The sequence below is a fragment of the Pseudomonas pseudonitroreducens genome (assembly GCF_021603645.1).
In the GTDB taxonomy this organism is placed as follows: domain Bacteria; phylum Pseudomonadota; class Gammaproteobacteria; order Pseudomonadales; family Pseudomonadaceae; genus Pseudomonas; species Pseudomonas pseudonitroreducens.
Window position 1 is genome coordinate 1 of the sequence record NZ_BQHJ01000003.1, and the last position, 56811, is coordinate 56811.

Here is a 56811-nt window from a genome sequence, read left to right on the forward strand (position 1 = left end):
TCAGTAGTGAAACGACGCATCGCCGATGGTAGTGTGGAGTTTCTCCATGTGAGAGTAGGTCATCGTCAAGCTCCTATCCCAAGACCCCTGGTCAGCATCGCTGGCCGGGGGTTTTGCTTTTGCGCGGCAATAAAGTCCGGCGATTCTGAAGTGGCCGTATGCAGCCCAGGTGTACGAAAGGCATCGTGGAGAGCTGCGTCCCAGGCAGCTTTCTCCATGAAGTTCGAGGCATTGTTCGGGCACCGGAGACGCGGTTGCGTCGTCTACAATAGCTTCAAATTTTCCCTGAGTTCCTACATGCCCGACATTGAAGGAGATGCCTTGCGGGATCTGCCTCTGGAAGAGCTGATGGCTTGCCACGAGTGCGATCTGCTGATGCGTCGCGAGCCCGTTCCTCTAGGGCACCGTTCCGTATGCCCACGCTGTGGATACGAGCTGGAAATCCACCGTCCGCACATGGTCCGTCGCGCACTGGCATTGGTGCTGACGGCCTTGATCCTGTACATCCCGGCCAACTTCCTGCCGATCATGCACATCACCATCCTGGGCCAGACCAGCATGGACACCGTCTGGAGCGGCGTCGTCGGTCTGTATCACTCGAACATGGCCGGCGTCGCCGCCCTGGTGTTCCTGTGCAGCATGGTGATCCCCCTGGCGAAGCTGCTTTGCCAGTTGTTCGTGCTGTTATCCATCCGCTACAAGGCGTTGCGTGAGCACGGCATGCTGCTGTTGCGCGGTTATCAGCACCTGCGTGAGTGGGGGATGCTCGAGGTTTATCTGATGGGCATTCTGGTTTCCATCGTCAAACTGATCGGCATGGCGGAGTTGCACGTCAGCATTGGCCTGGCCTGCTTCGTGGGCCTGCTGTTCACCCAGGTCTGGCTGGAGGTCACCATGTCCCACCATCAGGTCTGGGGCGAGCTTTCGGGGGAGTTCGACGATGCGAGCCATTGATGCGGGAATCGTGGTTTGTGGCGAATGCCACCAACTCAATCGCCGCGAAGAGGACGATGAAACCCATTGTCGCCGCTGCGGCGCAGTAGTGCATGAGCGCCGGCCCAACAGCATCATTCGGACCTGGGCGCTGCTCATCACTGCAGCAATCCTCTACATTCCCGCGAACCTGCTGCCGATCATGACGGTCAACTTCCTCGGCAACGGCATGCCGGCGACGATCATGGAAGGGGTGGTCGAGTTGATCAACGCGGACATGCTGCCCATCGCTGCCGTGGTGTTCATCGCCAGTATTCTGGTACCGACCTTCAAGCTCATCGGTATCGCCTTGCTGCTGTATTCGGTGCAGCGGCGACAGCCGCTTTCCGCCCTGCAACGCAACGTGATGTACCGCTTCATCGAGTGGATTGGCCGCTGGTCGATGCTCGACATCTTCGTCATCGCGATCCTGGTGACGTTGGTAAATTTCGGCAACCTGGCCAGTATCGAGGCGAACCTCGGCGCGGCCGCCTTTGCCTGTGTGGTGGTGCTCACCATGCTGGCTGCAGTGACTTTCGATCCCCGGCTGATCTGGGATAACACGGACGCGGAAAACGACGATGAGTGATCTCCCTACCCCCAAGATGCGCAAGACCACCAACTGGTCGGCAATCTGGATCCTGCCGCTGATCGCACTGGCGATCGGAGCCTGGCTGGCCTGGCGTGCCTACGACCAGGCGGGGATCATGATCAACATCCAGTTCGAGAGCGGTGAGGGTATCCAGGCCAACAAGACCGAGGTGATCTTCAAGGGCATCGGTGTCGGCAAGGTGGTCGACCTGCATGTCAACAAGCCGACCCTGGGCGTGACGGCGACCGTGGAGATGCGTAAGGAAGCAGCCGAGTACCTCAGCAAGGGCACGCGTTTCTGGCTGGTCAAACCGCGCGTTTCGATCGCCGGTGTCACCGGGCTGGAAACGCTGGTGTCGGGTAACTACATCGCCATCGATCCGGTAAAGGGGGAGCAGGAAAAGGACTTCGTCGCACTGAAGGAACCGCCACCGCTTTCCGATAGCCTGCCAGGCCTGCACCTGACCCTGAAGGCCGACCGCCTGGGCTCCCTGGAGCAGGGCAGCCCGATCTATTACCGGCAGATCCAGGTCGGGCAGGTGAAGAGCTATCAGTTGGCGGCGGACCAGAAGACCATCGAGGTCAAGGTTCACATCGAGCCGGCCTACGCCAACCTGGTGCGCAAGCACACGCGTTTCTGGAATGCCAGCGGCATCACCCTGTCCGGTAGCCTGAGCGGCCTCAAGCTGCGTACCGAGTCGCTTGCGAGCATCGCTGCCGGCGGTATCGCCTTCGCCACGCCGGAGAACTATCCGGACAGCCCGCCCACCGACCCGACCAAACCCTTCCGTCTGTATGAGGATTTCGATGCGGCCCAGGCCGGCCTCAGCGTCAAGGTGAAGGTCAGCGACGTCAGCGGCCTCACTCCCGGCAGCACTCCAGTGATGTACAACGGCGTGCAGGTCGGCACGGTGAAGAGCATCGATATGGACAAGGACTTCAACGGCGCCACTGCCACCCTGTCCATGGACCCGCGTACCGAGGAGTTCCTCAACAGCAAGACCGAGTTCTGGATGGTCAAGCCGAGTATTTCGCTGGCCGGTATCACCGGACTGGAAGCGCTGGTGAAGGGCAACTACCTCAACGTGCGCTTTGCCAGTGGCGGCGACCCGACCCGCGATTTTGTCATCCGGCCCAAAGCGCCGCCGCTGAATCTCGACTCACCGGGTCTGCATCTGGTGCTGACCACCGATCAACTGGGTTCGCTGGAAGTGGGTACTCCGATCCTCTACCGCCAGATGAAGGTGGGCAGTGTGCAGAGCTACCAGCTCTCCCGTCGTGACCCATCGCGGCTGATCATCGGCGCTCATATCGAGCCGGAGTACGCCAAGCTGGTGAACACCTCGTCGCGGTTCTGGAATATCAGCGGCGTCACCATCAGCGGTGGTCTGGACGGCATCAAGCTGAAGAGCGAGTCGCTGCAGACGCTGATCGCTGGCGGTATCGCCTTCGATACGCCCGACCCGAAGGCACCGCCGGTGACCAAGGTGCGCCGATTCGCCCTGTTCGATAGTGAGGAAGATGCGCATCTCAAGGGCCAACTGATCGACCTGCGTGCCGACTCGGCCGATGGCCTCAAGGAAGGTACGGTGCTGCGTTACAAGGGCCTCGAGGTCGGCCGTGTCGAGCAGGTCGAATTGAGCAAGGACCTGCAGACAGTGCAGCTGAAGGCACGCCTGACTCGTGCGGCGGATCGTATCGCCCGCCAGGGTACGCGCTTCTGGGTGGTGGGGCCGCAAGTCGGGCTGGCCGGTGTCAGCAACCTGGGCACTATTGTCAGTGGGCAGTACATCGAGGTTCTGCCAGCTGCCAAGGCGGGGCAGGCGCAATCGAGTTTCAACCTGCTCGACGGCGAACCCAATCGACTGCTGGACGCTGACGGCCTGCGCCTGACGCTGAGTGCTGCCCGGCGCGGCTCGCTGAAGGCTGGTGTCCCTGTGACCTACCGCGAAGTACAGGTCGGCAAGGTGACCTCCTTTGAACTGGGCGAGACCGGTGACCGCGTGCTGATCCACATCCTCATCGAGCCGCGCTATGCGCCGCTGGTGCATACCGGCAGCCGCTTCTGGAACACCAGTGGCTTTGGCGTGGATGCCGGCCTGTTCAAGGGGGTGAAGGTGCGCACCGAATCGATGGAGACGATCCTTGCTGGTGGAGTGGCCTTTGCGACGCCGAACAACACCGACATGGGGCCACCGGCCAAGCCGGGGCAGACGTTCGCTCTGTTCGACGAGGCCAACGACGAGTGGCTGGACTGGGCGCCGAAGATTCCGCTGGGCAAGGCGAACTGAGCTAAGCCGCACAGAAAAGGGTCGCAGCAGCGGCCCTTTTCATTCCCTGGGGTTGGCGGAAGCGCGAGCAGCGTTTGCAGGATGGCGTGGAGCGCAGCGATTCCCATCAGCATCGTCGTTCGGGGCGGCATGGCTATCGCAGGCCCCACCCATCCTGCGAAATGGGCTTCGGTGTCATGCGGTTCGCGAGCAAGCTCGCTTCTACAAGGGGGGCTCAGCTGGAAAGGAAAAAGCCCCGCATCGCGGGGCTTTTTCGTTAACGCTGCGAGAGCATCACGCCGGCTCGGCGCTGGCTTCCACGTCGTTGTGCGCAGCCTTTTCAGTGTCCCGGCGACGGATGTACTTCCAGTCTGCCTCGTCGATGTAGATGCCGTTGGGGCCGCTGCCGCCTTCCAGGTCGATGGCCACCTGCGCCGAGACCTGCGGCTTCACGCTCGCCAGGATCGGCACGAAGCCCAGCTGCAGGCTGGTCTCCAGCAGCGCCGACTGGTTGCGTTCGTCGATATCTGCCGCCTCGTCGAGGTAGTAGGGCAGACGCACGCGGCCGGCCTGCTCGCGGTCCATCAGGTGCAGCAACAGGTACATGTTGGTCAGCGCCTTGATGGTCATGGTGGTGCCGTTGGATGCCGCACCGTCGATGTCGGTGTGCATGATCGGCTGGCCGCCCATCTTGGTGATCTCGAACGCCAGCTCGAACAGGTCCTTCAGGCCCAGCTGGTTGTTGTTCGCTGCCACCAGGCGCGACAGGTAGTCCTTGGCTTCCTCGTTCTTCGCATCCTGCTCGGCGCTCTGGGTCAGGTCGAAGACGGAGAGGTTCTCGCCCTCTTCGTACTGGCCGGCGCTGTGGATGATCTGGTCGATGTGCTTGAGCGCGTCCTTGTTCGGCGCCAGCACGATGCGGAAGCTCTGCAGGTTCGACACCTGGCGTTTGTTGATCTCGCGGTTGAACAGCGCCAGCTGGTGTTCCAGGTTGTCGTAGTCGCTGCGGATGTTGCGCAGGGTCCGGGCGATGTCGGTGACGGCAGCACGGCGCGCCTTGGCCAGGGTCATGGCTTCGTCGGTGCGGTGCGCGTAGGCGTTGATCAGCAGTTGCAGGCGACGCTCGGGATCATCCTCGCTGTCGAACTTGGCCACGCCCTTGAGGCGGACCTGGGCGTACAGCGCTTCGATCTGGCCGTCCACGCGCTGCAGCGATTGCCAGGTGTCCTGGTAGTCGTTGAGCAACGGCAGCAGGTTATCCATGGAGTCGTCGACCGGGTCCATGAACGGGATGCCGAAGGGCAGGTTGGCCGGCAGCAACTGGCGGCGGCGCAGGGCGTCGTCGAGGGTGCGCTGCTTGGCTTCCATGTCGGCGAGCTGGCGACCGATCAGCTGCAGCTTGGCGGAGAGCTGTTGGACGCGTTCGGTGAAGGCGTCGGCGGAGCGCTTGAGTTCGTCCTGGGTGGCTTCCAACTGGGCGAGCTGCTCCAGCTTGGCGGGCTCTTCGGCGTTCAATGTCTGGCTGCGGCGGAAGTCTTCCAGCGCCTTTTGCGCATCGAGCACGTCCTGGTACAGCTTGTCCGCCTGGGCCTTGCTGGCATTGCGGTCGGCGGCGACGGCCTGCTGGGTCTTGAGCTGCTTGAGCTCCTTCTCCAGGCGTTCCTTCTGGTCGCGCAGCGCGGCGCGGTCGGCCAGCGCCTGCAGAGCCGGCGGCTCGATGGTGGAGATGTCGATGGAGAGGCCGGGCACTTCGAAGCGCTCGCCCTTGAAGGCATCGAGGATCTTCTCGACGCTGCCGACCCACTGTCCGGCTTCGTCGAGGTCCACACCCTTTTCGCCCAGCGGCAGGCTGAACAGCGCGCCGTTGAACAGACGCATCAGGCGCTCGACGTCCTGTTGGGAGAATTCTTCGCGCAGGCGGGCGTAGCTGTTGTTGTCGGCATGTTCGAGCTGTTGGCGAACGCCCTTCAGACGTTTTTCCAGGTCGCGCATGCGTTCTTCCAGGTCTTCGCTGGAGAACTGCCGGGAGTGCGCCAGGGCGCCGGCCAGTTCGTCGTGGGCGTCCTTGGCGGCGAGCAGTTGCTGCTCCAGTACCTTGACGTCGTCGACCAGTGCGAAGCGATTCTTCAGCACGGCGAGTTCGCCCATCCAGCGCTGGATCTCGCTGATCTCGCGCTCCAGGCGCATCAGCTCGGCGGTGCTGCCGCGCTGCTCGTTCTGCAGGCCGTCCTGCTCGCGCTTGTAGTGCTCGGCCTGGATGACCAGCTCTTCCTTGCGCGCCCCGGAGTAGTCTTCCCAGGTACCCAGCAGGTTATCCAGCAGCGGCGAGAGGCGGTGCATCTTGCCGCGCAGCAGTTCGCGCTGCTGCACGCCGTTGGCCAGGGCCTCGACCAGCGGGCCGGCGGCGACCAGGGCCTGGTAGTCACCCTCCATGCGACGTACGTCGCGGAAGGCTTCTTCGCAGGCGGCGATGTAGTCGACGCTGCCCGAACGCAGGCTGTGCTCGAAGGCATCGAGGAACAGCTGCTTGAGCTTGGCGGCGGTGATCTCGCGCATGTGCAGCAGGTTGATGAACAGCGAGCGGAAGGTCTTCAGGCTCTGTTCGCTGGTGCTGCGCAGCGGGATCAGGGTCAGGTCCAGCGGGATCGAGGTGTGGCCGCCAACCAGCAGGCGGCGCAGTTCGTCCGGCTTCAGCTCGTAGGACTTGATGCCTTCGCGCTCGAGGTTGGCGTACAGCTCGCGCAGGCGCAGGCAGGTGCCGTTCTTCTGGTAATGCTCCAGGTCCAGCTCGCCCTGGTAGGCGAAGAACTGGTGGCCGAAGCCGCCGCCCGGACCGCGGCCGCCGACGCCAATCACATGGCGGCCGTTGGGCAGGTCAAGTTCGATGAGGATGTAGCTGGTGTCGGTGGCGAAGTAGAACTTGCGCGAGGCTTCCAGGCTGTACTTGCCGAAGCTCATGTCGGACATGCGCGCGAGGATCGGGAACTGCAGCGCGTTGATCGACGCCGACTTGCCGAGGTTGTTCGCGCCGTACACCGACAGCGGCTGCTCCAGCGGGAAGATGCCGAGGCTGTAGCCGGCGGTGTTGAGCAGGGCGAAGCGGCGGATGCCGTAGCGTTCCTGGGTCATGCCTGGGCCTCCTGTTCTTCGGCGATGGCGCGGGCGAGGGCGTCTTCTTCGCTCTCTTCTGCCGCGACGGCAGCGGGTTCGTCGATCACCACGATGGCGTCTTCGCTGTCTTCCAGCGGTTCGCTGGCGTAGGACTCGAGGATCACTACCGGCTCATCGTCTTCTTCCATCAGCGCGGGCGCGGTGAACTGCATTTCGCTGGCGTGCAGGTTGCTGGCCAGGTCGCGGTCCTGCTGGACCGACAGGCAGACGTCGAGGAAGCGGTGGATCGGCGGCAGGAAGCGGTACACGCCATTGTCCTCGGCGGCGAAGCCGAGCTGGGTGAGGCGGCGCATGACCTTCTCTTCCAGTTCTTCCTGGGTGGTCACTTCGGCCTGCAGGAACAGGTCGCGGTACTTCTCCAGCAGCGGCGGCAACTCGTCGCGGCCGATGCTGCCGCCGTCGAGCACGGCCAGCGGGTCGCGGCCCTGGTCAGCGAGGTGCTCGACCAGGATGAAGGTGAACAGTGCCAGGCGCTGGGCAGTCTTGTTCACCTGGGCGCCGGTCTGCTCGGGGACGAAGTAGTAGAAGCCGCGGGTATCGCAGACCAGTTCGTAGCCCAGGCTGCGGAACAGCGCGCGGTAGGCGTCCTGCTGGTTGGACAGCTGGCTGTACAGCTCCGGGTCGCGGCGGCTGATGTGGAAGCCCTTGAACAGCTCGCGGAAGATCGGCGCGAGCTGGGTCATTTCGGTGAGATTAATCTGCATGCGATTCGCTCTTGCTGTCCTTGCCAGCGGTCGGGCCGGCGATCAGGGCGAAGGAGCACAGGCTGACGCTGTGCTGGAGAGTGTCGTATTGGGCTCGCTCGAGGCGGTCGCGCTGGAAGCGGGCATCGCGTGACAGGCGCGAGAACCAGTAGAGCAGTTCGTCGGTGGCGCCTTCGGGCTCCTGCTCCAGCAGCCATTGCATGAGGTCCGGCAGGGGCAGGGCGGCCTGGCAGCGGTCGAGCATTTCCCGCGCGGTGCGTGGCGAGCGCTGCGGGCCGTCGCTCTTGCGATTGCCGCTGGCCTTGGGGAAATGCGCAGGCTTGGGCTGGAAATTGGCGAGGGCGAAGACGTAGCTCTCGACCTGCGATGCGGTGCCGAGGAAGTTGCTCTGCGGCCGGGTGAACATCGGCATGGCGGCCTGCGGCACGGCGTCGATGCCCTTGCGACGGATGACCGACAGCGCCAGGGCGGCGCCGCGGGTGATCGCGTTGTGCCGGCGCGCTTCCTCGCGCAGCGGCAGCAGCAGTTCGCGGGCGCGGCGCAGGGTGAGCTGGGCGGTGGTCTGCATTTCCAGGATGCGCGCGTGGGTGCGCAGCAACTGGTCGTCGTCGACCAATTGGCCGAGACGCGCCTGTTCGCTGAGCAGGCGCAGCAGCACCTGTTCCACGCGGTGCACACCCTGTTCGAAGGCGCCGTCGGCGGAAACCAGCTGGATCATCGGCTCGACGTATTCGTCCCAGGTCGCCAGGACTTCCGCGTAGCGCTGGCGCAGCGGAATCTGCCGGTCCTGGGTCTTCGCCCGATCGGCCACGGCGACCAGCGCCTGCTCGTCGTTGGCGAGTTTCTTCAGCACGTCGCGTACGCGCATGTCGAGCAGGCGCAGCTGTCGGGCCAGGTCGTTGCCGTCGCGGGCCTCGAAAGCTTCGCGGATGTAGCCGGCGAGGCGTTCCAGGTGGCGCAGGTAGGCTTCGATCTCCAGGCACAGGCCCAGGCGGTGTTCCTGGCGCAGGTAGGCGAGGAAGTCGTGGATCTGCGCGTTCAGCTCGAAGCGGTTGGGGCTCTTGGCCACCGGGACGAGGATATCCAGGCGCACCCACTGGTCGAGCAGGGCGGTGATGTCCACCGGGGTGCTGTCGGGCAACTGGCTGGTGAGCTGGATGCGCAGCTCCACCAGGCTCAGGGTGCCGGCGTCGAAGCGCTCGCACAGCGGTTCGAGCAGCACCCAGTGTTCAGCGAGGGCGCGTAGTACGCGTCGTGGGTCGATCATCGGCTTGGTTGGGCCCGGAATGAACAAAGGGAGCGATTGTACTGCAAAGGTCTACCCCTGGCCGACAGGGTGACGAAACGCGTCAGATTGCGACGGCACGAGCAGCGCCCGTGTGACGCATCTCACGGAAAATCAGGGCTAAATGGCTGAATTTTCTGGCAAGTTTTTTGCCAAAGTCTTTATTCAGAGACCTAGAAATCAGAGTCTGATCAGCGCAGATGACCTACGACGCCGCACTCGCCAAAGCCCGTTGGGCCGAACTGGAACGCCAGAACGACCTCGACTGGGACCTGGATGCGATCACCGATCGCAACGAAGCCATTGCCTTCCTGCAACGCTTCGAGAATCGCTTGTGCATCTATTCGTCGTATGTCGAGAAGCTGTACAGCAACTACAGCTTCGTGATTCCGGAGAGCCAGGAAGGCGGCATTACCATCCTGCCGGATGAGCAGGCCTGGTTCGACACCTTCCACGACATTCCTGGCGATGCGGTGGAGCCTACCGGCATCCACATCCTGCCCGGCGAGACCATGGGCTACAGCGGGCTGTACCTGAAGATCCCCGGCGAGCACCGACTGGTCGCCTCGCGGGAGTTGCCCTTCCAGGATGGCCTGAAGCTGCTGATCAACCGTTACCGCATGCGCGGGGACATCTTCCTGCCGGTGCTGGTGAAGGGCGACTTGCGCGAGTACGAGGCGCGCATGCCGTCGCTGCACCTGCACCGCCTGAACATAGCCAAGCTGCAGGCTCATTCGCGGCTCAACCTCGATGCCATCAAGGGCGCGATCGCCGAGCACCTGATCGGCCTTTTCCGTCATCAGTGAGCCTTTAGCTGCGACAGGCTGTCACCCGGGTGTGACGATGGGTAACAACCCGGCCCGGACATTCCTTTCCTCGTCTATCGTTTGAGGCGATTTACTCGACTATGGGTCGGCCCGCCGTGGCGGGTGAGTTCCTATAGTGGCATCACGGCGCCGAGTCTCGCCCTGTTCCACGAGCCGATACGCCCGACGAATAACAACAGGCGCCCGCCAAAAGGGGGCCAGGAAAGGAGAGTGCCATGCGTCAGTCCTCCGGTCCGCTCATGCGTGCCCTTGCCTTGCTCTGCGGCGGCCTGCTGGCCTTTTCCGCCCAGGCGCGCATGCAGTCGATGGACGATGAAGAGCTGTCCGCCATCTCCGGTCAGGGTGCGATGCTCACCGTCGACGCCTCCACCTACCAGAACTACCAGTACACCCGGCTGAACTTCGGCGCCGACGTCAGCCTGCTGACCAATATCGACCAGTTGAGCCTGGGCAACTACAGCCGCACGGGCTCGACCACCGTCTCCGGCCAGCCGGCGGATATCCTGATCAACAACTTCGCCCTGGGCCGGGTGGACAACGCCAACTCCCCCGATGCCAAGGTGGTGCCGTTCCAGATCCGCGACCCCTACGTCGAGTTCGCTTTCCAGACCAACAACGGGGTGCGCCAACTGGTGGGGGCACGGGTCGGCTTCGGCAAGGCGCAGGGCGATCTTTCCGGTGACATCCTGTCGATCACCGGCAACCTGCAGGGGCAGATCTACGGCCCGGCCTCCATTGCCTACGACTACTACACCCGCAATGGTTGCCCGAACATCATCAACTGCCTTGCCCTGGCGGTAGCCGGCGACACCCCGGTATACGCCGACGTGGTGCTGCTCAAGCGCGGTACCGGCGAGGCCACCATCAACGGCCAGCCGATCAACCGCGCCGAGCAGATCGGCATTGCCAAGGGCGACTCGCTGCATTCGGATGCCGGCGGCCTGATCGCCTCGTTGATCCCGACCCTGTCGACCACCAGCAACTGCCAGGCGCTGGGCCTGACCACCTGCTTCGACCTGACCAACTACAAGACCATCTACATCGGCAAGCCGGGCTCCACCGATATCAACACCGGCGCCCAGGGCATCTTCTTCTCCCTGCAGAACCAGAACGTGCCCTGGCAGGACCTGGCCAACGCCGGCAACTTCGTCAACACCCAGTCCGGCGCCTTCGCCAACTTCCCGAAGGTCGGCAGCGGCGCGGACGCCGTCTACCCGATCCTGATCAACCTCTACGACGCCCTGCGCGGCCTGCCCCGGCAGTCCACCTGCATGGGTGCGCAAGCGGCGGGTTGCTGAGATGAGCTGGCGCGCGGCGCTACTCGCCTGCCTGGCCGGTTGCCTGGTGAGCCTGCCGGCACTGGGCATGAAGGCCCTGGATGACGACCAACTGGAAGAAGTCAGCGGGGCGGGACTGGGCTTCTTCATCGATGGCTTCAGCTACGACCAGGCGAGCGCTACCTCGAAGATCACCGGGGTGAAGAACAGTGCCAACCAGGACGTGCAGGTGGACATTACTGGCGCCTACATCAAGGGCGCTGGCAGCCAGCGCGGTACCCTGGATACCAAGGCCTACCTGGGTACGCCGATGCACGCCTTCACCCTCGGCCCGGTGAAGTACAAGGCGGGGCTGAACATTCCCGCCAGCCAGGAAGCGCTGCAACTGATGACGCCGACCTGGACCGACCCGATCAACGATACCCACAAGTTCGGCCTGTGGTCGTACTACCAGGGCTGCCTGTATGGCGACGCCGGTTGCACCAACCCGGCCCAGGCGACGAACAAGATCAACGCCGAACTGAGCGCACTGAAGACCCAGCGCGACACGCTGCTGACCACCTACTCGAACAACATGGTGACGCTCAAGAGTGGCATCGATGCCGACATGGTGGTGGTCAACCAGCGCGAGGCGCAGGTGGACACGGCGCAAGCCACGCAGAAGACCAACTACAACAGCATGAACACCCGCTATAACGCCGCTCCCACGCAGGTCTGCGGACTGTGGTGCGTGGACCGTCCGGCGCTGGGGACCAAATACGATTGCGGCATCCTCGCCGCCTGTAACAACAACACCGCGGTGAAGAACTACAACGCCTCGGTGGATACCTACAACACCAGCACCGGCGACCTCACCACCGCGCAGCAGAACCTCAGCGCCGCCTGGTCGGTCAGCCGCAACGGCGTGACCTTGAGCCAGCGCGCCAGCGACTACGACAAGTTCGTCCAGCTCTGCGGTGCGCAAGGCGGCAGCGCCACCACCTGCGTCAGCGGCACCATCACCCGCACCGAGAAGAATGTGTCCACGGTGCAATTGGTGGCCGGCGCCATGCAGAACTCTTCCGGCACCCGCATCCAGGGCCTGGATATCGGCATCGCCACCAAGTTCACCCTGCCCAGCACCGCCTACAACAGCAACGGCAGCGCAGGTGCCACCACCACGCGGACCGACTTCTTCTCCATCGCCCTGGAGAACTTCACCCTCAACGGCTCGTACCTCAACCTGTGGGGCGACTCCGCTGGCCTGAAGGCCTCCATGAGCCTGCAGATGTATGCCGACAAGTTGATCATCGCCGGCTGCGAGAATTGCGCCGACAGCAACAAGGTGGTGGCCAAGAACGTCTACTTCGACCTCAACCTGGGCGACGCCAACTACCAGCCGGCGACGCTCTCGGTGGCCAGCAACGGCGACCTGATGCTCAGCGCGCCGGGCGTCACCTGGGCCAATCACGAGGCCTTCTACCAGAACGTGCAGAAGAGCAATATCAGCATCGGCAACCTGAACATCAGCGGCACCGACGTCGGTTCCCAGGCCATTCGCGGCCTGCGTATCGATTACCTGAACGTCCGTACCGTGAACCTGCCGCGCTAGCGCATGAGGAGACTCGCCGTGAAAATCGCACGCCTCTCGAGCCGACTCCTGGTCCCTCTGTTCCTGCTGACCGCTGGCGCCGCCCACGCTGAGATGCGCGGTCTGGACGACAGCGAAATGGCCGACGTCAGCGGCCAGGATGGTGTCAGCCTGAGCGTCAACTTCAACCTTGCCGCCAACACTGCCGATACCCGCTGCACTGGCGGCTGTGGTGCGCGGTTGGCGATCCAGCCGCTCAATAGCACCGGCTACATCGTGCTGGACAACATCAAGGGCACCTTCAGCTTCGACGGCATGTCCATCGACATGGTGACCATCAACAACGGCTTCAACGGCGACGGCGCGCTGTTCAACCGCCAGGCCATGAAGATCGGCCTGACCAATGCCAGCGCCAGCAACCTGCAGTTCACCCTGGGCGGCGCCAACCAGGGCAAGGTTTCCGGCAGTGGCCTGCAACAGACCAACCTGCTTACCTACCAGGCCACCGGCGCGGTCAAGCTCACCGGCAACATCTACGTCTTCGGTACTCCATAAGCGAAACGGCGGGCTCTCCGCCCGCTGGCCTTTCCCCCCGGCGCGTTTCACGCGACAATCCCGCCTCGTCGTGTCGGCCTGCCCGCGCAGGTACCACCCACAGGTAAACGCCCCTTGATCGAAGAAGCCCGTCGCCGCGCCTACCTTGGCGCCATGCAGGTCGCCAGCTGGCTGCCGCGCGTGGTGCTGCCGTTCGCCGCTCCTTCGCGCCCGGAGCTGCTGGAACCCCCCGCGCCCATCGTCGCCGAGCCCTCGGTTGCGGCACCTGCCGTCGTGACCCGCGAGGCCGCCGCTGCAGTCGCTGCGCCGGCGCCAGTCGCGGCCGGCGAGCCCGGCTCGATCGCCGCGCGCCTGCTACCCAAGGTCGCAGCCCCGGCCAAGCCGGCTGTTGCAGTCAAAGCCGAAGAGCCGACCGAGGCGGAGGCCGAACCGGCTGTCCGCGCACCGATTGCGCCGCCGCCGCGCTTTGCCCTGCAATTGCTGCGCGCCGGCGAATGCATCCTCCTGGTCGAGCTGCCCACCGGTGAGCCGCTGGCCAGCCGTGATCCGGCCTATCTGTTGCTCAAGGACCTGCTGCGCGCTGCCGGCCTGCCGGATAGCCCGCAACTGATGGGCGAGCCGGTACGCTGGCCGCTGTTCTCCCGCGGCAACATGGACCAGGGCCCGCAAGCCGCCCGCGAGTTCGTCCAGGGCTTCGTTGCTGCGCGGCTTGAAGAGGGCGCTCCATGTGCCTGCCTGTGGCTGGTCGGCATGCCTGCCGTGCGTTTTGCCGGCGAGGGCGATGAAGAGTCCCTGCTGCGCGAGCTGCAGGTCGAAGGCCTGGGCGTAGCCTGGGCACTGCCAGGCCTGGAGCGCCTGGCCGAAGAACCCACTTTGAAAGCCGATCTCTGGCGCGCCATGCGCCGCGTACGGCAACGCTGGATGAGTCAGATACCTGCATGAGTGATGCCGTTTCCTTCCGCCCGATGACCGAGGCGGACCTCGATGCCGTACTCAAGATCGAATACGCCGCCTTCAGCCACCCCTGGACGCGCGGCACCTTCGCCGACGGCCTGAAAAGCTACGAATGCTGGGTAATGTTCGAAGGCAGCCAGCAGGTCGGCCACGGCGTGATCCAGTTGATCCTCGATGAGGCGCATCTGCTCAACATCACCGTCAAGCCGGAAAGCCAGGGCCGTGGGCTTGGCCTGGCGCTGCTGGAGCACTTGATGAAGCGCGCCCACGAGCGAGGCGGGGTGGAGTGCTTCCTCGAAGTCCGCGCCTCCAACGGGCCCGCCTATCGCCTCTACGAGCGCTACGGCTTCAACGAAATCGGCCGCCGCCGAGATTACTACCCCGCCGTCGGTGGGCGGGAAGACGCGCTGGTGATGGCCTGCACGCTGGTCGACTGAGCACCCACCACGCGTGCTTCTTCGCACTGACCAGGAAGTAGGATGGTGTGGAGCGAAGCGATACCCATCAATTGGTGCGTCTGCGGCATGGGTATCGCTCCGCTCCACCCATCCTGCGAGAACTTCCCCTGCCCCCCGCGACCCCGCACGCCGGAATCCAGGCGTGCGTGGGAGCAGACTCTGTCAGCGATCGCTTCCCAGCCGCGCCATCCTCGCCCACTTTTGTAGGAGCGAGCTTGCTCGCGAACCTTCGCCCTCACCAGTTCGTCGCCCTCTCCCAACGCCCTTCACCAACCCCTCCTCGCGATAGCCCACCCTAGAGCCCTCTACACACCATCCCCCGCAAAGCCCGGAAATTTCTCATCATTCGAGTTTTTCCTACGCCCATTCCTGTCTTACCCTTACCCCCAATAACAACAAGAAAAAGGTCGCAAACATGAATCGCAGCGATGTGATCGTGGTGGGCGCCGGTATATCGGGGCTGACCGCGGCCTGGCGTCTGGCGCAAGCAGGGCGGCGGGTCAAAGTGATCGAGGCCAACAAGCGGGTCGGAGGGCGAACGCTCAATCATCGTTTCGCCAGCGGCGAAGTGGTCGAGGTGGGCGGGCAGTGGGTCGGCCCGACCCAGGAGCGCATTCTCTCCCTGCTGGCAGAACTTGGCCTGGCGACTTACCCGCAATGGAACCAGGGCGACAACCTCACTTTTTTCGGTGGGCGGCTCAGACCGTATCGCGGCACCATCCCGAAGTTTCCTCCCCACGTCCTCCTTGATGTCCTTCAGGCTCACGTCCGTCTGGACCGCATGGCGCGGGAAATCCCCCTGGGCGACCCCAGCCTGCACCCCAAGGCGCCGCAGTGGGACAGCCTGACCTTCGCCGAATGGCTGCGGCGCAACGTGCGCACCTCCACCGGGCGCAAGGTCTTCGAACTGATGTGCGGTGCCGTGTTCGCCGCCAGCCCCCATGACCTCTCGTTCCTCCATGTCCTCTTCTATATCCACGGCGGCACCAATCTCGACACCGTGCTCGGGGTTGACGGTGGGGCCCAGCAGGACCGCATCCTGGGCGGCTCGCAGCGCATCAGCGAAGCCCTGGCCGAGCGCCTGGGCGACGACGTCCACCTCGGCGAGCCGGTGCGCGCCGTGCGCCAGGATGGCAGCACTGTCGAGCTGATGACCGACCGCGGCACGCACCAGGCCAGCCACGTCATCTTCGCCATCCCGCCGACCCAACTACTGCGTATTACCCAGGAGCCCTTGCTGCCCAGCTGGCGCGACCAGTTGCTGCAGCGTCTGCCCCAGGGAGCGGTGATCAAGTGCATGGCGCTCTACGACAAGCCCTTCTGGCGCGACCGGAACCTCTCCGGCCAGGCCACCAGTGAAACCGGCCCGGTGCGCCTGACCTTCGACAACAGCGTCCCCGATTCCGAGCGTGGCGTGCTGCTGGGCTTTATCGAAGGCGATGAGGCGCGTCAGTGGAACGCCCGGCCCAGCGGCGACCGCCGTGGCCAGGTGCTGGACTGCTTCGCCCGCTACTTCGGCGAGCAGGCGCTGCAGCCGGTGGACTATGTGGACAAATCCTGGGCCGAGGAACCCTTCGCCCGGGGCTGTTATGCCGCGCTATTCCCGCCGGGACTGTGGAGCAGCGGCGCAGCGCGCCTACGCGAACCCTACGGGCGTTTGCACTTCGCCGGCACAGAAACGGCGACGCGCTGGATGGGCTATTTCGACGGGGCCGTGGAGGCCGGGGAGCGCGCAGCGCGGGAAGTGCTCGGCGCGCGGGAAGATCACGGGGAGGAAGACTATGTGCGACACCTTGGTATTGCGTAGCGGCGGGGCCACCTGGTTCGCCAAGAACAGCGACCGTGAACCCGCCGAAGCGCAACGCCTGATCCGCCTGCCCGCCGTCAGCGGCGACAGTGCGGCCACGGTGCGCACCAGCTACCTGCAGATCCCCCAGAGCGCCAACCGCCATGGCGTCATCCTCAGCCAGCCGGCCTGGCTGTGGGGCGCCGAGATGGGCGTCAACGACAAGGGCGTGGCCATCGGCAATGAAGCCGTGTTCACCCGGCTGACCCAGCGCGACGGCGAAGCCCTGCTCGGCATGGACCTGCTGCGCCTGGGGCTGGAGCGCGGCGGCAGCGCCCGCGAGGCCCTGGCCGTCATCACCGAGTTGCTGGAGCGCCACGGCCAGGGCGGCCCGGCCGGTTACCGCAACAAGCGCATGCGCTACGACAACAGCTTTCTGATCGCCGATCGCGACGAAGCCTGGGTACTGGAAACCGCCGGGCGCCTGTGGGCGGCGAAGAAGGTCGAACGCTGGGCCATCTCCAACGCCCTGAGCCTTGGCCACGAATACGACCTGGCCAGCGCCAACCTGGAAACCCAGGCGCGCCGCTTCGGCTGCTGGAACGGTCGCGGCGACTTTCACTTTGCCCGCGCCTTCGATGGTCGCGTGCTGCCCTGGGTGGCTGGCGCCCATCAGCGCCGGCAGCTCAACGAAGACTTCCTCGCCCACTGCCCGACCCAGGTCGACTGGCTGGCGCTGGTCGTCGCCCTGCGCAGCCACGGCCACCGCGGGCATCGCTTCAACCTGCACGACAATCGGCAGATCTGCCTGCATGCCGGCAGCTTCTGGCGTCCTTCGCAGACCACCGGGAGCCTCATCGCCCGGCTCGACGGGGCGTCCCCGCGCTTGGCCGCCACCGCCACCTCCGCGCCATGCCTGTCGATGTTCCAGCCGCTGGGCTTCGAGGAGCGCGCCGGGGAAGGCTTGCTCAGCCGCGAAACCGACGCGGTGGAAGACTCGCTCTGGTGGCGCTTTGAAACCGTGCACCAGCGCGCCCTGGCCGATCCCGGCTTCGCCGACGCCCTGCGCGCCGGCCACGGCTGGCTGGAAACCGAGTTGCTCAGCGCCCTGGATCGGCGCACGCTGGATTGGCCACGCCTCGCCGCGGAAGGCCAGGCCTGGCACGACGCCTGGCACCAACTGGCGCAGCAGCAGGCGCCACGGCTGCCGCGCTGGTGGCGAATGAACGCTGTGCGCTGATGCGGCTTGTCAGCCACGCCCGTGCTGCGTAAGGTGCCGCCAGCCAATGATGAGGAGCCGGACATGAGCGATCTGCAGGAACTGTTCGACAACAATGCCCGCTGGGCCGAAGCCATCAAGCAGGAAGACCCCGAGTTCTTCGCCAAACTGGCCCGCCAGCAGACTCCCGAATACCTGTGGATCGGTTGTTCCGATGCACGCGTACCGTCCAACCAGATCGTCGGCCTGCTGCCCGGCGACCTGTTCGTCCACCGCAACGTCGCCAACGTCGTGCTGCACACCGACCTCAACTGCCTGTCGGTCATCCAGTTCGCCGTCGATGTGCTCAAGGTGAAGCACATCCTGGTCACCGGTCATTATGGCTGCGGAGGTGTACGCGCCGCGCTGCACCATAGCCAGCTCGGCCTGATCGACGGCTGGCTGCGCACCATCCGCGACCTCGCCTACGAGTACCGCGACCATCTCGCCCAGTTCGAAAAGGAAGAAGAGCGCGTCGATCGTCTCTGCGAGCTCAACGTCATCCAGCAGGTTGCCAACGTCAGCCACACCAGCATCGTCCAGAACGCCTGGCATCGTGGTCAGAAGCTTTCCGTGCACGGTTGCATCTACGGCATCAAGGACGGTATCTGGAAGGACCTCAGCGTGACCGTCAGCGGCCTCGACCAGTTGCCTCCGCAGTACCGCCTGCGCCCGCTCGGCCAGTCTTGAGCCGACGCCTGTGCGTCATTCCCGGTGACGGTATCGGCCGCGAGGTCGTGCCCGTTGCCGTGGCGGTGCTGCAGCGTCTTCTGCCGGACCTGCTGGTGGAAGAGGCCGACGCTGGCTGGAACTGCTTCCAGCAACACGGCACCTCCGTTCCCGAGTCCACCTACGAACGCCTGCGCACTTGCGGCGCCGGGTTGTTCGGTGCCGTCTCCTCGCCCAGCCACAAGGTCGAAGGCTACCGCAGCGCCATCCTCAGCCTGCGCCAGACGCTGGAACTGAACCTCAATCTACGCCCCGTGCGCTCGCGCCCGGTGGTCTCGCCGCGCGCCGGGATCGACTTGCTGGTGCTGCGGGAGAACAGCGAAGGCCTCTACAGCGGCCGCGAACACTGGGAGGCCGAGGGCGTCGCCGTCGCCGAAAGAGTGATCAGCCGCGCCGCCTGCGAACGTCTCGGCGCAGGTGCCGCCGAACTGGCCCGTCTGCGCCACGCCCGGCGCATCACACTCGTACACAAGGCCAACGTCCTGCCGCTCACCTGCGGCCTGTTCCGCGACACCTGCCGCGACCTGCTCGCCGAAGACGGCTGGAGCGATGTGCTCGACGAACGCCTGGTCGACGTGGCCGCCCTGCAACTGGTCGAGCACCCGGAGGCCTTCGACCTCATTGTCACCACCAACCTCTTCGGCGACATCCTCTCCGACCTCGCCAGCCACTGGGGCGGCGGCCTGGGCCTCGCACCCTCGCTCAATCTCGGCGCCAACATCGCCCTCGCCGAGCCCGTCCACGGCAGCGCCCCGGACATCGCCGGCAGCGGCCGCGCCAACCCGCTCGCGGCCATTCTCAGTGCCGGCATGCTGCTGCGGCATTACTGGCAGTTGCCGGAGTTGGCCGATCGCATCGATGACGCGGTGGATGCTTTCCTGCGGGAGGAGGGGGGTGTGGACTTCGGTAGGGAGACCACCCAGGTGATAGGGCAGGGCGTATTGCAGCGGCTGGAATGACTGGCCGACCTCGCCGGTCGCCATGATGTCCGCCGGCTACCGCCGGGAACTACGCTGAAAGCACCACTCTCCCCAAGGTGCCCGGCATGTGCGGACGCTACGTCAGCCCCGAAGAGGCCGCCATCGAACGCTACTGGCACATCGGCGCGCGCACACCACCGCGCTGGTTGGAGGCCTGCTACAACGTCGCTCCGACCATGACCGTGCCGATCCTGCGCCACGACCAAAGCGGCCAGCTCGAACTGTTGCCTGCGCGCTGGGGCCTGATCCCCACCTGGTGGAAGGACTCCACTCCGCCACGCTTCTCCTTCAATGCCCGCAGCGAAGAGGCCGCCGGCAAACCCCTCTGGCGACAGGCCCTGCGCAACGCACGCTGCCTGATGCCCGCCCTGGGCTGGTACGAGTGGAATGAGAGGGAAACCCTGCACAACGCTGCTGGCCGCCAGGTCCACCAGCCGTACTTCATCCATTGCCTGACCGACCCGGTCATTGCCATCGCTGGGCTTTGGTCATTGTGGATAAAACCCAACGACGAGCCCGTCCTGTCTTGCGCACTGCTGACGCGATCCGTTGGGCCCAGCATCGAACATATCCATCACCGCATGCCCGTGGTGCTGGCGCCGGAGAGTTTCGAGGAGTGGCTATCCACTTCCACACCCAGCGAAGCACTGCAGGAGCTGATCCATCATGCGCGGGAGGACTTTACGGGCTATCGAGTGTCGTTGCGGGTGAATGACGCGCGGAACGATTCCGTGGAGCTGATCGACGATGCTGGTTGAGCAGCGCTGGACTGATTACCTGGGGAAAAGCGAAATTGGGCGTGCCGCGCCTCGGCGCTCCATAGGCTATCGATTTCGATTGGCTCGCCTGGGCACGCCCTCGGTAACGCCGTCTGACTGAGGTGAAGTCCGAGACGGTCAACCACGAACAACGCTACCTGTCGGCGATCTTCTCCGAGCTGATCCGCCTCGGTTCGTGGCACAAGGCAAACCCGCTGGCCAATGTCCGGCAGATCAAGACTGATCAGGTCGCCCAGCCCCTCGAGGAGTGCAGGGCCAGCACGAACAACCATACGCTTCAGAGGATCCGCGGGCACCCGTCGATAACGATGACCATGCGGCATGCGAATCGGTCACCGGAGCATCTGGAATCAGCTATGCGCCTATCACCGATTGCTCAACTCGATAAGCTGGACTCTTGGGCGCGAGAGTGGGGGGCAGGCTTGGAAGCCGTATTCACACGCGCTTTGCTGCTGTTGGCGGAGTCGACCTCACGGAGAGTGATAAAGAGTCTATTCAAAAGTGTCTTTAAAGGTGCTAATTTGGGTGCTCGTTTGTGACAAGAGTGAGCGTTGTAGCGCTCAGGAGTTTATATGGCACACGCCGTTTTAGCGGACGTAGCAGCCTCCATCACCGAGCTGAAGAAAGACCCAATGGGAACCATTGAGGCAGGGCACGGTAAACCCGTCGTGATCCTTAACCGTAACGCGCCGGCATTCTATGCAGTGCCGCCGGATGTATACGAACAGATGCTGGAAGCATTGGACGATGCCTTCCTGGCAAGAATCGTTAGGGAACGTAGCGACGAGTCTTCGCGGGAAATTACGTTGGATGACCTCTAGATCAGCAAGTGAGCCACTGAAGTACAAGCTGAGAATCAAGGACAGCGCGGAGAAGGAGTGGCTGAAGCTACCGATCCCGATCCGCGACTCCTTCAAGAAGAAGCTGGCAGAGCGCCTCATCAACCCCAGGGTTGAGAAGGACAAGCTGTCCGGCATGAAGGACTGCTACAAGATCAAGCTGAAGGACGTCGGTTACCGGCTCGTCTACAGAGTGGACGACGGGCAACTGGTGATCGAAGTGATTGCGGCAGGGAAGAGGGAGCGCGGAGAAGCCTATTCGGCAGCGAAGAAGCGGCTCTGACTTTGCCGTATACGGGATGTAGTCGGTTTGTAGTCGGCCGGCCAAAACAAAAAAGGGTTAGCTTGCGCTAACCCTTTGTTTTGTATGGTGGCTACACCGGGACTTGAACCTGGGACATCAGCATTATGAATGCTGCGCTCTAACCGACTGAGCTATGTAGCCGAGTGGCGCGCATTTTCCGCAGATCGAGGGGGGGTGTCAACCCCTTTGCTTGAATATTTTTCTGTTCTATCAATCGTTTAGCCGGTCGTGCGGGATTTTCGCGATGAGCGGCGGGGTAGGGCGCTCAAATGAAAAAGCCCCGGCGGGCGGCCGGGGCTTTTCGTGTCTGGCTGGCGCTTAGACGTTGAAGCGGAAATGCATCACGTCGCCGTCCTTGACGATGTATTCCTTGCCTTCCAGGCGCCATTTGCCGGCGTCTTTCGCACCCTGTTCGCCTTTGAACTGGATGAAATCGTCGTAGGCAACGACTTCGGCGCGGATGAAGCCTTTTTCGAAGTCGGTGTGGATCACGGCGGCGGCCTGCGGGGCGGTGGCGCCGACGCGCACGGTCCAGGCGCGGACTTCCTTCACACCGGCGGTGAAGTAGGTCTGCAGGTGCAGCAGTTCGTAGCCGGCGCGGATCACGCGGTTCAGGCCGGGTTCTTCGAGACCAAGGGATTCGAGGAACATGTCCTTTTCTTCGCCGTCGTCGAGCTCGGCGATCTCGGCTTCGATCTTGTTGCACACGGGCACGACCATGGCACCTTCTTCTTCGGCGATGGCGCGGACGACGTCCAGGTGCGGGTTGTTCTCGAAGCCGTCTTCGGCAACGTTGGCGATGTACATGACCGGTTTGCTGGTCAGCAGGTGGAAGCCACGCACGCCACGCTTTTCGTCATCACTCATATTTTTCATCAGCGAGCGGGCGGGTTTGCCTTCGCTGAAGTGGGGGATGAGCTTTTCCAGCAGGGCTTTTTGCGCCAGGGCTTCCTTGTCGCCGCCCTTGGCGTTGCGCGCGACTTTCTGCAGTTGCTTCTCGCAGCTGTCGAGGTCGGCGAAGATCAGTTCGAGGTCGATGATCTCGATGTCGCGCTTGGGGTCGACGCTGTTGGAAACGTGGATGACGTTCTCGTCTTCGAAGCAGCGGACGACGTGGGCGATGGCGTCGGTCTCGCGGATGTTGGCGAGGAACTTGTTGCCCAGGCCTTCACCCTTGGAGGCGCCCGCTACGAGGCCGGCGATGTCGACGAACTCCATGGTGGTCGGGATCACGCGCTCGGGCTTGACGATCTCGGCCAGCGCATCGAGACGCGCATCGGGCATCGGCACGATGCCGCTGTTGGGCTCGATGGTGCAGAAGGGGAAGTTTTCCGCCGCGATGCCGGATTTGGTCAGGGCGTTGAACAGGGTGGACTTGCCGACGTTGGGCAGGCCGACGATGCCGCAGTTGAATCCCATGCTAGGTCCCTCGCGCCACGTGGCGGAAATAGAGGTGTAATCAGGCCTTCTGGCTGTGCAGCTTCTGCATCGCGCGGGTCCAATCCCCGTCGAGCATTTCCGGCAGCACGCCGAGGGCGAAGTCGATGCTGGTGTCGAGCAGTTCCTGTTCGGCGCGCGGGGCGCGGCCAAGAACGAAACCGGAAACCAGGCTGCTGTGCCCCGGATGGCCGATGCCAAGCCGCAGGCGATGGAAACCGTTCTGGTTGCCGAGCTGGGCGATGATGTCGCGCAGTCCGTTGTGCCCGCCGTGTCCGCCGCCCTTCTTGAGCTTGGCGACGCCGGGAGGCATGTCGAGTTCGTCGTGGGCCACCAGGATGGCTTCGACCGGAATGCGGAAGAATCCGGCGAGCGCCGCCACGGCCTGGCCGCTGCGGTTCATGTAGGTGGTGGGAATCAGCAGACGAACATCGCGGCCCTTGTGGCTGAACTTGCCGACCAGGCCGAAATACTTCTTGTCGAGAGACAGGTTCGCGCGTTGCGCGTCCGCCAGTCGCTCAACGAAAAGGGCCCCCGCGTTATGCCGGGTCTGGTCGTATTCAGGGCCTGGATTTCCCAGGCCAACGATCAGTTGTACGGCAGTCACGACGGGGGCCCCTTCCTTAAAGGCAATGGTGCGCGCGATTACTCGGCAGCAGCTTCGCCTTCACCTTCTTCTTTCACTACGCGGGAAGCGTGGATGTTGGCGACGGCCAGGTCGTTACCGTGGGCCAGTTGCACCAGCTCTACGCCTTTCGGCAGTTTCAGATCGGACAGGTGAACGATCTGACCCAGTTCTACCTTGGCCAGGTCGACTTCGATGAATTCCGGCAGGTCTTTCGGCAGGCAGGAAACTTCGACTTCGGAGATCACGTGGGAGATCTCGCCGCCGCCAGTCTTGACGCCAGCAGCAGTGGCTTCGTTCAGGAAGTGCAGCGGAACGTGAGCGGTCAGCTTCTGGCCGGCAACGACGCGCTGGAAGTCAGCGTGCATGACGAAGCCTTTCGACGGATGGCGCTGCAGGGCCTTGATCAGTACGGTTTCCTTGGCGGAACCGACGTTCAGGCTGATCACGTGGCTGAAGGCAGCCTCGTTTTCCAGCAGTTTGGAAATCTCGCGCAGTTCCAGGGTGACGGATTGCGGGGCTTTTTCGCCGCCGTAGATCACAGCCGGGATCAGGCCAGCATTACGACGCAGGCGGCGGCTCGCACCTTTCCCCAGGTCGGAACGCTCTTGGGCATTCAGTACAAAATCAACCATTTGTATATCTCCAAAATGACAAGATCGCCCGGACGCTTGCGACCAGCGTTCGGGCGATTTTGCTGATGCTTCGCCGACATGGCGAAGCGCTTTACGTCAGACCTGTTCCGCCTTAGCGGAACATGGCGCTGATCGATTCTTCATTGCTGATGCGGCGCATGGCTTCAGCGACAACCGGAGCGATGTCCAGCTGGCGGATGCGGCCACAGGCTTGCGCAGCAGCGGACAGCGGGATGGTGTTGGTCACCACCAGCTCGTCCAGTACGGAATTCTCGATGTTCTCGATGGCACGGCCGGACAGCACCGGGTGGGTGCAGTAGGCGATGACCTTGGCGGCGCCGTGCTCTTTCAGAGCCTTGGCGGCGTGGCCGAGAGTGCCAGCGGTATCGACCATGTCGTCGACCAGTACGCAGGTACGGCCTTCGACATCACCGATGATGTGCATGACTTCGGACTGGTTGGCCTTCGGACGACGCTTGTCGATGATGGCCAGGTCGACGCCCAGGGACTTGGCGACGGCGCGCGCACGCACCACACCACCAATGTCCGGGGAGACGATCATCAGGTTCTCGAAGCGCTGGTCTTCGATGTCATCGACCAGTACGGGCGAGCCGTAGATGTTGTCGACGGGGATATCGAAGAAGCCCTGGATCTGGTCGGCGTGCAGGTCAACGGTGAGAACGCGGTTGACGCCTACGACGGTCAGCATGTCGGCAACGACTTTGGCGCTGATGGCCACGCGAGCGGAACGCGGACGGCGATCCTGGCGGGCGTAACCGAAGTAGGGAATGACTGCCGTGATACGAGTCGCCGAGGAGCGGCGGAAGGCATCGGCCATCACTACCAGTTCCATCAGGTTGTCGTTGGTCGGTGCGCAGGTCGGCTGGATCAGGAAGACGTCCTTACCACGAACGTTTTCATTGATCTCAACGCTGATTTCGCCGTCGGAGAATTTGCCGACAGAAACGTCACCGAGGGGGATGTGCAGCTGCCGTACGACACGGCGTGCCAGATCGGGGTTGGCGTTCCCCGTGAAAACCATCATTTTGGACACGCTGCGGTACCTGTGTCGGCTTGAGGGTAGGCCCGGTTGAGCCAGAAGAAAATGGCAGGGGCGGCTGGATTCGAACCAACGCATGGCAGGATCAAAACCTGCTGCCTTACCGCTTGGCGACGCCCCTGTAGCTTACAACTTGCGGAGCAATGTGTTCGTTGACGCTGTACGTATGACCCTTTGGGTTAATGGCAGGGGCGGCTGGATTCGAACCAACGCATGGCAGGATCAAAACCTGCTGCCTTACCGCTTGGCGACGCCCCTGTATCGTACAACCGATTACATTGCTGCTTCTCAGGCCTGGTTTTGCAGCTTGCGGTGCAACATCGAGATGTTACGGCCCTGGGCAACAAAACTCGGCAGAGTGGCCGGAAGTTGGCGGCGAACTTTATCAGCATCGCCTTTGTTTGGGAAGCTCCCAAACACACAAGCTCCGGTGCCGGTCAATCTCGCTTCGGTAAATTTACCTAGCTGGATCAGTGCGTTACGTACATCTGGGTAACGCTTCTCGACGACCGGCTGGCAGTCGTTATGACCGTCCACCCCGAGAAGGCTGCGAACTTTAATGGGCGGAGTATCCCGTGTCAACTCGGGATCGGAGAAAACTTCTGCTGTGGAGACAAAGACTTGCGGCACAACGACGAGGAACCAGGGCTCGTCGAGTTCCACTGGCGTGAGCTGTTCGCCAACGCCTTCGGCGAATGCGGCGCGGCCGCGCACGAATACCGGGACGTCTGCGCCCAGGCTCAGGCCCAGTGCGGCAAGGCGCTCTTCGTCCCAGCCCAGTGACCACAAATGATTCAGCGCCAGCAGGGTTGTGGCGGCGTCGGAGCTTCCGCCGCCGATGCCGCCGCCCATGGGCAGGCGCTTGTCCAGCCAGATGTCGGCGCCCAGCCTGGTGCCGGATTGTTCCTGCAGTCGGCGAGCGGCCTTGACGATCAGATTGCTGTCGTGGGGAACACCTTCGATCTCGGTGTTCAGGCGGATTTCGCCATCCTCGCGTACAGCGAACTGGAGCTCGTCGCCGTGATCGAGAAATTGGAACAGGGTCTGCAGCTCGTGATAGCCGTCGGCGCGGCGACCGGTGATGTGCAGGAACAGGTTGAGCTTGGCCGGTGCCGGCAGGGTCAGGCGGTCCGGCATGTCACTGCTGGTCCGCTGGGGTCGGCTGGCCGTTGCCCAGTTGGCGCGGCTGCCAGGTCTTCACCACCAGGGTGACGTCGAGGTCCTGGCCATGCAGCTTCAGGCGTTCGGGCAGCCAGTAGCCGTTCTGTTCGCTGTAGCGGGTGTATTCCACATCCCAGCCGTCCTGCTGCAGCTTGGCCAGGCGGCTGTCGCCGTCGAGGGTCAGGCGGCTCTTGCTGTCGGGGGCGGGCAGGCCGCGAATCCACCAGAGCAGGTGGGAAACCGGCAGGCGCCAGCCCATCTGCTGTTCCAGCAGTTCTTCGGGGGAGGCCGCCTCATAGCGGCCCTGGCCGGCGACTTCGAGGGTCACGGCGCCTTCACGCCCGGTCAGGCGCGCGGCGCCGCGGCCGAGCGGGCCGGAGAGGCGGATGTCGTAGTAGTCCTGGCGCTGCAACCAGAACAGGGTGCCGCTGCCGGAATCCTTGGGCGCGCGGATGCCCACCTTGCCGTCGATCTGCCAGCCGTCGAGGGTGGCGATGCGGGCCTTGTGGGCATTCCAGGCGGTGGCGTTGCCCTGGCCTTCCAGGGCTTCGTGGGTGCCGAAGCTAGAGCAACCGGCGAGCAGAGCCAGCGCGGCAGCGCCGATCAGGTGACGTAAACGCATAAATCAGAGGGTTCCGGAGCCGGTCAGGCGCAGCATGGTGTCGCGCAGGACGGCGCTGTCAGGCTGGCTTTGCAGGGCAGTGGCCCAGACTTTTCGGGCTTCGCTCTGCTTGCCCTGGGCCCAGAGCACTTCGCCCAGGTGCGCAGCCACTTCGTGGTCGGGGAAGCGTTCCAGCGCCTTGCGCAGGTAGGTTTCCGCTTCGCTGAGGTTGCCCAGGCGGTAATTCACCCAGCCCAGGCTGTCGAGGATCGCAGGGTCGTCCGGGTTCAGCGCGTGGGCCTTCTGGATCAGGTCACGGGCTTCGCTGTAGCGGGTAGTGCGATCTGCCAGGGTGTAGCCCAGTGCGTTGAGCGCCATGGCGTTGTCCGGCTCGCGCTGGATGATCAGGCGCAGGTCCTGCTCCATCTGCGCCAGGTCGTTGCGCTTCTCGGCGAGCATGGAGCGGGTGTAGAGCAGGTTGAGGTCATCCGGGAACTGCTTGAGGCCCTGCTGGATGACGCTCCAGGCGCGATCGACCTGGTCGCGGTTGGACAGGCCCTCGGCTTCGATCAGGTACAGCTGGATGGCGTAGTCCGGCTGGCGGTCGCGGGTTTCGGCGAGACGGCGCGAGGCGTCGTCGTAGCGCTTCTGGTCCAGCAGGATTTCGGTAGAGCGCAACTGGGCCGGGAGGAAGTCGTTGCCCGGACCGACCAGGGCGTATTCCTTGAGCGCGGTCTCGGGGTCCTTCTGCTCCTCGGCCAGGCGGCCCAGGTTGAAGTGGGCGGAGTCGACGTGGCTATCGCGCTCCACCAGTTCCTGCAGGTAGACCTTGGCTTCGTCCCAGGCCTGGGCTTCGAGGCAGACCAGGGCCAGGGAGAAGCGCAGGTCGTCGTCGTCAGGGAACTGCTCGACCAGCGCGGAGAACTCGGCCTTGGCGTCTTCCAGGCGGTTCTGCTCCACCAGCAGGCGGGCGTAGGCGAGGTGGACGCGCTTGTCGTCCGGGTGTTCCTTGATGCCGGCCTTGAGCAGCGGCAGCGCTTCATCGCTGCGCTTCATGCTCTGCAACAGGCGGGCGCGCAGCAGCAGCGGGGCGACGTCGTGCTTGCTGGCGGAATTGTCTTCGAGCAGGTGCAGGGCTTCCTGCGGGCGGCCGTCCTGTTGCAGCAGCAGGGCCTTGCCGAACAGCAGCTGGCCGTTGTCCGGGTACTTCTTCAGCAGGCGATCGAAGCTCTGCAGCAGGCCGGCGCGGGTATCCGGATCGGTCTCGGCGGCGGACAGCGCGAGGAAGTCAAAGTGGGTGTCGCCCTGGCCGTTGAGGACCTTCTCCATGTACACCATGGATTCGTCGTACTGGCCGGTGCGCGCCAACTGGATGGCGGCGGCGCGCTGGGCATCGAGGTTGTCCGGCGCGGCCTTGGCCCAGATCAGCGAAGTGTCCAGGGCTTCCTGGTCGGCACCCAGGTACTCGGCGATGCGGAAGGCGCGTTCGGCGACGCCCGGATCACGGGTTTCCTTGGCCTGTTCGACGTAGTTGGCGAGGGCGATGTCGAAGCGGTTGCGCTGGCCGGCGAGCTCGGCGGTGAGCAGCGAGTACATCGTGTCCTCGCTGAAGGAGCCGTATTTCTGGTCCTTTTGCGCAGCCGCGGTCTTGTCCTTCTCCGCGGAAGCACTGTCGGTGTTTTTCTGTGTAAGAGACTGGCAGCCGCCGAGCAGCAGCAGAGCAGTCAGCAGCGCAAGAGACTTGTTCATAGAGGAAGGACGAGGGCCTGACCTGCGAAATGGGACCATCATGACATAAGGAAAGTGCCAATCCCATGGGCAAGCGCCGCTGGAAGGCCTGTATACGATTTGCAGTGTGCGATCCGTCGCGGGTGGTTGTCCTTAACAAGGCTAAGTAGGACAATTGCGGGCTTTCCGATCAGTATCAGCGATTCTGCATGGCCTTCATTGCCCTCGGCATCAACCACAAGACCGCGTCCGTGGCCGTTCGCGAGCGCGTGGCGTTTACTCCCGAGCAGATGGTCGAGGCGCTGCAGCTGCTGTGCAGGCTGACGTCCAGCCGCGAAGCCGCGATCCTCTCCACCTGCAACCGCAGCGAACTCTACCTGGAGATCGAACATCCGGACGCCGGCGATGTGCTGGCCTGGCTGGCCGATTACCACAACCTGGGTATCGACGACCTGCGCGCCTGCGCCTACGTCCACCAGGATGAGGAAGCGGTGCGCCACATGATGCGCGTTGCCGCCGGCCTGGACTCCATGGTGCTGGGCGAGCCGCAGATCCTCGGCCAGATGAAGTCCGCCTACGCCGTGGCCCGCGAGGCCGGCACCGTCGGGCCGATGCTCGGGCGGTTGTTCCAGGCCACTTTCAGCACCGCCAAGACCGTGCGCACCGATACCGCCATTGGTGAGAACCCGGTGTCCGTGGCCTTTGCAGCGGTAAGCCTGGCCCGGCAGATATTCAGCGACCTGAGTCGCAGCCAGGCGCTGCTGATCGGCGCCGGCGAGACCATCACCCTGGTCGCCCGCCACCTGCACGAGCAGGGCGTGAAGCGCATCGTGGTCGCCAACCGTACCCTGGAGCGTGCCAGCCTGCTGGCCGAGCAGTTTGGCGCCCGCGCCATCCTGCTGGCGGACATGCCGGACGAGCTGGTCAACAGCGACATCGTCATCAGTTCCACCGCCAGCCAGTTGCCGATCCTCGGCAAGGGCGCGGTGGAGCGTGCGCTGAAGCAGCGCCGGCACAAGCCGATGTTCATGGTCGATATCGCCGTTCCGCGGGACATCGAGCCGGAAGTCGGCGAGCTGGAAGACGTCTACCTCTATAGCGTCGACGACCTCCACGAAGTGGTCGCGGAAAACCTCAAGAGCCGCCAGGGCGCGGCCCAGGCCGCCGAGGAACTGGTTGGCGACGGTGTACACGAATTCATGCTGCGCCTGCGCGAGCTGGCTGCGGTCGACGTGCTGCGAGCTTACCGCCAGCAGGCCGAGCGCCTGCGTGACGAGGAAACCCAGAAGGCCCAGCGCCTGCTGGCCAACGGCGCCGACCCGATGGAAGTCATCGCCCAGCTCAGCCGTGGCCTGACCAACAAATTACTGCATGCCCCCAGCGTGCAGATGAAGAAACTCTCCGCCGAGGGCCGCATCGATGCGTTGGCCGTCGCGCAGGAACTGTTCGCCCTCGAGGAGGGCACTGACAAGCGATGAAAGCTTCCCTCCTGAAAAAGCTGGATATCCTCAGCGACCGCTATGAAGAGCTCACCGCTCTGCTGGGCGACGCCGAGGTGATCAGCGACCAGACCAAGTTCCGCGCCTACTCCCGTGAATACGCGGAAGTGGAGCCGGTCATCCTCGCTTTCCGCGAGTTCCGCAAGGTGCAGTCGGACCTGGAGGGCGCCCAGGCGCTGCTCAAGGACAGCGACCCGGACCTGCGCGAGATGGCCGAGGAGGAAGTCGCCGAGGCCAGGACCGCGTTGGTCGGCCTGGAGGACCGCCTGCAGCGCATGCTGCTGCCCAAGGACCCCAACGACAGCCGCAACGTCTTCCTGGAAATCCGCGCCGGCACCGGCGGCGACGAAGCCGCGATCTTCTCCGGCGACCTGTTCCGCATGTACTCGCGCTATGCCGAGAAGCAGGGCTGGCGCGTGGAGATCATGTCCGAGAACGAAGGCGAGCACGGTGGCTATAAAGAGGTGATCGCCCGCGTCGAGGGCGAGAGCGTCTACGCCAAGCTCAAGTTCGAATCCGGCGCCCATCGCGTGCAGCGCGTGCCGGCTACCGAATCCCAGGGCCGCATCCATACCTCGGCCTGCACCGTGGCGGTGCTGCCCGAGCCGGACGAGCAGGCGGCCATCGAGATCAACCCCGCCGACCTGCGTGTGGACACCTACCGTTCCTCCGGCGCCGGTGGCCAGCACGTGAACAAGACCGACTCGGCGGTGCGCATCACGCACATCCCCTCGGGCATCGTGGTCGAGTGCCAGGAAGAGCGCTCGCAGCACAAGAACCGCGCCAAGGCCATGGCCTGGCTGGCGGCGAAGCTCAACGACCAGCAGCAGGCCGCAGCCCAGCAGGCGATCGCCAGCACGCGCAAGCTGCTGGTCGGTTCGGGTGACCGCTCCGAGCGCATCCGCACCTACAATTTCCCCCAGGGGCGCGTCACCGATCACCGCATCAACCTCACCCTGTACTCCCTGGGTGAAGTGATGGAAGGTGCAGTGGAACAGGTGATCGAGCCATTGCTGCAGGAATTCCAGGCCGACCAGCTGGCCGCACTTGGCGATTGAGACAGCGGGCGACTGAGAGACCGACAGACCATGGCAACCATCATGACCCTGCTCAACGAGGCGCAATTGCCGGACTCGCCCAGTGCGCGCCTGGATGCCGAGTTGTTGCTCGCCGCCGCGCTGGGCAAGCCGCGCAGCTTCCTGCGCACCTGGCCCGAACGCGTGGTCAGCCGTGAGGCCCACGACCTCTTCGACCGCTACCTGGCCCGCCGCGTGGCCGGCGAGCCGGTGGCCTACATCCTTGGCCGTCAGGGCTTCTGGAGCCTGGACCTGGAAGTCGCGCCGCACACCCTGATCCCGCGCCCGGACACCGAACTGCTGGTGGAGACCGCGCTGGCGCTGCTGCCGGCCGCGCCGGCTCGCGTACTCGACCTGGGCACCGGCACTGGCGCCATCGCCCTTGCGCTGGCGTGCGAGCGCCTGAGCTGGCAGGTGCTGGGCGTCGACCGCATTCCCGAGGCCGTGGCCCTGGCTGAGCGCAACCGCGAACGCCTGCGCCTGGCCAACGTCGCCTTCCGTGCCAGTCACTGGTTCTCTGCGGTCGATGGCGAGCGCTTCTCGCTGATCGTCAGCAACCCGCCCTACATTCCCAACACCGACCCGCACCTCAAGCAGGGCGATGTGCGCTTCGAGCCGTCGAGCGCTCTGGTTTCCGGCCAGGACGGGCTGGACGATATCCGCCTGATCATCGAGCAGGCGCCGAATCATCTGGAAAACGGCGGCTGGCTGATGCTCGAACACGGTTTCGATCAGCCCGATGCCGTGCGTGACCTGCTGCTCAGCCGCGGTTTCACTGCTGTGGAAAGTCGTCGCGACCTGGGCGGCCACGAACGCATCAGCCTGGGGTGCTGGACATGCTGAGCGACAACGAACTGCTGCGTTACAGCCGGCAGATTCTCCTGCCGCAGATCGACGTGGATGGCCAGTTGCGGCTGAAGGACAGCCGCGTGCTGATCGTCGGCCTTGGCGGCCTCGGAGCACCGGTGGCGCTGTACCTCGCCGCTGCCGGCGTCGGTGAGTTGCACCTGGCGGACTTCGATACGGTCGACCTGACCAACCTGCAGCGGCAGATCATCCACGACACCGACAGTGTGGGGGTGAGCAAGGTGGATTCCGCCATTGCCCGCCTCACGGCGATCAATCCGGACGTGAAGCTGGTCGCCCATCGCCAGGCGCTGGACGCCGATTCCCTTGACGCCGCCGTGGCGGCCGTCGACCTGGTGCTGGACTGCTGCGACAACTTCGGTACCCGCGAGGCGGTGAATGCTGCCTGCGTCGCGGCGAAGAAGCCCTTGGTGAGCGGCGCCGCCATTCGCCTGGAAGGGCAGCTCTCGGTGTTCGACCCACGCCGCGAGGAAAGCCCCTGCTACCACTGCCTCTACGGCCATGGCAGCGAAGCCGAGCTGACCTGCAGCGAGGCCGGTGTAGTCGGCCCGCTGGTGGGCCTGGTGGGCAGCCTGCAGGCGCTGGAAGCGCTGAAGCTGCTGGCAGGCTTCGGCGAGCCGCTGGTGGGCCGCCTGCTGCTGATCGATGCCCTCGGCACGCGCTTCCGCGAATTGCGCGTCAAGCGTGATCCGCAGTGTGCCGTGTGCGGAGTTGCGCATGGCTGATGCCGCGCCGGTCGGTGTGTTCGACTCCGGCGTGGGCGGCCTCAGCGTCCTCCACGAAATCCGCGCGCGGCTTCCCCGCGAATCGCTGATCTATCTTGCCGATTGCGGCCACGTGCCGTACGGCGAGAAGACCCCGGAATACATTCGCAGCCGCTGCCGCAGCATCGCCGGATTCCTCCTTTCCCGTGGCGCCAAGGCGCTGGTGCTGGCCTGCAATACCGCCACTGCCGCTGCGGCCGCCGATCTGCGCGAGCTTTATCCACAGCTGCCCATCGTGGCGATGGAGCCGGCGGTGAAGCCCGCCGCCGAAGCCACCCGCAGCGGTGTGGTCGGCGTGCTCGCCACCACCGGCACCTTGAAGAGTGCGCGTTTCGCTGCACTGCTGGACCGTTTCGCCAGTGATGTGCGAGTGATCACCCAGCCTTGCCCGGGCCTGGTGGAGCGGATCGAACTGGGCGACCTGAACGGGCCACAGACCCGCGCGCTGCTGCAGGGTTACGTTGCGCCATTGCTGGCTGAAGGCTGCGACACGCTGATCCTGGGCTGCACGCACTATCCATTCCTGCGCCCGCTGCTGCGCGAACTGGTGCCGGCCGAGGTATCGCTGGTCGACACCGGTGCCGCTGTAGCCCGCCAGCTGGAGCGGGTGTTGCAGGCGCGGGGGATGTTGGCGGAAGGCCAGGCAAAAAAAATTGAGCTGTGGACCAGCGGCATAGTCGAAGAGTTTGAACGTGTCTTACCAGTGCTCTGGGGAGCTGACGAACCCGTCAATCTGTTCCCGGGCTGATGGAAAAATAGCTAGCTATCTACTTTGGTCTTTCAGTAAACGCTGACAAATGGCCTTATAATTGCCAGCTATTCGCGGGGATTTTTCATTCAGCTTTCTACTAAAGGATGTTTCGATGAAGAAACTGCTCTCGCTTGCCACTGTGGCAGCTCTGACTCTCGGATACATGGTCTCTTCGCAGGCTGCCAGCCTGACCGGCGCTGTCGGTTTCACCGGGCAGAACGATATGACCTACCGACTGGGCCTGGGTTTCGACTGGGACAAGAGTTGGTGGGAAACTTCGACGGGCCGCCTGACCGGTTACTGGGACGCCGGCTACACCTACTGGGAAGGCGGTGATCGCGCCGGTGGCCGTCACTCGCTGTCGTTCGCCCCGGTGTTCGTCTACGAGTTTTCCGGTGAAAAGGTCAAACCCTTCGTCGAAGCCGGTATCGGCATCGCCGCGTTCAGCGGCTCGGAAGTGGGCGACCAGGACCTCGGCGGCTCGGTGAACTTCGAGGATCGCCTGGGCGTTGGCCTGCGTTTCGGTGAAGGCCAGGCGCTGGGTGTGCGCGCCATTCACTACTCCAACGCCGGCATCAGCCAGCCGAACGATGGCATCGAATCCTACAGCCTTTATTACACGCATCCGCTGTAACAGAGCGCTGATAAAGAAAGCCGGGCCCAGCGCCCGGCTTTTTTGTGTGCGCCATATCGAGGCTCAGCAGTGAGCGTAGGAGCGGACTTCGTCCGCGATCGCTTCCGGCACCTCCGAGCTGCCCGGCGGCACATCGCGGACAGAGTCCGCTCCTACAGCAAGGCGGCAGTCTCAGCGTGCAGCGGAGAGGCTTTTGAACGCATCCAACGCCCGCTCCCGCGTGGCGGAGAGATCACACATCGGCTGTGGATAACCCTCCACGCCGAACAGTCCGAGCTTTGACGGATCATGCATCGCCCGGCCCTGCAGCCCGGCCAGCTCCGGCACCCAGCGGCGGATGAAGCGGCCGTCCGGGTCGAAGCGCTCGGATTGCGAGATGGGGTTGAAGATGCGGAAGTAGGGCGCCGCATCGGTCCCTGTGGAGGCGCTCCACTGCCAGCCGCCGTTGTTCGCCGCCAGGTCGCCGTCAATCAGGTGGCGCATGAACCAGCGTTCCCCTTCGCGCCAGTCGATCAGCAGATTCTTGGTCAGGAACATCGCCACCACCATGCGCAGGCGGTTGTGCATCCAGCCGGTGGCGAGCAACTGGCGCATGGCGGCGTCGATGATGGGGAAGCCCGTGCGCCCTTGCTGCCAGTCCTGCAGGTCCTTCTGGTCGTAACGCCACTTCAGCTTCTCGGTGTCCTCGCGGAAGGCGCGGTGCCGGCTCACGCGTGGGAAGCCGACCAGGATGTGCTTGTAGAACTCGCGCCAGAGCAGCTCGTTGATCCAACTGACCGCGCCACTGTTGCCGGTCTCGAACTCGCCATGGTTGTTCGCCAGCGCCGCATGCAGGCATTGCCGGGGCGAGAGCACGCCAGCGGCCAGGTACGGCGAGAGGCGGCTGGTGCCGTCACGAGCGGGGAGGTCGCGGGTGTCCTGGTAGGTCTTGAGGATTTCGTCGGTGAACAGCTCGATGCGCTCGTGCGCGGCGTCTTCGCCGGCGGGCCATTCTTCGCGCAGTTGTGGCGGCGCTGGCTCGAAGCCCTCTACCTGTGCCGGTACCGCGTCGCCGGGGATATCCAGCCTCTGCTGCGCGCGGGGTGCCGGCAGCAGGCTGGGCACACCCAGGTTCAGGCGTTCATAGCAGACCTTGCGGAACTGGCTGTAGACCTGGAAGTAGGTGCCGCCCTTGGTGAGGATGGTGCCGGGCGTGAAGAACAGCTGGTCAAGGTGACTGCGCAGGCGAACGCCGTCGTGCTCCAGCGCCTTCTCCACGGCGGCGTCGCGGGCCGCTTCGTTGACGCCGTACTCCTCGTTGACGTGCAGCGTCTCGATGTTCAGTTCGCGGCAGAGTTGCGCGATGACTTTCGGTGCCTCGTCCCAGAGATCCGCCGTGCGGATCAGCAGAGGAATGTGCAGTTCGTCGAGGCTGGCGCGCAGTTCGCGCAGGTTGCGCAGCCAGAAGTCGACCTTGCTCGGTGCATCGTCGTGGCGTTGCCATTGGCCGGGGCTGAGCAGGTAGAGGGCGATGACCGGGCCGCGTTCGGCGGCGGCGTGCAAAGCGCTGTTGTCGCGCAGGCGCAGGTCGCTGCGCAGCCAGACGAGTTGGCGCTTCATGCGGCCTCCCCGTTGAGCAGGTGCAGTTCGCGCAGCAGGTCGAACGCGGCGACCGGATCGCTCGCCAGGTGCAGGGGGGGCTCGGCGATGGCCAGCTCCTGCAGCGCATCGGGGTGGATGGCAGTGGCGGGGCCGGCCAGCAGACGCGGGCAGTCGATGCCGGCCAGCAGCCGGGGCAATTGCAGCAGGTTCAGCGTGCGGCTGGAGTAGAGCAGCACGGCGCGCGGCTGCAGGCGCTCCACCGCGAGTGCCAACTCGCCCGGCGGCAGCGGCCAGTCGAAGATTTCCAGCGCGCAGCCGGCGCTGCTGGCCAGCCACGCGGTGAGCCACAGGCCCGGCTCCAGCGGCAGGCCGGACTGGTTCACCAGCAGCAGCGGGGCGCCGCGCTGCTGGCGGTTGTGGTGGTAGAGGCGGGTGCCGAACTTGGTGCGCAGCCAGGTATGGAAGAACACCCGCTCCAGTTGTGCGCCGAACTGTCCTTGCCAGCGCCGTTCCAGCTCCTCCAGCAGCGGCAGCATCAGTTGCTCGCAGAGAGTCTGTGCGGGGTAGATCGCCAGCGCGCCGTTGAACAGCTCGTCCAGCTGGCGCTCGTTGATCCGGCTGATGGCGGCGATGCACTGCTGGCGCAGGTCGTTCCAGGGCGAGGCGCTGGTGTCTACCGGCAGCTGCGCGTTGTCGTCGAGCAGCGCGCGGATCTTGCTCACCGCCACGCCCCGGCCGAGCCAGGTGAGGATGGCCTGAATGCGCGAGATCTGCGCTTCGGAGTAGAGGCGGTGGCCCTTGGGCGTGCGCTGCGGAACGACCAGGCCGTAGCGGCGCTCCCAGGCGCGCAGGGTGACCGGGTTGACGCCGGTGCGTCGGGATACTTCACGAATCGGCAGCCAGCCTTCGGCCAGGGCCTGGCGATAGTCGTCGTCCGAGTCGCGGTGGGGGTGGTCGGGATTCATGGGGTTCCTGTGAGGACGTCAGATGGCATTGCGCAGGCTCAGGTCTTCGGGGTGCGGCTGCAGGTAGGCCTGGGCATCGATGTAGGGGTGCGGGTGCAGGCGGAAGTGATGCTTGAGCAGCGTCAGCGGCACGACCAGAGGGATCACGCCTTCGCGGTACTGGTCGATCAGGTGTTGCATCTCGGCCTTCTCCGAGCCGGGCAGGTCGTGCTTGAGGTAGCCGGCCAGGTGCTGCAGTACGTTGCTGTGGGTGCCGCGGGTGGCGCAGGTGCCCAGCGCCTGCATGAAGTCGCGGAAGTAATCCGCGGCGAATTTTTCCAGCGGCTGATCGCTGATCTTCGCCAGGCGCTGGCCGAGGGCGCTGTACTGGCGCGGGTTGTGCGCCATCAACTGGTACTTGTAGCGGGAATGGAAGCTGATCACCGCGTGGCGCGTCAGGCCGTTCTCGCACAGCCGTTGCCAGGCGGTGCAGGCGAACACGCGGGTGAGGAAATTCTCGCGGATCACCGGGTCGTTGAGCCGGCCTTCTTCCTCCACCGGCAGTTCCGGGCGTGCGGCGCAGAAGGCTTCCGCATAGAGCCCACGTACCCCCGGCGGCCGCAGTTGGCCATCGAAGCGATAGAGCTTCACCCGCTGCAGGCCGCAGGAGGGCGATTGCTGCATGAAGATGTAGCCGCAGATATCCCCCAGCCGCTCCGCCTGCAGGCGGCCGAAGTCACGCAGGGCATCGCTGACATCGCGACCGCCTTCGCGCTGGATCAGCGCGCGGGGATCGTCGCGGTCGCCCACCAGGCGCAGGGTCGGGCGCGGTACGCCGAGGCCGATGGCGACTTCCGGGCACAGCGGGACGAAGTCGAAATAGCGGTTGAGCACGTCCAGGCACAGGCGCGAGGCCTTGTGCCCGCCGTTGTAGCGCACCGGTTCGCCCAGCAGGCAGGCGCTGATGCCGAGCTTGGGGCGTGGTGGGATGCTGGACATGACGTTGGCCGATTTCTTGTACAGGGTGGTCTTTTTGTACAACTATCGGTCAGGATAGACGCAGGCTTGTACAAGTGCAAAGCCTTGTACAGGGCGGGACGCCAACAGCGGGGCTTCACGGCCCTCCCCGGAGGAGGAGGGCGTGCGCGATCAGAGGTGTTCGAGCAGCCGGCGGGCGGCTTCCAGGCCGCTCAGCCAGGCGCCTTCGACGCGACCGGAAAGGCACCAGTCGCCGCAGGCGTAGATGCCCAGGTCGGCATCCGCGAGGGCGCCGAACTGGTGGGCTTCCATGGGCCGCGCGTAGAGCCAGCGGTGGGCGAGGGCAAAGTCCGGGGCGTGCACGGCGCAACCGATCAGCTCGGCGAAGGCTCCGCGCAGGTGCTCGATCACGCTTTCCTTGGGCAGGTCGATGTGCTGCTTGCTCCAGCCGCTGGCAGCGTGCAGGACCCAGGTGTCCAGTTGCTCGTCGCGCCCTGGCTTGGAGTGATTGCTGGCCAGCCAGGACAGCGGGCCCTCATGCACGAAGCAGCCTTGCACCGGGGTATCCAGCGGCTCGCGGAAGGCCAGGGCGACGGCCCAGGTCGGCTCCATGGGAATGCTCGCGGCGGCGGCGGCCAGCTTCGGCGCGCTGGCCAGCAGGGCAGCGGCCTGTGGTGCAGGGGTAGCGACCAGCACGCGGCTGAACGGCCCGTGGGTCTGGCCCTCGGAGTCCTGCAGGTGCCAATGCTCCTCGCCGCGGTACACCTCGGTGATGCGGCAGGCGAAGGTGACGACCTGGTCCTGCAGCAGCGCGCGGGTGATCGCGCTCATGCGCGGAGTGCCGACCCAGCGTGGCTGCTCGTCGGGAGAGGGGCTCAACTCACCGTCGCGGTACTGGTACAGGGCCGGGTCCCATTCGGCGACCCAACCGTGCTCGCGCCAGCGCTGGATCGCATCGAGGAAGCGTCGATCGCGGGCGGTGAAGTACTGTGCACCGAGATCCAGGGCGCCAGCTTCGCTGCGCTTGCTGGCCATCCGGCCGCCGCTGCCGTGGCCCTTGTCGAACAGCTGGACGTCCTGTCCGGCATCGCGCAAGGCGTGGGCGGCCGAGAGGCCGGCGATACCGGTGCCAATGATGGCAATGGGGGCGCTCATGACATGCCTCGTAATCTGTTTGCTTTGAAGCGTAACGAGCAGGGAGTTCTTGTACAAACGAAACTATCTGTACAATTGGATTTCAGCTGTCCGCGCTCGTCAACGATAGGAGTCCGATCATCGGAACCTTCGGCGCCACATCGGTTCATTCAGAGATGAGCCCGGCTTCGGTTCCGGCACTTACAGCGTAGACCTCGCCGCAGAGGGAGTGTCAATGCAATCGCCTCCCTCTCGTCCAGACTGATGGAAGGTGGAACAACGCAACAAGGAGTTCGCCATGCATATTCTCTTGACCGGCGGCACCGGCCTGATCGGCCGCCGCCTCTGCCGCCAGTGGAGCGCCGAAGGGCACCAGCTCACCGTGCTCAGCCGCCAGCCGCAGCGCGTTGCCGCGCTGTGTGGCGAGACGGTGCGCGGGATTGCCGATTTCGAAGCCTATGGTGACGGGCCGCTGGATGCGGTGATCAACCTGGCCGGCGAACCGATTGCCGACAAGCCCTGGAGCGCGCGGCGCAAAGCCCTGCTGTGGGACAGCCGGGTGCGCCTGACCGAACGCCTGGTGACCTGGCTGGAGGGGCGCAGTCAGCGCCCGGCGGTACTGATCAACGGCTCGGCGGTTGGTTGGTATGGCGACGCCGGGGAGCGTCCGCTGGAAGAAAACAGCGCAGCGGCCGGCGAGGACTTCGCCAGTGAACTTTGCCTGGCCTGGGAACAGATCGCCCGCGAAGCCGAGGCGCTGGGCGTTCGTGTGGTGCTGGTGCGCACCGGGCTGGTGCTGGCGCCCGAAGGTGGTTTCCTCAAGCGCCTGTTGCCGGCGTTCCGCCTGGGAGCCGGTGGGCGACTGGGAGATGGCCGCCAGTGGATGTCGTGGATCCATATAGAGGACGAGATCGCCCTGATTGATTTTCTTTTGCGCAAGGAGGACGCGGCCGGTCCCTATAATGCGTGCGCGCCGCAGCCGGTGCGCAACCGCGACTTCACCCAGGAACTGGGCCAGGCGTTGCACCGGCCGACGCTGATGCCGGTGCCGGGCTTTGCCCTGCGCCTGCTGCTGGGCGAAATGTCGACCCTGCTGCTGGGTGGCCAGCGCATCGTGCCGCGCCGCCTGCTGGATGCCGGCTTCGAGTTTCGCTTCGCGGAGCTCAAGGAAGCCTTGGCCGACGTGTTGCAGGACCAACGCTGAGCCCCTGCGGCATCGGCGACAGCCTGGAATAGGCCCTGGCTGCTCTGGATAGCGCGGTCTGCGTGTAAACTGCGCAGCCCGCACGACGACCTCCTACCGTACCGGTTTAAGGACACTGCATGACCCAAAACGCCCTCCTGCTGGTCAACCTGGGATCACCGGCCTCCACCCAGGTCGAGGACGTGCGCCGCTACCTCGATCAGTTCCTCATGGACCCTTACGTGATCGACCTGCCCTGGCCGATCCGCCGGCTGCTGGTGTCGCTGGTGCTGCGCAAGCGCCCGGAGGAGTCCGCCCACGCCTACGCATCGATCTGGTGGGACGAAGGCTCGCCGCTGGTCGTGCTGAGCCGCCGCCTGCAGGAGGCCGTGCGGCCGTTCTGGCCGCATGGCCCGGTGGAGCTGGGCATGCGCTATGGCGAACCGTCCATCGAGGGCGCGCTGCTGCGCCTGAGCCAGCAGGGCATCACCCAGGTGACCTTCGCGCCGCTATACCCGCAGTTCGCCGACAGCACCACCACCACCGCCATCGAGGAAGCCCGGCGGGTGATGCGCGAGCACAACCTCAAGCTGGAGCTGAAGGTGCTGCCGCCGTTCTACGCCGAGCCCGAATACCGCCAGGCGCTGGTGGACAGCGTCAAACCGTATCTGGCGCAACCTTACGATCACCTGCTGCTGAGCTTCCATGGCCTGCCCGAGTCGCACATCCGCAAGCTGGTGAAGGACAAGCGTCACGACCTCACTGCCAGCTCCAGCCGGGGTGTGCACGAGGACGTCATGGCTGTCTGTTACCGCAGCCAGTGCCTGCGCACGGCCGAGGACTTCGCCGCTGGCGCCGGGCTGGAGGATGGGCGCTGGTCGGTGTCCTTCCAGTCGCGCCTGGGCCGCAACAAGTGGATCGAGCCCTACACCGAGGCGCAGCTTGACAAGCTCGGCAAGCAGGGCGTGAAGCGCCTGCTGGTGATGTGCCCGGCCTTCGTCGCCGATTGCATCGAGACTCTGGAGGAGATCGGCCAGCGCGGCCAGGAACAGTTCCGCGCGGCGGGCGGCGAGGAGCTGGTACTGGTGCCGTGCCTGAATGACCAGGAGCTGTGGGCGCGGGCGCTGGTCAAACTGTGTGAACGGACGCCGCAGGCAATCTGATCGAACTCGGCGCTCGGGCTTCCCCTCACCTTGACCCTGGCTACGCGCCCCGCTCAGAGGGAGAGGGGAACGTTCGGTACAGCGTGAAAGTTCAGCGTCAGCCGGCTCGGACTGCCCCCTCTCCCTTTGGGAGAGGGCTGGGGTGAGGGTGGCCGGCAGCTGCGGCGATTCAGGTGTGCCGCGTGCATAACGCCCCCAAGCGTTATCGGCCATGGCGGATAAAGCGTTCCGCTTCATGCGCCCTACTGGAGCCCCAAGCTCCGGCTCTTCGTAGGAGCGAGCTTGCTCGCGAACCAGTTGTCCGGTAGTCGAGTTGGGCGCATAACGCCCCAAGCGTTATCGGCCATGGCGGATAAAGCGTTCCGCTTCATGCGCTCTACCGGAGCCCCAGGAGCTCCGGCTCTTCGTAGGAGCGAGCTTGCTCGCGAACCAGTTATCCGACAGTCGAGTTGGGCGCATAACGCCCCAGGCGTTGTCGGCCATGGCGGATAAAGCGTTCCGCTTTATGCGCCCTACCGGAGCCCCAAGCTCCGGCTCTTCGTAGGAGCGAGCTTGCTCGCGAACCCGCCCAGCGTCGGTGCCATCGGCGAGCTCGTTCGCGAGCAAGCTCGCTCCAACAAGGTAAAACCCGCCGTCCAATCCTTGACCACTCATTCATCAGCCAACGGCCGACGCGCGCATTCAGAGACCTGATAGTGCGCGCGCGACGCGTTGGCAATGCCTACTCTGCGGACTCTCCCCTTCGCCTTCGCCGCGATTGGCGGCGTTTCAGGAGCCCGGCATGAACAACAACAATAACGGCTACCCCTCCAGTGCCGTGGCCTGGTCCACGGTTGCGATCCTCATGGTCGCCTACGTGCTTTCCTTCATCGACCGACAGATTCTCAACCTGCTGGTCGGCCCCATCCGTCGCGATCTGGAGATCAGCGACACGCAGATGAGCCTGCTGATGGGCCTGTCCTTCGCGCTGTTCTATACCCTGTGCGGCATTCCCCTCGGGCGCATGGCCGACAGTCGCAGCCGGCGCGGGCTGATCACCGTCGGCGTGCTGATCTGGAGCGCCATGACCGCGGCCTGCGGCCTGGCCCGGCAGTACTGGCACTTCCTGCTGTTCCGCGTCGGCGTCGGCGTCGGCGAGGCGGCCTTGTCGCCGGCGGCCTACTCGCTGATCGCCGACAGCTTCCCGGCCAATCGCCGAGCCACCGCCATCAGCGTCTATTCCATGGGCATTTACCTCGGCTCGGGCCTGGCCTTCCTGCTCGGCGGGCTGGTGATCAAATTCGCCTCCGCCCAGGGCGACGTGCATTTGCCGGTCCTCGGTGAAGTGCGCCCCTGGCAGCTGATCTTCCTGATCCTTGGCGCCGCCGGCGTGCTCTTCACCCTGCTCATGCTCGCGGTGAAAGAGCCGACCCGCCGCGGCGTGGGCGCCGGCGTGGTGGTGCCGATGAGCGAAGTGGGTGCCTACCTGCGCGCCAACCGCAAGACCGTGCTCTGCCACAACTTCGGCTTCGCCTGCATCTCCTTCGCCAGCTACGGCAGCGGCGCCTGGGTGCCGACCTTCTTCGTCCGCACCTATGGCTGGGACGCCGGCCACGTGGGCGTGGTGTACGGCAGCATTGTTGCCGTGTTCGGTTGCCTGGGCATTGTCTGCGGTGGCCGCCTGGCGGATTACTGGGCCAAGCGCGGGCGCACCGATGCCAACATGCGCGTGGGTCTGCTGGCTGCCTGCCTGGCCATTCCGCTGAGCCTGGTCTACCCGCTGCTCGACAGCGGCAATGCGGCGGCGGCGATGATGGCGCCCATCGTGTTCTTCCTCAGCATGCCCTTCGGCGTCGCGCCGGCGGCCATCCAGGAAATCATGCCCAACTCCATGCGCGGCCAGGCCTCGGCCATCTACCTGTTCGTGGTCACGCTGCTGGGCCTGGGCATCGGCCCGACCGCCATCGCCCTGGTCACCGACTATGTGTTCGCCGACGATATGGCGCTGCGTTACTCGCTGCTGATCGTCAGCGTTATCGCCCTGCTCGCCGGCGCGTTGCTGCTGGCCAGCGGCCTCAAGCCGTACCGAGCCAGTCTGGAACACCTGAAGAGCTGGAGTGTGAAAGGCGAGAGCAGCAGCGGCGCGATGCAGCGCCAGCCGGCCTGATCGTACCGGTGCATGATCGAGCCCCCGTGCAGCGATGCACGGGGGCTTTTCTTTGTGCATGGCACAATGCGCCGGGACATGGATTCGACAGGAGGTTCCAGCATGGAAGGCAAGGGCACTGGCGCGTGGCTGCTGGCCCTGGGGGCACTGGCGCTGAGTGTGCCGGCAGGGGCGGACGAGCCCTGGGTGGCCTTCACGCAGAACGATCTGGTCGGTTTCAAGGACTCGCGAGGCGCGGTCAAGGTCGCCCCGACGCTCGTCCAGGGCCTCACTCTGGCTCGCCGTTTCGAGCGCATCATTGCTGCCGGCGAGGAAACCGCCGACGGTTACCGAACCTACTACCTGCTGCGTGACGGACGCCAGGTCGCGCCGGGCTCGCTGTACTTCTTCGACAACGCGCCGGTCTGCGAGAGTGAGGACAGCATTCGCTTCCGCGATCACCAGCGCGACAAGGTCGGCTTCCTCGATGGTAACGGCCAGGTGCTGATCGCCGCCGAGCTGAGCGACGCCAGCGCCATGCATAACGGCATGGTCGTCGCGTTGAAGGGGGCCAGCCGAACCTGCGCTGATCCGGGCACCAGCCTGGAACATTGCGAGCACCGGAGCTGGAAGGGCGGCACCCAATTGCTGCTCGATCGCCACGGCAAGACGCTGGTGTCGAACTTCGACAGCACCCGTGCCGGAGCGCTGGACTGGTTCTCGCTACAGATCAGCGAGCAACCTACCAGCGACCCGCGCCGCGTCTTCTTCAAGGGCGTCGACGGGCGTTACATCAGCTTCGTCGACATCGAGAAGGACTTCGCCATCTGGTTCAGGGAGGTTTTCCTCGCGCATCTCGACGACGCCTCGTTGCAGGCGCACAGCGCGGTGCGGGTCTGGAACGGGGAGGGCGGCGAACCGCTGGACGACTGGCGCTCCGCACTGCCGGCGCAGATGATCCGCCAGCATGGGCCAGTGTTGCGTGAGCGCCTGGAGGCGCTGCGCGCGTCCGCCGACTACGGCGTGCGCCAGGACGACATGGGCTGGCCGTTCGACCCCGAGAGCGACCCGCAGTACTTCGACAACTGCGGCGAGTTTGCCCAGTGGAAGACCCCGAAGGTCTCGGCCATGGAACATTGGAACCAGGGCTCGTTCGAGCCGGCCCGGCACGCCAGCTTTGATTTCATCCGCACGGTTGATGGATATCGTTTGGTGGCGTTTTCCATTCCGGCGAAAGAATGAAATGCAGGCTGTTGTCGCAGCGGACTCCGTCCACGATTGGCCCCGCGCGACAGGGAATCACGGCGGGGGCGTTGCATTGGCATTGGTCGGGAAAATCGCCAGGCACCACGGGCTGACCTGTAGGAGCGAGCTTGCTCGCGAACGCGGTTTCGCCTGGGGCATTGGCATCCGGCGGTTCGCGAGCAAGCTCGCTCCTACAAGGGCCTGGCGCATGGATTGATCAGGGATAAAAAAGCCCCGCAGTTGCGGGGCTTTTTCCTTCAGTGCGCCGTGGCTGGCGCGCCGGCTGCAGCAGGTTTCTTGTCCGGCTTGGCCAGCAGCGTGTACACGCAGGGCAGCACGAACAGGGTGAACAGCGTACCGACGCTCATGCCGGTGGCGATCACCACGCCGATGTCGAAGCGGCTCACCGCGCCGGCGCCGCTGGCGAACAGCAGCGGCGTCACGCCCAGCACCATCGCCGCGGTGGTCATCAGCACCGGGCGCAGGCGGATCGCCGCGGCTTCCTCCACCGCCTCGCGCACCGACAGGCCGCGCTCGTGGCGCAACTGGTTGGCGAACTCGACGATGAGGATGCCGTGCTTGCTGATCAGCCCGATCAGCGTCACCAGGCCCACCTGGGTGTAGATGTTCAGGCTCGACAGGCCGAGGAACAGCGGGATCAGCGCACCACAGATCGACAGCGGCACCGTGACCATGATCACCAGCGGGTCGCGGAAGCTCTCGAACTGTGCCGCCAGCACCAGGAAGATCACTGCCAGCGCCAGGGCGAAGGTGATCATCAGCGCGCTGCCTTCCTGCACGAACTGCCGCGAGGCGCCGGCGTAGTCGAAGGAGAAGCCGCGCGGCGATTCCTCTTCGGCAAAACCACGCACCGTCTCGATGGCCTCGCCCATGCTGACCATCGGCACGCCGGAGATGATCGCCGAGTTCAACTGCTGGAACTGGTTGAGCTGGCGCGGGCGCGCGCGCTCGTGGAAGGTCACCAGGGTCGATAGCGAGATCAACTGGCCGCTCTGGCTCTTCACGTAGTAATTGTTCAGCCAGCTGGGGTTGTCGCGGAAGGCGCGCTCGACCTGGGCGATTACCTTGTAGCTGCGCCCGTCGATGGTGAAGCGGTTGATCTCGCCCTCACCCAGCAGCGCGCCCAGGGACACGCCGAGGTCCTGCATGCTCACGCCCATCTGCGCGGCCTTGGCGCGATCGATGTCGACCACCAGCTCGGGCTTGTCGAAGGCCAGATCGAGGTCGAGGAAGGCGAACTTGCCCGATTCCTCCGCGCGCTTCTTCACCCGCTCGGCCACCTGCAGCAGCGACTGGTAGTCGCTGGCGGTGTTGATCACGAACTGGAACGGCAGGCCCTCGCCGGTGCCCGGCAGCGACGGCAGGTTGAAGCCGAAGATCTGCAGGCCGGGGATCTTGTCCAGCTCGCCCTGTACCGCGCGCAGCAGTTCCATCTGGCTGCGCTCGCGTTCGTCCCAGGGCTTGAGCAGCATGCCGCCGATGCCGGTCTGCACGCCGTTGTAGCCGTTGATCTGGAACGCCGAATAGTACTCGGGGAACTTGCGGAAGATGCCCTCGAACTCGGCGGTGTACTTCGACAGGTAGTCCAGGTTCGCCGTCTGCGGCGCACTGGCCATGATGAAGACGATGCCCTGGTCTTCCTCCGGCGCCAGTTCCTTGTGGGTGAACATCATCAGCAGCGGGATGATCGCCAGCACCAGCAGGGCGAAGACGATCACCACCGGACGGCTGTTCAGCGTGCCGTGCAGGGCGCGCTGATAACGCTGCTTGAGACCCTCGAAGATCAGGTCCAGGCGATGGGCCAGGCCGCTGGGGTTTTCGTCGTGGCGCAGCAGGCGCGAGCACATCATCGGCGACAGCGTCAGGGCGACGATGCCGGAGATGGTCACGGCACCGGCCAGGGTGAAGGCGAACTCCTTGAACAGCGCGCCGGTCAGGCCGCTGAGGAAACCGATGGGCGCGTACACGGCGGCCAGGGTGATGGTCATGGTCACCACCGGCACGGCGATTTCCCGCGCGCCCTCGATGGCGCCCTGGAACGGCGATTTGCCCTCCTCGATGTGCCGGTGGATGTTCTCCACCACCACGATGGCGTCGTCTACCACCAGGCCGATGGCGAGCACCATCGCCAGCAGCGTCAGCAGGTTGATCGAGTAGCCCATCATCTGCATGAAGAACAGCACGCCGATCATCGACAGCGGGATGGTCACCACCGGGATGATCACCGAGCGGAACGCGCCGAGGAACAGGAACACCACGACGATGACGATCAGGATCGCCTCGGCCAGGGTCTTCACCACCTCGTCGATGGACGCCTGGATGAAGCGCGTGGCGTCGTAGGCGATGGAGACTTTCAGGCCCGGCGGCAGCTGCTCTTCCAGCTCCGGCATCTTCGCGCGGACTTCCTTGATCACATCCAGCGGGTTGGAGCTGGGCGTGCCCTTGATGCCGATGTATACCGACGGGATGCCGTTGAACGAACTGACCGCGTCATAGCTTGCCGCACCCAGTTCGATACGCGCGACGTCGCCCATCAGCACGCGGCGGTCACCCGCGGTCTTCAGCGGGATGGCGGCGAAGGCTTCCGGGGATTTCAGGTCGGTGGAGGCGTTTACCGAGGTGACCACCAGCTCGCCCTTCACCTCACCGGCGGCGGAGAGGAAGTTGTACTCGCGCACCGCGCTGGCCACGTCGCCGGCGGTGATGCCGTAGGCGGCCATCTTCACCGGGTCGAGCCACAGGCGCATGGCGAAGACCTGGTTGCCGAGGATCTCGGCCTCGGCGATGCCCGGCAGGGTGGCGAGCTTGGGCTGGATCACCCGCGACAGGTAGTCGGTGATCTGCGGGTTGTTCATCTGCTCGCTGAAGAAGCTGATGTACATCAGCGCCGAGGCGTCGGCCGCTTCCTTGTCGAGGATCGGGTCTTCGGCATCCGGCGGCAGCTGGGTCTTCACCTCGCCGATCTTCGACAGCAACTCGGTGACCAGGCGATCGGTGTTGGCGCCGATGTGCGCGTAGATCGAGATCACCGAGTAGTTCTGCCGGCTCACCGAGGTCATGTAGTCGATGCCTTCGGCGCTGGCCAGGCTCTGCTGCAGCGGCTGGGTGATGTAGCCCTGGATGGTCTCGGCGTTGGCGCCGGCATAGAAGGTGGTGACGGTGATCAGCGCGTTTTCCATCTGCGGATATTCGCGGATCACCAGCTTGCTGAAGGCCTGCATACCGAGCAGGACGATCAGCAGGCTGACCACGGTCGCCAGCACGGGGCGACGGATAAAGGGATCGGTGAACATAGCTCAATCCTTTAATGCGGACCCTGCCGGACGACGGCGGGGTCTGTTGGCGCGCAGCATCGAGCGACGCGCCGGCTATGCGATTACTGCGGGTCCTTGACGATGGCCACGGCGGTACCGTTGTCCAGCTTGAGCTGGCCGGAGGTCACGACCTCTTCGCCGGCCTTCAGGCCCTCGAGGATCACCACGTTGCCTTCGCGGCGCTCGCCGGTCTTCACGAAGCGGCGTTCGACGTCCAGCTTCGGCGCGTCATCGGCCTTGGCTTCTTCGGCTTTCTCGCCGTCCTTGGGCTTGTGCGGTACCACGACGTACACCGAGTTGCCGTACAGGGTGAAGGCCACGGCGGTTTCCGGGACGATCACCCGCGGCGCGCTGTCGGGCAGCTGCACTTCCAGGTTGGCGAACATGCCCGGCAGCAGCTTGCCGTCCGGGTTGGCCATGCTGGCGCGAACCAGCAGGTTGCGCGTCTGGTTGTCCACCCGTGGGCTGATGGCGTCGATCTGCGCGTCGAAGCTCTGGCCTGGATAGGCTGCCACGCGCACCACGACCTTCTGCCCGCGCTTGAGCAGCGGGAAGTCCTGTTCGGGCAGGAAGAAGTCCACCTGCAGGGTGGAAAGGTCCTGCAGGGTGACGATCTCGGTGCCGGGGGAAACGTAGTCGCCCACGTCTACCTGACGGATGCCGATGGTGCCGGAGAAGGGCGCGAGGATGCGCTTCTTCGCCAGCGCCGCCTTGAGCTGCGCAACGGTGGCAGTGGAGCGATTCAACTGCGCGGCGAGGCGGTCGTACTCGCTCTTGGAAATAGCCTGGCGGCCCACCAGGCTCTTGCCGCGCTCGTACTCGACCTGGGCCAGCCCGAGGTCTGCCTCGGCGGTGCGCAGGGTAGCCTGCTCGACGTCGGATTCCAGTTGCACGACCGGCTGGCCGACCTTGACCTTGTCGCCGGAGACGAACTGCACGGCACTCACCGTGCCGGAGACTTCCGCAGTCAGGGTTACGCCCTGGATGGCGCGCAGGGTGCCGATGGCCGCCAGGCGGCTCTGCCAGTCGCGTTCTTCGGCCAGGGTCGCGTTCACGCTCACCGGCGGGCGGGGAGCCGAGAACATGGCGATCTGTTTGGTGATGGAGAGGTATTTCGAGCCGGCGAGCACCGCAACGATGACGGCAACTACGCCCAGCATGATCAGCATGCGGCGCAACATCTTCCTGTTCCTTGGTACGTGCCTGGCAGCTATCGAGCGCGATCGCTCGCCCACTATTTGCCGGGCGGCCTTCCGTTCGCGCAGATGTCGATCAGGCTCTGAAGCCGATACGTGGGACGCCCCGTTGCGGGGCGGAATTGCGCACCTTATTCCTACTTCGAAGGTGAGTCAAAGGTCTGCGTTTACAAGACGTTTCCCACAGGTTTTGAAGGGATTACGAGAAATAGGCGCTGAATCGGTGCAGCAGGAAGTACCACGGGAGGGGCCACTTCCGTGTGGCCACAACGGGTCAGGCGCTGAGCTTGCGGGTGACCTCGGCGATCTCGCCGGAGAGGCCGTGCAAGTGGCGGCTGGCGCCCTGGGTGCGCACCACGTTTTCCTCGTTGGTGGCGCCGATGGCAGTGATCTCGGTGAGGTTGCGTGAGATGTCCTCGGCGACCGAGGTCTGTTCCTCGGCAGCGGTGGCGATCTGGCGGTTCATGTCGCGGATTGCCTCCACGGCCAGGGTGATGCTGCGCAGTACTTCGCCGGCCTGGGTGACGCGCTCCACGCCCTGCTCACTGCGGGTCTGGCCATTTTCGATGGCGCGCAGGGCGTTCACCGAGCCGGTCTGCACGGTGTCGATGATCTGGTGGATCTCGGCGGTGGATTCGGCGGTGCGCTGGGCCAGGGTGCGGACTTCGTCGGCGACCACGGCGAAACCCCGGCCGGCTTCACCGGCGCGGGCGGCCTCGATGGCGGCGTTGAGGGCCAGCAGGTTGGTCTGGTCGGCGATGCCGCGGATCACTTCGAGTACCTTGCCGATGCGCCCGCTGTCGCTTTCCAGGCGGCGGATGACTTCGGCGGTGTTGGCGATCTCGTTGCTCATCTCGGTGATGGTGACGATGGTGGTCTTCATCACTTCGCCGCCTTGCTGGGCGTGCTGGTCGGCATCATCGGCGGCGCGCGCGGCGTCGGAGGCGTGGCGCGCGACTTCCTGGGCGGTGGCGGACATCTCGTGCATCGCTGTGGCCACCTGGTCGGTGCGCGAGAACTGCTCGCGGGTGCCTTCGGCCATCAGGGTGGCGATGGCGTTCAGTTCGCCGCTGGCGGTGTCCAGCTCGGTGGTGCTGTGCTTTAGGCGGGTGAAGGTCTCGGCCAGGAAGTCGCGCAGGGTGTTGGCGGCGCGGGCAAGGCGGCCCAGTTCGTCGCGGCGGGTGGCGTCGACTCGCTCGCCGAAGTTGCCTTCGCTGAGTTGGGCGATGTGTTCGATCAGGCGGGCGATCGGGCCGATCAGGTTGCGGTTGACCAGCCACAGGCTGAGCAGGCCCAGCACCAGGCCGGAAACCAGCAGGATCAGGCTGCCGCTGATCACGGTGCTGTGGGCGCTGGCGGAAATGCTCCCGGCTTCCTCCTGGGCATCGCGGTGCAAGCCGTCCACCAGGGCGGCCATCTGCTCGCTGGCAGCGCGGTCGATACCCTTCACGGCGGCGTCACCGGCGCGCGGGTCGCTGCCGGCGGCAAGGTAGGCGTCGCGGCCTTTGCGGTAGGCCTGGCCGAGCTGGCGGTGCTCATCGCGCAGACGCGTTACCTGGGCCTTGAGTTGCGGGTCGTCGCTGGCGTTCTGTTGCAGGCGGCCGAGCACGTCCTGCACGGCGCGCTCCTGATCCTCGAACTGGCCCCAGTACTTGTTCAGGTCGGCCGGTTGCTGGCCGCGCAGCAGGACGTTCTTCCACTCCTGCACCTGGATCTTGAAGGCCAGGTTGGCCTGGTCGACCAGTTGCGAGGACTGCAGCGGGCCGTCGAGCAGGCGCTGGTAGGCGCCGACGCTGCCGGAGAGGAAGTGGAAGCAGGCGAGGGCGATCAGCAGCACGAGCAGCAGGCTGCCGCCCAGCAGCGAAAGGATCTGGGTACGCAAGGAAGTGTTGGGGGACATCGTGGGTACGCCTCTAAGACGCAAGGTGGGAATCGGTCAGTCTTTGCATCGGCCGGGAGCCCGCGTTTGTGAGGCCGAGCAGATGAGCGGTAGGGCTTTGGAGCGCTCTGGGACGGGCGTTCCGCTTGATACCATGAGGTTGAGGATCACGTAGCAGCGGACTCCGTCCGCGATCGTTTCCCGGCGGCTCCGAGCGTCGGCGTGGCACATCGCGGACAAAGTCCGCTCCTGCGTTCGCCGGTTATTTCGTGGCCGCAGCTCAGGCCAGGTGCAGGTGGTTGTCCCAGAAGGCCGGGGGCAGGTCCAGCGGCGTGCCGGCGATGCGCTCGTTGCGGCAGTCATAGACGCGGCAGCGGCCCTGTCCGGAGGTGACGACGAAACCGTCCTTCACCGCGCCAACGCCGGCGCAATCGGGTAGCGGCGCGTCCAGGCGCACGGCGCCGGTGTCCAGGTCCCAGATGAAGAAGCGGTTGCCGCGCGGAGCAGTCAGGGCGACCAGGCGCAGCTTGTCATGGATGGCGACGCTGGCGGTGTACTGGGTCATCGCCAGGCGCTGTTCGTCTGCCAGCGGGAAGGCTGCGAAGGGCTGGCCGGGGCGCTTGATGGCGAGCAGGTCGGCGCGGTCGTGGGCATCGCCCATGTATTGCTGGCCGGCGACGATGGTGCCGTCCTTGGCGATCGCCAGGTGGCGCACGCTGTTCATCTGCTGCGGCAGGGTTTCCTTGGAGATCAGCGAGCCGTCGCGGCGCATCAGCACCAGGCTCGGTTCCATGGCGTCGAGGTTCATTTCCACGCGGCTTTCGGCTTCGGTGCGGATGCCGCCGTTGGCCACCACCAGGGTCTCGCCGTCGGGCATCCAGGACACCTGATGCGGGCCGAGGCCATGGGTGGAGACCTCGCCGGTGTGGCTCAGGCGCTCACCGTCGAAGCGGTACACGCCGAGCATGCCGCGGCCCGGATCGGTGGTGTCGTTCTCGGTGGCATAGAGCCACTCGCCGTCCTTGTGCCACACGCCGTGGCCGTAGAAGTGGCGGTCGGCCTGCGATTCGAGGGTCTGCAGCAGGCGGCCCTCGTTCAGGTCGATCAGGTAGCTCTGCCGGCCGGGGCGCCGGGCGACGAACAACGCCAGTGGCAGCTCCGGATGCTGCACCACGTCGTGGCAGCGCAGGCCGACTTCGGTGGCGAAGGCGCAACTGCCATCCAGGCGATAGCCCACGGCGTAGTGCTTGCCATCCGCGTCGTCACGGGCGGACAGCACCAGGGGCTCCTTGCCCTTGCGTGACAGCGTCCAGCCGCCGAAGGTCAGGGCACCGAGCAGCAGGCTGCCCAGGCCGATCACGTGACGTCGCAACATGGCGTTCACCTCTATCACTTCTCTTAGTCCATCGGTCTTGCGAGCTAGAGCCAGGTTAGGCGGAAAGGTGCGGCGAATGCGGAGTTGGCTCCAGCCAATGAGCAATCCGACGCATCATTTCCAACGACCCGTAGCCGACGCGCAGCAGATCGAATCAATCCCCGTCGTTGGCGTTGAACCCCAGCTGTACGCCGAGGGCTTTCGCCAGGTCGCCTTCGTGCAGGCGGTGGACGACGTTGAGGCTGTCGTACAGTTCGTTCAACTGCTTGAGGCCAGCCTCGTCCTTCAGCAATTCGCTGAGTGGCTGGTTGATCGCCTTCAGCTTGCCGTGAACGTCGGCATAGGCCGCGTCGATCTTGCCGGCCAGCTCTTTCTGCTCGGCCGGCAGCAGGGCGCGCAGGCCCTTCTTGTCGGTGCCGTCCCACAGCGCCTGGGCGCCGGTCAGGCTGGAGTCCAGGCTCGCCAGCGACATGTCGCTGCGCCAACCTTCGGCCTGGAACGGCTGCGGAATGCCCTTGCTCTGGCGACCCAGCGGGGTGCCGAGCTTCTTCTTCAGCATGTCCAGCGCGGTGACCTGCACGCGCAGCAGCTCGGCGATGGCCTCGTGGGCATCGGCGTAGCGCTCGTTAGGGAACTTGGAGAGCTGGGCGAGCATGCCGCCGTCCTGCTTCCACTGCGCCAGGATGCTCTCCGCCAGGGCCTGCTGGTGGCTGCCGATGGCTTCCAGCAGCGGGCAGTAGCGCGCCTTGGTCTCGGCGTTGGCGAGGTCGATCCTGGCGTCGTAGAGGATGTACTCGTAGGCGGTCAGGCCCTGGACCACGACGCTGGACTTATCCAGGGTCGCCGGGGAAATCGCGTTGCCGCTGTTGAGCAGTTGCTCGACCTGGCGTGCCACGAGGTTCTTCTTGTCCGGCCAGAACTGCACCTGCCAGGAACGGTTGCCTTCGGCCAGCGGGCCGACCAGCAGCGGCTGCAGTTCGGCCCAGGCCTTCTGCGCGGCCATGAAGTCGGCGCGCGCCTTGGTCAGGTCTTCCTTGCCCTGGCAATAGGCCAGGGCGCTGGCGGCCAGCGCGCGGTCGGCGTCGACCCAGCGGCTGTAGGTCGGCAGGATCACCTGCTGGGCCAGCGTGGCGCTGGTGGTCGCCTGCGGGTCGGTGGGCGAGCAGGCGCCCAGGGCGATGGCGAGGCTGGTGATCAGAAGTCGGGGGCGGAACATGGTGGGCTCGGCTCCTTAGAGTGAGTTCAAGAACGCCAGCAGGGCATCGCGCTGCCCGGCGTCGAAGTTCAGTACGCGTTGCTTCGCCGCTTCGGCTTCGCCGCCATGCCAGAGCACGGCTTCGAGCAGGTTGCGGGCGCGGCCGTCATGCAGGAACTGGGTGTGGCCGTTGACCGTCTCGGTCAGGCCGATGCCCCACAGCGGCGCCGTGCGCCAATCGCGGCCGCTGGCGAGAAATTCCGGGCGATTGTCCGCTAGTCCCTCGCCCATGTCATGCAGCAGCAGGTCGCTGTAGGGGCGGATGAGCTGGTTGGCCAGCTCGGGCTCGGCGGCGTTCGGCCCGGTGGTGAATTTGGGGGTGTGGCAACTGGCGCAGCCGGAGTCGAAGAACAGCCCCTTGCCGGTCAGCACCTGTGGGTCGTCGACTTTGCGCCGCGCCGGCACCGCGAGGTTGCGGGCGTAGAAGGCGACCTGGTTGAAGATGTGCTGGCTGACTTCCGGCTGGCCGCCGTCGATGGCGTTCTTGCAGTCGGTCTGCGCCGCCGTGCAGTCGTCGCTGGGCAGCAAATCGCTGGTCAGGCCCATGTCACCGGAGAAGGCGTGGGCGTTCTGCTGGGCGACGTTGGGCTGCCCGGCCTTCCAGCCGAAGCGGCCGAGCACGGTCTGCTGCGTGGCATCGTCCCAGACGCGGTTCGGTCGGCCATGGATGCCGTCGTTGCCTTTGGCCTGCCGCTCGGCGTTGGCGAGGATATCCGCTTCGCTGATGGACTCCAGCAGGCCCAGGCCGATCATCGGCGGGGCGATGCGCGCGGAGAACATCGTGTCCGGGTGCATCGGGCCGTAGCCCAGGTCGCTGATGCGCAGCTTGGGTTTGCGCAGCTCGACCACGGTGCCGTCCTTGAAGGTCACCGGCACCGCATCGTATTCCACGCGGACCTTGCCTTCGGGCGCCACGCCGGGGATCGCCGAGTCCTGGAACTGGCCGCCGTACACCGGCTCGGGCACCACGCCCAGGCGCTTGATGGTTTCGACGTCGGCAGAGCCGGCGGGGATCGACAGGCGTACCAGCATCGACACGGCGTTGACGTCGTTCAACTCCGGCGGATGGCCGCGGCCGTCCTTGATGTGGCAGTTCTGGCAGGCGTTGGTGTTGAACAGCGGGCCGAGGCCGTCGCGCGCGGTGGTGGTGGTCGGTGCGATCACCCAGGGATTGCGGAAGAAGCTGTTGCCCACGGCGAAGTCCAGGCGGCGGCTCGGCGTGAGGTTGGCCGAGGGCATGGAATAGGCGTTGCGGTCGCTCTGTCTGACCGTGGTGGCGCCGCCGGAAAGTGCTTCGCCGGGCTCGGCCACGGCGTGCTGGGAGGTCTCCGGCTTGCACGCGGCAAGGGCGAGGGCGGACAGCAGCGGCACGAGGTGCAGGGCGGTACGGCGGTGGAGCATCGACGGGTTCCAGAGCGGTGACATGGCAGCGCGCCATGTTATCAGGGGCTTCAAATGCAAATATGAAAAATTTGTATTTGAGAACGACATCGTTTGCCGCCCGGAAACGACAAAGCCCCGCAGTGCGGCGCTTTGCCTTTGCCACTTGAGTAGCTGCGGCCAGGAGCCGCAGTCACCTCAGGACGCGCGGATCAGAACTGGTGATCGGCGTTGTCCGGCTTCAGGTCCTGCACGCCGACCGCGGTGGCGGCCTTCTCGATGGCGCCGGTCTGCTTGACCAGCGAGGCGATGGCGTCGCGGATCTTCTGCTGATCGTCCTTGTCTTCCGGAGCGATCATCTGGTCGAAGTGCACACCGTCCTTCTCGGCACGGTCGACGATGACCTGCATCTTGGCTTCGGTGTTGGCCAGGTCATTCTTCAGGTCGGTATCGGCGGCGGCGTCAGCCTTGGCGACCAGGTCGGACAGGCTCGGGCCCTTCACGACGCTGCCGTCGGTGCGCTTGTACTCGCCCAGGTAGATGTTGCGGATCGACTTGGCGTTGAAGAACAGGGTGTTGTGGGTGTTGTCGCTGAAGCAGTCGTGCTCGTCTTCGGTGGAGTTGGCTTCCAGCGCGACCTTCATGCGCTCGCCGGCCAGCTCGCCGAGGGACAGGGAGCCCATGCCGAAGAACATCTTGCGCAGGTTGTTCTCGGCGGTGTCGGCCTCGACCTTGGCGCGGTAGTTGTCGGCAACGCCGGACTTGAAGTTGCCGACCATTTCTTCCAGGTCAGCGACCAGCAGGTCGGTGGCGGCCTTCAGGTAGGCAGCGCGACGGTCGCAATGACCGTTGGTGCAGTCCTTGCCCTGGGCGTAGTCGGTGTACTTGCGATCGCCGGCGCCCGGCTTGGTGCCGTTCAGGTCCTGGCCCCAGAGGAGGAATTCGATGGCGTGGTAGCCGGTGGCGACGTTGGCTTCGGAACCGCCCAGCTCGTTCAGGCCCTTGAGCTTCTCGCCGGTGATTTCCTTGACGTCGATCTTGTCTTCGCCGACCTGGATCTCGGTGTTGGCGATGATGTTGGCGGTGGCGCCGGCGTTGCCTTCGGCGTGCTGGTAGTCCTTGGCAACGTAGTCGATCAGGCCCTCGTCCAGCGGCCAGGCGTTAACCGCGCCTTCCCAGTCGTCGATGATCGAGTTGCCGAAGCGGAAGGCTTCGCTCTGCGAGTAGGACGGGCGGGAAGCGATCCAGGCTTCGCGGGCGGCCTTCAGGGTGGCTTCGCTGGGCTTGGCGATCAGCGCGTCGACGGCGGTCTGCAGCGCCTTGGCGGTGGTCAGGGCGTCGCCATAGGTGGCTTCGGCGATGTCCAGGTAGTTCTTCACCACGGCCTTGACCGCGGCCTCGTCGACCTTGGCGGTCGCTGCCGGGGCAGTGCTCTGGGTGCTGGCAGCCGGCGCGGCGGCGGCGGGGGCTTCGGCTTTCTTGTCATCGCCGCAGCCGGCGAGGGAGATGGCGATGGCGAGCAGGCTGGCAGTGGCCCAGGGCATACGAGTCATGACGGGTTCCTTTGCATGGAGAGGAGGCGCACGAAAAAGGACTGCGCAAGAAAATCCGCAACATAATGCGAAAGATTTGCATTTTTGAAAAGAGAGATCGGTGGCGCTGTTCGGTCACGGGGCCAGCAAGTCGCTATCAGCGTCAGGGAATTAGCTCTTTGTAGGATCGAGGGGGACGCCTAGTCCTTGCTCGCGAACAGCTCCGGCGCCATGCAGTTCGCGAGCAAGCTCGCTCCTACAAGGGGATTCGGCGTGGGGGATGGCGGATGAAGCGTTCCGCTGCATTCGCCCTACGCCGTCAATGCCGTTCGACGGAGCCGCCCGGATTGCCGCCGGCC

The 56811-nt window shown here is 64.9% G+C and carries 48 protein-coding genes, 3 tRNA genes and 1 pseudogene (1 of these 52 only partly in view); 27 read left to right on the plus strand and 25 right to left on the minus strand.

The annotated features are described in order from the left end of the window. The first annotated feature begins 297 nt into the window (after nucleotides 1-297). From L6D89_RS07855 to L6D89_RS07865, 3 genes are read left to right on the plus strand one after another with little or no spacing between them, the layout of a single operon-like run. Entirely contained in the window at nucleotides 298-954 is a 657-nt protein-coding gene (locus L6D89_RS07855; protein WP_236172999.1) for a paraquat-inducible protein A, read from the plus strand. After that, nucleotides 941-1561 (plus strand): paraquat-inducible protein A, encoded by a 621-nt coding sequence (locus L6D89_RS07860; protein ID WP_236199293.1) that lies wholly within the window; start codon nucleotides 941-943, stop codon nucleotides 1559-1561. The genes L6D89_RS07855 and L6D89_RS07860 overlap by 14 nt, the downstream gene beginning before the upstream one ends. Further along, nucleotides 1554-3854, plus strand: a complete 2301-nt coding sequence (locus L6D89_RS07865) for a PqiB family protein (protein ID WP_236199294.1) — start codon at nucleotides 1554-1556, stop codon at nucleotides 3852-3854. The genes L6D89_RS07860 and L6D89_RS07865 overlap by 8 nt, the downstream gene beginning before the upstream one ends. A gap of 273 nt (nucleotides 3855-4127) precedes the next feature. On the opposite strand, the gene mksF is transcribed toward L6D89_RS07865, so the two are convergent. From mksF to mksB, 3 genes are read right to left on the minus strand one after another with little or no spacing between them, the layout of a single operon-like run. Next, nucleotides 4128-6962 carry an Mks condensin complex protein MksF gene (gene mksF, locus L6D89_RS07870; RefSeq protein WP_236199295.1) on the minus strand — a complete coding sequence of 945 codons (2835 nt, stop codon included), beginning with the start codon at nucleotides 6960-6962 and terminating at the stop codon, nucleotides 4128-4130. Next, complete coding sequence (mksE, locus tag L6D89_RS07875; protein WP_236199296.1) at nucleotides 6959-7708, minus strand: Mks condensin complex protein MksE; 750 nt, start codon at nucleotides 7706-7708, stop codon at nucleotides 6959-6961. The genes mksF and mksE overlap by 4 nt, the downstream gene beginning before the upstream one ends. Then, on the minus strand, nucleotides 7698-8975 hold the full coding sequence (gene mksB / locus L6D89_RS07880) for an Mks condensin complex protein MksB (RefSeq protein WP_024766610.1): 1278 nt from the start codon (nucleotides 8973-8975) through the stop codon (nucleotides 7698-7700). Before mksB ends, mksE begins: the two co-directional genes overlap by 11 nt. A gap of 218 nt (nucleotides 8976-9193) precedes the next feature. Between mksB and L6D89_RS07885 the strand changes: the two genes are divergently transcribed. The 14 genes and pseudogenes from L6D89_RS07885 to L6D89_RS07950 all read left to right on the plus strand — a co-directional run bounded on the left by L6D89_RS07885 (nucleotide 9194) and on the right by L6D89_RS07950 (nucleotide 21288). Next, nucleotides 9194-9799: a hypothetical protein gene (locus L6D89_RS07885; protein ID WP_192292447.1), complete on the plus strand. Its 606-nt coding sequence runs from the start codon at nucleotides 9194-9196 to the stop codon at nucleotides 9797-9799. Between the two features lie 236 nt (nucleotides 9800-10035). Then, nucleotides 10036-11118, plus strand: coding sequence for a hypothetical protein (locus L6D89_RS07890; protein ID WP_236199297.1), 1083 nt, complete (start codon nucleotides 10036-10038; stop codon nucleotides 11116-11118). A gap of 1 nt (nucleotide 11119) precedes the next feature. Then, nucleotides 11120-12688 (plus strand): hypothetical protein, encoded by a 1569-nt coding sequence (locus L6D89_RS07895; RefSeq protein WP_236199298.1) that lies wholly within the window; start codon nucleotides 11120-11122, stop codon nucleotides 12686-12688. 18 nt (nucleotides 12689-12706) lie between these two features. Continuing rightward, nucleotides 12707-13222, plus strand: coding sequence for a DUF6160 family protein (locus L6D89_RS07900; RefSeq protein ID WP_236199299.1), 516 nt, complete (start codon nucleotides 12707-12709; stop codon nucleotides 13220-13222). 114 nt (nucleotides 13223-13336) lie between these two features. Further along, entirely contained in the window at nucleotides 13337-14164 is an 828-nt protein-coding gene (locus L6D89_RS07905) for an energy transducer TonB (protein WP_236199300.1), read from the plus strand. Then, nucleotides 14161-14613 (plus strand): ribosomal protein S18-alanine N-acetyltransferase, encoded by a 453-nt coding sequence (gene rimI, locus L6D89_RS07910; RefSeq protein ID WP_024766615.1) that lies wholly within the window; start codon nucleotides 14161-14163, stop codon nucleotides 14611-14613. The genes L6D89_RS07905 and rimI overlap by 4 nt, the downstream gene beginning before the upstream one ends. 355 nt (nucleotides 14614-14968) lie before the next feature. Continuing rightward, complete coding sequence (locus tag L6D89_RS07915) at nucleotides 14969-16441, plus strand: flavin monoamine oxidase family protein (protein WP_276574792.1); 1473 nt, start codon at nucleotides 14969-14971, stop codon at nucleotides 16439-16441. Continuing rightward, nucleotides 16416-17660, plus strand: coding sequence for a C69 family dipeptidase (locus L6D89_RS07920; protein WP_236199302.1), 1245 nt, complete (start codon nucleotides 16416-16418; stop codon nucleotides 17658-17660). Before L6D89_RS07915 ends, L6D89_RS07920 begins: the two co-directional genes overlap by 26 nt. 63 nt (nucleotides 17661-17723) lie before the next feature. Then, the gene (can, locus tag L6D89_RS07925; RefSeq protein WP_236172988.1) at nucleotides 17724-18368 is read left to right on the plus strand and encodes a carbonate dehydratase; all 645 of its coding nucleotides are present in this window, start codon (nucleotides 17724-17726) and stop codon (nucleotides 18366-18368) included. Further along, nucleotides 18365-19366, plus strand: coding sequence for an isocitrate/isopropylmalate dehydrogenase family protein (locus L6D89_RS07930; protein ID WP_236199303.1), 1002 nt, complete (start codon nucleotides 18365-18367; stop codon nucleotides 19364-19366). Before can ends, L6D89_RS07930 begins: the two co-directional genes overlap by 4 nt. An 86-nt stretch (nucleotides 19367-19452) precedes the next feature. Continuing rightward, a complete protein-coding gene (locus tag L6D89_RS07935) occupies nucleotides 19453-20145 on the plus strand; it encodes an SOS response-associated peptidase (protein ID WP_236199304.1) in 693 nt (230 codons plus the stop codon). A gap of 65 nt (nucleotides 20146-20210) precedes the next feature. Further along, nucleotides 20211-20546, plus strand: a pseudogene (locus L6D89_RS07940) (phage integrase); the annotation flags it as partial. 192 nt (nucleotides 20547-20738) lie between these two features. Further along, on the plus strand, nucleotides 20739-20987 hold the full coding sequence (locus L6D89_RS07945) for a type II toxin-antitoxin system Phd/YefM family antitoxin (protein WP_236172985.1): 249 nt from the start codon (nucleotides 20739-20741) through the stop codon (nucleotides 20985-20987). After that, entirely contained in the window at nucleotides 20977-21288 is a 312-nt protein-coding gene (locus L6D89_RS07950; RefSeq protein WP_236199305.1) for a type II toxin-antitoxin system RelE family toxin, read from the plus strand. Before L6D89_RS07945 ends, L6D89_RS07950 begins: the two co-directional genes overlap by 11 nt. 85 nt (nucleotides 21289-21373) lie before the next feature. Here the strand turns inward: L6D89_RS07950 and L6D89_RS07955 are convergent. The 10 genes from L6D89_RS07955 to L6D89_RS08000 form a co-directional block, all read right to left on the minus strand. Continuing rightward, nucleotides 21374-21450: transfer RNA gene (locus L6D89_RS07955), tRNA-Met, on the minus strand. A 177-nt stretch (nucleotides 21451-21627) separates the two neighbouring features. Further along, nucleotides 21628-22728 (minus strand): redox-regulated ATPase YchF, encoded by a 1101-nt coding sequence (gene ychF / locus L6D89_RS07960; protein ID WP_236199306.1) that lies wholly within the window; start codon nucleotides 22726-22728, stop codon nucleotides 21628-21630. 40 nt (nucleotides 22729-22768) lie between these two features. After that, nucleotides 22769-23353: an aminoacyl-tRNA hydrolase gene (pth, locus tag L6D89_RS07965; RefSeq protein WP_024767097.1), complete on the minus strand. Its 585-nt coding sequence runs from the start codon at nucleotides 23351-23353 to the stop codon at nucleotides 22769-22771. 38 nt (nucleotides 23354-23391) lie between these two features. Continuing rightward, on the minus strand, nucleotides 23392-24006 hold the full coding sequence (locus L6D89_RS07970; RefSeq protein ID WP_024767098.1) for a 50S ribosomal protein L25/general stress protein Ctc: 615 nt from the start codon (nucleotides 24004-24006) through the stop codon (nucleotides 23392-23394). A gap of 112 nt (nucleotides 24007-24118) precedes the next feature. Next, nucleotides 24119-25060, minus strand: a complete 942-nt coding sequence (locus L6D89_RS07975; protein WP_015478849.1) for a ribose-phosphate pyrophosphokinase — start codon at nucleotides 25058-25060, stop codon at nucleotides 24119-24121. 52 nt (nucleotides 25061-25112) lie between these two features. Further along, nucleotides 25113-25187 (minus strand) — tRNA-Gln (locus L6D89_RS07980). A gap of 62 nt (nucleotides 25188-25249) precedes the next feature. After that, nucleotides 25250-25324 (minus strand) — tRNA-Gln (locus L6D89_RS07985). A gap of 30 nt (nucleotides 25325-25354) precedes the next feature. Then, complete coding sequence (ispE, locus tag L6D89_RS07990; protein WP_236199307.1) at nucleotides 25355-26203, minus strand: 4-(cytidine 5'-diphospho)-2-C-methyl-D-erythritol kinase; 849 nt, start codon at nucleotides 26201-26203, stop codon at nucleotides 25355-25357. Between the two features lies 1 nt (nucleotide 26204). Further along, complete coding sequence (gene lolB / locus L6D89_RS07995; RefSeq protein ID WP_236172981.1) at nucleotides 26205-26849, minus strand: lipoprotein insertase outer membrane protein LolB; 645 nt, start codon at nucleotides 26847-26849, stop codon at nucleotides 26205-26207. 3 nt (nucleotides 26850-26852) lie between these two features. Beyond that, nucleotides 26853-28619, minus strand: a complete 1767-nt coding sequence (locus tag L6D89_RS08000) for a tetratricopeptide repeat protein (RefSeq protein ID WP_236199308.1) — start codon at nucleotides 28617-28619, stop codon at nucleotides 26853-26855. A 146-nt stretch (nucleotides 28620-28765) separates the two neighbouring features. Between L6D89_RS08000 and hemA the strand changes: the two genes are divergently transcribed. From hemA to L6D89_RS08030, 6 genes are all read left to right on the plus strand, one after another. Next, complete coding sequence (gene hemA / locus L6D89_RS08005; RefSeq protein WP_045211202.1) at nucleotides 28766-30034, plus strand: glutamyl-tRNA reductase; 1269 nt, start codon at nucleotides 28766-28768, stop codon at nucleotides 30032-30034. Beyond that, entirely contained in the window at nucleotides 30031-31113 is a 1083-nt protein-coding gene (gene prfA, locus L6D89_RS08010) for a peptide chain release factor 1 (RefSeq protein WP_236172978.1), read from the plus strand. Before hemA ends, prfA begins: the two co-directional genes overlap by 4 nt. 30 nt (nucleotides 31114-31143) lie before the next feature. Then, a complete protein-coding gene (prmC, locus tag L6D89_RS08015) occupies nucleotides 31144-31974 on the plus strand; it encodes a peptide chain release factor N(5)-glutamine methyltransferase (RefSeq protein ID WP_236199309.1) in 831 nt (276 codons plus the stop codon). Further along, a complete protein-coding gene (locus L6D89_RS08020; RefSeq protein ID WP_236172976.1) occupies nucleotides 31968-32723 on the plus strand; it encodes a molybdopterin-synthase adenylyltransferase MoeB in 756 nt (251 codons plus the stop codon). The genes prmC and L6D89_RS08020 overlap by 7 nt, the downstream gene beginning before the upstream one ends. Next, a complete protein-coding gene (gene murI / locus L6D89_RS08025; RefSeq protein WP_236199310.1) occupies nucleotides 32716-33510 on the plus strand; it encodes a glutamate racemase in 795 nt (264 codons plus the stop codon). The genes L6D89_RS08020 and murI overlap by 8 nt, the downstream gene beginning before the upstream one ends. Nucleotides 33511-33625: 115 nt before the next feature. Beyond that, nucleotides 33626-34147 carry an acyloxyacyl hydrolase gene (locus L6D89_RS08030; protein WP_236172974.1) on the plus strand — a complete coding sequence of 174 codons (522 nt, stop codon included), beginning with the start codon at nucleotides 33626-33628 and terminating at the stop codon, nucleotides 34145-34147. Between the two features lie 171 nt (nucleotides 34148-34318). On the opposite strand, the gene phrB is transcribed toward L6D89_RS08030, so the two are convergent. The 4 genes from phrB to L6D89_RS08050 all read right to left on the minus strand — a co-directional run bounded on the left by phrB (nucleotide 34319) and on the right by L6D89_RS08050 (nucleotide 38805). After that, nucleotides 34319-35746: a deoxyribodipyrimidine photo-lyase gene (phrB, locus tag L6D89_RS08035; RefSeq protein WP_236199311.1), complete on the minus strand. Its 1428-nt coding sequence runs from the start codon at nucleotides 35744-35746 to the stop codon at nucleotides 34319-34321. Continuing rightward, nucleotides 35743-36693, minus strand: coding sequence for a MerR family transcriptional regulator (locus L6D89_RS08040; RefSeq protein ID WP_236199312.1), 951 nt, complete (start codon nucleotides 36691-36693; stop codon nucleotides 35743-35745). The genes phrB and L6D89_RS08040 overlap by 4 nt, the downstream gene beginning before the upstream one ends. Nucleotides 36694-36711: 18 nt before the next feature. Further along, nucleotides 36712-37671 carry a YbgA family protein gene (locus L6D89_RS08045; protein ID WP_236199635.1) on the minus strand — a complete coding sequence of 320 codons (960 nt, stop codon included), beginning with the start codon at nucleotides 37669-37671 and terminating at the stop codon, nucleotides 36712-36714. Between the two features lie 150 nt (nucleotides 37672-37821). After that, a complete protein-coding gene (locus tag L6D89_RS08050; protein ID WP_236172970.1) occupies nucleotides 37822-38805 on the minus strand; it encodes an NAD(P)/FAD-dependent oxidoreductase in 984 nt (327 codons plus the stop codon). A gap of 277 nt (nucleotides 38806-39082) precedes the next feature. On the opposite strand from L6D89_RS08050, the gene L6D89_RS08055 reads away from it, so the two are divergent. The 4 genes from L6D89_RS08055 (at nucleotide 39083) to L6D89_RS08070 (ending at nucleotide 44497) form a co-directional block, all read left to right on the plus strand. Next, a complete protein-coding gene (locus tag L6D89_RS08055; protein WP_236199313.1) occupies nucleotides 39083-39988 on the plus strand; it encodes a TIGR01777 family oxidoreductase in 906 nt (301 codons plus the stop codon). A 119-nt stretch (nucleotides 39989-40107) separates the two neighbouring features. Continuing rightward, nucleotides 40108-41130, plus strand: a complete 1023-nt coding sequence (gene hemH / locus L6D89_RS08060) for a ferrochelatase (RefSeq protein ID WP_236199314.1) — start codon at nucleotides 40108-40110, stop codon at nucleotides 41128-41130. Between the two features lie 781 nt (nucleotides 41131-41911). Next, nucleotides 41912-43276 carry a spinster family MFS transporter gene (locus L6D89_RS08065; RefSeq protein WP_236172967.1) on the plus strand — a complete coding sequence of 455 codons (1365 nt, stop codon included), beginning with the start codon at nucleotides 41912-41914 and terminating at the stop codon, nucleotides 43274-43276. Between the two features lie 102 nt (nucleotides 43277-43378). Further along, nucleotides 43379-44497 carry a hypothetical protein gene (locus tag L6D89_RS08070; protein WP_236199315.1) on the plus strand — a complete coding sequence of 373 codons (1119 nt, stop codon included), beginning with the start codon at nucleotides 43379-43381 and terminating at the stop codon, nucleotides 44495-44497. Nucleotides 44498-44757: 260 nt separating this feature from the next. On the opposite strand, the gene L6D89_RS08075 is transcribed toward L6D89_RS08070, so the two are convergent. The 8 genes from L6D89_RS08075 to L6D89_RS08110 all read right to left on the minus strand — a co-directional run. Beyond that, nucleotides 44758-47814, minus strand: coding sequence for a multidrug efflux RND transporter permease subunit (locus tag L6D89_RS08075; RefSeq protein WP_236199316.1), 3057 nt, complete (start codon nucleotides 47812-47814; stop codon nucleotides 44758-44760). Nucleotides 47815-47897: 83 nt separating this feature from the next. Next, nucleotides 47898-49016, minus strand: coding sequence for an efflux RND transporter periplasmic adaptor subunit (locus tag L6D89_RS08080; protein ID WP_236199317.1), 1119 nt, complete (start codon nucleotides 49014-49016; stop codon nucleotides 47898-47900). Nucleotides 49017-49305: 289 nt separating this feature from the next. Further along, nucleotides 49306-50931: a methyl-accepting chemotaxis protein gene (locus tag L6D89_RS08085; protein WP_236199318.1), complete on the minus strand. Its 1626-nt coding sequence runs from the start codon at nucleotides 50929-50931 to the stop codon at nucleotides 49306-49308. Nucleotides 50932-51190: 259 nt separating this feature from the next. Continuing rightward, on the minus strand, nucleotides 51191-52285 hold the full coding sequence (locus tag L6D89_RS08090; protein ID WP_236199319.1) for a DUF1513 domain-containing protein: 1095 nt from the start codon (nucleotides 52283-52285) through the stop codon (nucleotides 51191-51193). A gap of 154 nt (nucleotides 52286-52439) precedes the next feature. After that, nucleotides 52440-53501 (minus strand): imelysin family protein, encoded by a 1062-nt coding sequence (locus tag L6D89_RS08095; protein ID WP_236172961.1) that lies wholly within the window; start codon nucleotides 53499-53501, stop codon nucleotides 52440-52442. Nucleotides 53502-53516: 15 nt separating this feature from the next. After that, on the minus strand, nucleotides 53517-54941 hold the full coding sequence (locus L6D89_RS08100) for a di-heme oxidoreductase family protein (protein WP_236199636.1): 1425 nt from the start codon (nucleotides 54939-54941) through the stop codon (nucleotides 53517-53519). Nucleotides 54942-55132: 191 nt separating this feature from the next. Next, a complete protein-coding gene (locus L6D89_RS08105; RefSeq protein ID WP_236172960.1) occupies nucleotides 55133-56473 on the minus strand; it encodes an imelysin family protein in 1341 nt (446 codons plus the stop codon). Between the two features lie 298 nt (nucleotides 56474-56771). Then, a protein-coding gene (locus L6D89_RS08110; RefSeq protein WP_236199320.1) for a putative bifunctional diguanylate cyclase/phosphodiesterase crosses the window boundary here: on the minus strand, nucleotides 56772-56811 show its 3' end. It continues 2042 nt past the right edge of the window; 40 of the gene's 2082 nt are visible here — the last part of the coding sequence; its start codon lies beyond the right edge, outside the window; its stop codon occupies nucleotides 56772-56774.

Excerpts from the sequence above, each read along its gene's own strand:
- L6D89_RS07855 (WP_236172999.1), top strand. The coding sequence starts at position 298 with ATGCCCGACATTGAAGGAGATGCCTTGCGGGATCTGCCTCTGGAAGAG.
- L6D89_RS07860 (WP_236199293.1), top strand. The coding sequence starts at position 941 with ATGCGAGCCATTGATGCGGGAATCGTGGTTTGTGGCGAATGCCACCAA.
- L6D89_RS07865 (WP_236199294.1), top strand. The coding sequence starts at position 1,554 with ATGAGTGATCTCCCTACCCCCAAGATGCGCAAGACCACCAACTGGTCG.
- mksF (WP_236199295.1), bottom strand. The coding sequence starts at position 6,962 with ATGACCCAGGAACGCTACGGCATCCGCCGCTTCGCCCTGCTCAACACC.
- mksE (WP_236199296.1), bottom strand. The coding sequence starts at position 7,708 with ATGCAGATTAATCTCACCGAAATGACCCAGCTCGCGCCGATCTTCCGC.
- mksB (WP_024766610.1), bottom strand. The coding sequence starts at position 8,975 with ATGATCGACCCACGACGCGTACTACGCGCCCTCGCTGAACACTGGGTG.
- L6D89_RS07885 (WP_192292447.1), top strand. The coding sequence starts at position 9,194 with ATGACCTACGACGCCGCACTCGCCAAAGCCCGTTGGGCCGAACTGGAA.
- L6D89_RS07890 (WP_236199297.1), top strand. The coding sequence starts at position 10,036 with ATGCGTCAGTCCTCCGGTCCGCTCATGCGTGCCCTTGCCTTGCTCTGC.
- L6D89_RS07895 (WP_236199298.1), top strand. The coding sequence starts at position 11,120 with ATGAGCTGGCGCGCGGCGCTACTCGCCTGCCTGGCCGGTTGCCTGGTG.
- rimI (WP_024766615.1), top strand. The coding sequence starts at position 14,161 with ATGAGTGATGCCGTTTCCTTCCGCCCGATGACCGAGGCGGACCTCGAT.
- L6D89_RS07920 (WP_236199302.1), top strand. The coding sequence starts at position 16,416 with ATGTGCGACACCTTGGTATTGCGTAGCGGCGGGGCCACCTGGTTCGCC.
- can (WP_236172988.1), top strand. The coding sequence starts at position 17,724 with ATGAGCGATCTGCAGGAACTGTTCGACAACAATGCCCGCTGGGCCGAA.
- L6D89_RS07935 (WP_236199304.1), top strand. The coding sequence starts at position 19,453 with ATGTGCGGACGCTACGTCAGCCCCGAAGAGGCCGCCATCGAACGCTAC.
- L6D89_RS07945 (WP_236172985.1), top strand. The coding sequence starts at position 20,739 with ATGGCACACGCCGTTTTAGCGGACGTAGCAGCCTCCATCACCGAGCTG.
- L6D89_RS07950 (WP_236199305.1), top strand. The coding sequence starts at position 20,977 with ATGACCTCTAGATCAGCAAGTGAGCCACTGAAGTACAAGCTGAGAATC.
- ychF (WP_236199306.1), bottom strand. The coding sequence starts at position 22,728 with ATGGGATTCAACTGCGGCATCGTCGGCCTGCCCAACGTCGGCAAGTCC.
- L6D89_RS07970 (WP_024767098.1), bottom strand. The coding sequence starts at position 24,006 with ATGGTTGATTTTGTACTGAATGCCCAAGAGCGTTCCGACCTGGGGAAA.
- ispE (WP_236199307.1), bottom strand. The coding sequence starts at position 26,203 with ATGCCGGACCGCCTGACCCTGCCGGCACCGGCCAAGCTCAACCTGTTC.
- lolB (WP_236172981.1), bottom strand. The coding sequence starts at position 26,849 with ATGCGTTTACGTCACCTGATCGGCGCTGCCGCGCTGGCTCTGCTCGCC.
- L6D89_RS08000 (WP_236199308.1), bottom strand. The coding sequence starts at position 28,619 with ATGATGGTCCCATTTCGCAGGTCAGGCCCTCGTCCTTCCTCTATGAAC.
- hemA (WP_045211202.1), top strand. The coding sequence starts at position 28,766 with ATGGCCTTCATTGCCCTCGGCATCAACCACAAGACCGCGTCCGTGGCC.
- prfA (WP_236172978.1), top strand. The coding sequence starts at position 30,031 with ATGAAAGCTTCCCTCCTGAAAAAGCTGGATATCCTCAGCGACCGCTAT.
- prmC (WP_236199309.1), top strand. The coding sequence starts at position 31,144 with ATGGCAACCATCATGACCCTGCTCAACGAGGCGCAATTGCCGGACTCG.
- L6D89_RS08020 (WP_236172976.1), top strand. The coding sequence starts at position 31,968 with ATGCTGAGCGACAACGAACTGCTGCGTTACAGCCGGCAGATTCTCCTG.
- murI (WP_236199310.1), top strand. The coding sequence starts at position 32,716 with ATGGCTGATGCCGCGCCGGTCGGTGTGTTCGACTCCGGCGTGGGCGGC.
- L6D89_RS08030 (WP_236172974.1), top strand. The coding sequence starts at position 33,626 with ATGAAGAAACTGCTCTCGCTTGCCACTGTGGCAGCTCTGACTCTCGGA.
- phrB (WP_236199311.1), bottom strand. The coding sequence starts at position 35,746 with ATGAAGCGCCAACTCGTCTGGCTGCGCAGCGACCTGCGCCTGCGCGAC.
- L6D89_RS08040 (WP_236199312.1), bottom strand. The coding sequence starts at position 36,693 with ATGAATCCCGACCACCCCCACCGCGACTCGGACGACGACTATCGCCAG.
- L6D89_RS08045 (WP_236199635.1), bottom strand. The coding sequence starts at position 37,671 with ATGTCCAGCATCCCACCACGCCCCAAGCTCGGCATCAGCGCCTGCCTG.
- L6D89_RS08050 (WP_236172970.1), bottom strand. The coding sequence starts at position 38,805 with ATGAGCGCCCCCATTGCCATCATTGGCACCGGTATCGCCGGCCTCTCG.
- L6D89_RS08055 (WP_236199313.1), top strand. The coding sequence starts at position 39,083 with ATGCATATTCTCTTGACCGGCGGCACCGGCCTGATCGGCCGCCGCCTC.
- hemH (WP_236199314.1), top strand. The coding sequence starts at position 40,108 with ATGACCCAAAACGCCCTCCTGCTGGTCAACCTGGGATCACCGGCCTCC.
- L6D89_RS08065 (WP_236172967.1), top strand. The coding sequence starts at position 41,912 with ATGAACAACAACAATAACGGCTACCCCTCCAGTGCCGTGGCCTGGTCC.
- L6D89_RS08070 (WP_236199315.1), top strand. The coding sequence starts at position 43,379 with ATGGAAGGCAAGGGCACTGGCGCGTGGCTGCTGGCCCTGGGGGCACTG.
- L6D89_RS08075 (WP_236199316.1), bottom strand. The coding sequence starts at position 47,814 with ATGTTCACCGATCCCTTTATCCGTCGCCCCGTGCTGGCGACCGTGGTC.
- L6D89_RS08080 (WP_236199317.1), bottom strand. The coding sequence starts at position 49,016 with ATGTTGCGCCGCATGCTGATCATGCTGGGCGTAGTTGCCGTCATCGTT.
- L6D89_RS08085 (WP_236199318.1), bottom strand. The coding sequence starts at position 50,931 with ATGTCCCCCAACACTTCCTTGCGTACCCAGATCCTTTCGCTGCTGGGC.
- L6D89_RS08090 (WP_236199319.1), bottom strand. The coding sequence starts at position 52,285 with ATGTTGCGACGTCACGTGATCGGCCTGGGCAGCCTGCTGCTCGGTGCC.
- L6D89_RS08095 (WP_236172961.1), bottom strand. The coding sequence starts at position 53,501 with ATGTTCCGCCCCCGACTTCTGATCACCAGCCTCGCCATCGCCCTGGGC.
- L6D89_RS08100 (WP_236199636.1), bottom strand. The coding sequence starts at position 54,941 with ATGCTCCACCGCCGTACCGCCCTGCACCTCGTGCCGCTGCTGTCCGCC.
- L6D89_RS08105 (WP_236172960.1), bottom strand. The coding sequence starts at position 56,473 with ATGACTCGTATGCCCTGGGCCACTGCCAGCCTGCTCGCCATCGCCATC.